Source organism: Solibacillus sp. FSL R7-0682 (assembly GCF_038005985.1).
Taxonomy (GTDB): Bacteria; Bacillota; Bacilli; order Bacillales_A; family Planococcaceae; genus Solibacillus.
In genome coordinates this window covers 2,679,217-2,736,887 of sequence record NZ_JBBOUI010000001.1, presented here as the reverse complement: position 1 = coordinate 2,736,887, position 57,671 = coordinate 2,679,217, and the positions used below count along the sequence as shown (strand labels likewise).

General features: G+C 36.4%; 61 protein-coding genes and 1 pseudogene (2 of these 62 only partly in view). 58 read left to right on the top strand and 4 right to left on the bottom strand.

Annotation, left to right across the window (positions count from 1 at the left end; all coding sequences use genetic code 11):
• From MKZ17_RS13905 to MKZ17_RS13895, 3 genes are all read right to left on the bottom strand, one after another.
• Positions 1–1,995: the 5' portion of a DUF2339 domain-containing protein gene (locus tag MKZ17_RS13905; RefSeq protein WP_340724327.1), read on the bottom strand. 105 nt of this gene lie to the left of the window's left edge; the window shows 1,995 of its 2,100 coding nt (coding positions 1–1,995); the start codon lies at positions 1,993–1,995; its stop codon lies off the left edge, out of view.
• A gap of 158 nt (positions 1,996–2,153) precedes the next feature.
• Positions 2,154–2,930, bottom strand: coding sequence for an enoyl-ACP reductase FabI (locus MKZ17_RS13900; RefSeq protein WP_340724326.1), 777 nt, complete (start codon positions 2,928–2,930; stop codon positions 2,154–2,156).
• A gap of 200 nt (positions 2,931–3,130) precedes the next feature.
• The gene (locus MKZ17_RS13895; protein WP_340724325.1) at positions 3,131–3,379 is read right to left on the bottom strand and encodes a ferredoxin; all 249 of its coding nucleotides are present in this window, start codon (positions 3,377–3,379) and stop codon (positions 3,131–3,133) included.
• A 102-nt stretch (positions 3,380–3,481) separates the two neighbouring features.
• Between MKZ17_RS13895 and MKZ17_RS13890 the strand changes: the two genes are divergently transcribed.
• The 41 genes from MKZ17_RS13890 (at position 3,482) to MKZ17_RS13690 (ending at position 40,302) form a co-directional block, all read left to right on the top strand.
• Complete coding sequence (locus tag MKZ17_RS13890) at positions 3,482–4,519, top strand: helix-turn-helix domain-containing protein (protein ID WP_340724324.1); 1,038 nt, start codon at positions 3,482–3,484, stop codon at positions 4,517–4,519.
• Positions 4,519–5,964: a RecQ family ATP-dependent DNA helicase gene (locus MKZ17_RS13885; protein WP_340724323.1), complete on the top strand. Its 1,446-nt coding sequence runs from the start codon at positions 4,519–4,521 to the stop codon at positions 5,962–5,964. Before MKZ17_RS13890 ends, MKZ17_RS13885 begins: the two co-directional genes overlap by 1 nt.
• A 79-nt stretch (positions 5,965–6,043) precedes the next feature.
• Entirely contained in the window at positions 6,044–6,724 is a 681-nt protein-coding gene (locus MKZ17_RS13880; protein WP_340724322.1) for a LysM peptidoglycan-binding domain-containing protein, read from the top strand.
• A gap of 80 nt (positions 6,725–6,804) precedes the next feature.
• The gene (locus MKZ17_RS13875; protein WP_340724321.1) at positions 6,805–7,554 is read left to right on the top strand and encodes a metallophosphoesterase; all 750 of its coding nucleotides are present in this window, start codon (positions 6,805–6,807) and stop codon (positions 7,552–7,554) included.
• Positions 7,555–7,686: 132 nt separating this feature from the next.
• Complete coding sequence (locus MKZ17_RS13870) at positions 7,687–8,652, top strand: YpdA family putative bacillithiol disulfide reductase (RefSeq protein ID WP_340724320.1); 966 nt, start codon at positions 7,687–7,689, stop codon at positions 8,650–8,652.
• 12 nt (positions 8,653–8,664) lie between these two features.
• Positions 8,665–9,630 (top strand): asparaginase, encoded by a 966-nt coding sequence (locus MKZ17_RS13865; RefSeq protein WP_340724319.1) that lies wholly within the window; start codon positions 8,665–8,667, stop codon positions 9,628–9,630.
• Positions 9,631–9,800: 170 nt separating this feature from the next.
• Entirely contained in the window at positions 9,801–10,472 is a 672-nt protein-coding gene (prsW, locus tag MKZ17_RS13860; protein ID WP_340724318.1) for a glutamic-type intramembrane protease PrsW, read from the top strand.
• A 77-nt stretch (positions 10,473–10,549) separates the two neighbouring features.
• Positions 10,550–11,371 carry a spore cortex-lytic enzyme gene (gene sleB / locus MKZ17_RS13855; RefSeq protein ID WP_340724317.1) on the top strand — a complete coding sequence of 274 codons (822 nt, stop codon included), beginning with the start codon at positions 10,550–10,552 and terminating at the stop codon, positions 11,369–11,371.
• 12 nt (positions 11,372–11,383) lie between these two features.
• Entirely contained in the window at positions 11,384–12,667 is a 1,284-nt protein-coding gene (locus MKZ17_RS13850) for a PepSY1/2 domain-containing protein (protein WP_340724316.1), read from the top strand.
• 93 nt (positions 12,668–12,760) lie between these two features.
• Complete coding sequence (locus MKZ17_RS13845) at positions 12,761–13,414, top strand: flagellar brake protein (protein WP_340724315.1); 654 nt, start codon at positions 12,761–12,763, stop codon at positions 13,412–13,414.
• Positions 13,415–13,562: 148 nt separating this feature from the next.
• The gene (gene cmk, locus MKZ17_RS13840; RefSeq protein ID WP_340724314.1) at positions 13,563–14,237 is read left to right on the top strand and encodes a (d)CMP kinase; all 675 of its coding nucleotides are present in this window, start codon (positions 13,563–13,565) and stop codon (positions 14,235–14,237) included.
• Positions 14,238–14,351: 114 nt separating this feature from the next.
• Positions 14,352–15,497: a 30S ribosomal protein S1 gene (gene rpsA, locus MKZ17_RS13835; protein WP_340724313.1), complete on the top strand. Its 1,146-nt coding sequence runs from the start codon at positions 14,352–14,354 to the stop codon at positions 15,495–15,497.
• Positions 15,498–15,800: 303 nt separating this feature from the next.
• The gene (gene der, locus MKZ17_RS13830) at positions 15,801–17,111 is read left to right on the top strand and encodes a ribosome biogenesis GTPase Der (RefSeq protein ID WP_340724312.1); all 1,311 of its coding nucleotides are present in this window, start codon (positions 15,801–15,803) and stop codon (positions 17,109–17,111) included.
• A 113-nt stretch (positions 17,112–17,224) separates the two neighbouring features.
• Positions 17,225–18,241: an NAD(P)H-dependent glycerol-3-phosphate dehydrogenase gene (locus MKZ17_RS13825; protein ID WP_340724311.1), complete on the top strand. Its 1,017-nt coding sequence runs from the start codon at positions 17,225–17,227 to the stop codon at positions 18,239–18,241.
• Positions 18,242–18,404: 163 nt separating this feature from the next.
• Positions 18,405–18,674 (top strand): DUF2768 domain-containing protein, encoded by a 270-nt coding sequence (locus MKZ17_RS13820; protein WP_340724310.1) that lies wholly within the window; start codon positions 18,405–18,407, stop codon positions 18,672–18,674.
• 16 nt (positions 18,675–18,690) lie between these two features.
• Positions 18,691–19,410, top strand: coding sequence for a hypothetical protein (locus MKZ17_RS13815; protein ID WP_340724309.1), 720 nt, complete (start codon positions 18,691–18,693; stop codon positions 19,408–19,410).
• Between the two features lie 142 nt (positions 19,411–19,552).
• On the top strand, positions 19,553–21,031 hold the full coding sequence (gene spoIVA / locus MKZ17_RS13810; RefSeq protein ID WP_340725561.1) for a stage IV sporulation protein A: 1,479 nt from the start codon (positions 19,553–19,555) through the stop codon (positions 21,029–21,031).
• A gap of 203 nt (positions 21,032–21,234) precedes the next feature.
• Positions 21,235–21,507 (top strand): HU family DNA-binding protein, encoded by a 273-nt coding sequence (locus MKZ17_RS13805; RefSeq protein WP_004232618.1) that lies wholly within the window; start codon positions 21,235–21,237, stop codon positions 21,505–21,507.
• 382 nt (positions 21,508–21,889) lie between these two features.
• Positions 21,890–22,459: a GTP cyclohydrolase I FolE gene (gene folE / locus MKZ17_RS13800; protein ID WP_340724308.1), complete on the top strand. Its 570-nt coding sequence runs from the start codon at positions 21,890–21,892 to the stop codon at positions 22,457–22,459.
• A 57-nt stretch (positions 22,460–22,516) separates the two neighbouring features.
• A complete protein-coding gene (mtrB, locus tag MKZ17_RS13795) occupies positions 22,517–22,732 on the top strand; it encodes a trp RNA-binding attenuation protein MtrB (RefSeq protein ID WP_340724307.1) in 216 nt (71 codons plus the stop codon).
• 34 nt (positions 22,733–22,766) lie between these two features.
• A complete protein-coding gene (locus MKZ17_RS13790; RefSeq protein ID WP_340724306.1) occupies positions 22,767–23,507 on the top strand; it encodes a heptaprenyl diphosphate synthase component 1 in 741 nt (246 codons plus the stop codon).
• Between the two features lie 24 nt (positions 23,508–23,531).
• Positions 23,532–24,233 (top strand): demethylmenaquinone methyltransferase, encoded by a 702-nt coding sequence (locus MKZ17_RS13785; protein ID WP_340724305.1) that lies wholly within the window; start codon positions 23,532–23,534, stop codon positions 24,231–24,233.
• A 22-nt stretch (positions 24,234–24,255) separates the two neighbouring features.
• Positions 24,256–25,230 (top strand): heptaprenyl diphosphate synthase component II, encoded by a 975-nt coding sequence (gene hepT / locus MKZ17_RS13780; protein ID WP_340724304.1) that lies wholly within the window; start codon positions 24,256–24,258, stop codon positions 25,228–25,230.
• A 156-nt stretch (positions 25,231–25,386) separates the two neighbouring features.
• Entirely contained in the window at positions 25,387–25,806 is a 420-nt protein-coding gene (gene ndk / locus MKZ17_RS13775) for a nucleoside-diphosphate kinase (RefSeq protein ID WP_340724303.1), read from the top strand.
• Positions 25,807–26,170: 364 nt separating this feature from the next.
• Positions 26,171–26,407 (top strand): hypothetical protein, encoded by a 237-nt coding sequence (locus MKZ17_RS13770; RefSeq protein ID WP_340724302.1) that lies wholly within the window; start codon positions 26,171–26,173, stop codon positions 26,405–26,407.
• Between the two features lie 18 nt (positions 26,408–26,425).
• Complete coding sequence (locus tag MKZ17_RS13765) at positions 26,426–26,656, top strand: hypothetical protein (RefSeq protein WP_340724301.1); 231 nt, start codon at positions 26,426–26,428, stop codon at positions 26,654–26,656.
• 80 nt (positions 26,657–26,736) lie between these two features.
• Positions 26,737–27,507 (top strand): CheR family methyltransferase, encoded by a 771-nt coding sequence (locus MKZ17_RS13760; RefSeq protein ID WP_340724300.1) that lies wholly within the window; start codon positions 26,737–26,739, stop codon positions 27,505–27,507.
• Between the two features lie 347 nt (positions 27,508–27,854).
• Positions 27,855–29,036: a chorismate synthase gene (aroC, locus tag MKZ17_RS13755; RefSeq protein ID WP_340724299.1), complete on the top strand. Its 1,182-nt coding sequence runs from the start codon at positions 27,855–27,857 to the stop codon at positions 29,034–29,036.
• Between the two features lies 1 nt (position 29,037).
• On the top strand, positions 29,038–30,129 hold the full coding sequence (aroB, locus tag MKZ17_RS13750) for a 3-dehydroquinate synthase (protein WP_340724298.1): 1,092 nt from the start codon (positions 29,038–29,040) through the stop codon (positions 30,127–30,129).
• On the top strand, positions 30,126–30,488 hold the full coding sequence (gene aroH, locus MKZ17_RS13745; RefSeq protein WP_340724297.1) for a chorismate mutase: 363 nt from the start codon (positions 30,126–30,128) through the stop codon (positions 30,486–30,488). The genes aroB and aroH overlap by 4 nt, the downstream gene beginning before the upstream one ends.
• A 25-nt stretch (positions 30,489–30,513) precedes the next feature.
• The gene (gene hisC / locus MKZ17_RS13740) at positions 30,514–31,614 is read left to right on the top strand and encodes a histidinol-phosphate transaminase (RefSeq protein WP_340724296.1); all 1,101 of its coding nucleotides are present in this window, start codon (positions 30,514–30,516) and stop codon (positions 31,612–31,614) included.
• Entirely contained in the window at positions 31,611–32,708 is a 1,098-nt protein-coding gene (locus MKZ17_RS13735; protein ID WP_340724295.1) for a prephenate dehydrogenase, read from the top strand. Before hisC ends, MKZ17_RS13735 begins: the two co-directional genes overlap by 4 nt.
• A gap of 69 nt (positions 32,709–32,777) precedes the next feature.
• On the top strand, positions 32,778–34,067 hold the full coding sequence (gene aroA, locus MKZ17_RS13730) for a 3-phosphoshikimate 1-carboxyvinyltransferase (protein WP_340724294.1): 1,290 nt from the start codon (positions 32,778–32,780) through the stop codon (positions 34,065–34,067).
• Positions 34,068–34,235: 168 nt separating this feature from the next.
• On the top strand, positions 34,236–35,480 hold the full coding sequence (locus tag MKZ17_RS13725) for a tetratricopeptide repeat protein (protein WP_340724293.1): 1,245 nt from the start codon (positions 34,236–34,238) through the stop codon (positions 35,478–35,480).
• A 15-nt stretch (positions 35,481–35,495) separates the two neighbouring features.
• Positions 35,496–36,044, top strand: coding sequence for a ReoY family proteolytic degradation factor (locus tag MKZ17_RS13720; RefSeq protein ID WP_340724292.1), 549 nt, complete (start codon positions 35,496–35,498; stop codon positions 36,042–36,044).
• 81 nt (positions 36,045–36,125) lie between these two features.
• The gene (locus tag MKZ17_RS13715; protein ID WP_340724291.1) at positions 36,126–36,569 is read left to right on the top strand and encodes a YpiF family protein; all 444 of its coding nucleotides are present in this window, start codon (positions 36,126–36,128) and stop codon (positions 36,567–36,569) included.
• Between the two features lie 165 nt (positions 36,570–36,734).
• Positions 36,735–37,235 carry a ubiquinol-cytochrome c reductase iron-sulfur subunit gene (locus MKZ17_RS13710; RefSeq protein ID WP_340724290.1) on the top strand — a complete coding sequence of 167 codons (501 nt, stop codon included), beginning with the start codon at positions 36,735–36,737 and terminating at the stop codon, positions 37,233–37,235.
• Positions 37,236–37,256: 21 nt separating this feature from the next.
• The gene (gene qcrB / locus MKZ17_RS13705) at positions 37,257–37,931 is read left to right on the top strand and encodes a menaquinol-cytochrome c reductase cytochrome b subunit (RefSeq protein WP_340724289.1); all 675 of its coding nucleotides are present in this window, start codon (positions 37,257–37,259) and stop codon (positions 37,929–37,931) included.
• A gap of 39 nt (positions 37,932–37,970) precedes the next feature.
• Positions 37,971–38,765: a menaquinol-cytochrome c reductase cytochrome b/c subunit gene (locus MKZ17_RS13700; protein ID WP_340724288.1), complete on the top strand. Its 795-nt coding sequence runs from the start codon at positions 37,971–37,973 to the stop codon at positions 38,763–38,765.
• 200 nt (positions 38,766–38,965) lie between these two features.
• Complete coding sequence (locus MKZ17_RS13695) at positions 38,966–39,565, top strand: DUF1405 domain-containing protein (RefSeq protein WP_340724287.1); 600 nt, start codon at positions 38,966–38,968, stop codon at positions 39,563–39,565.
• A gap of 53 nt (positions 39,566–39,618) precedes the next feature.
• Positions 39,619–40,302, top strand: a complete 684-nt coding sequence (locus tag MKZ17_RS13690; RefSeq protein ID WP_340724286.1) for a zinc metallopeptidase — start codon at positions 39,619–39,621, stop codon at positions 40,300–40,302.
• A gap of 46 nt (positions 40,303–40,348) precedes the next feature.
• Here the strand turns inward: MKZ17_RS13690 and MKZ17_RS13685 are convergent, their stop codons facing one another.
• On the bottom strand, positions 40,349–41,215 hold the full coding sequence (locus MKZ17_RS13685) for a YitT family protein (RefSeq protein ID WP_340724285.1): 867 nt from the start codon (positions 41,213–41,215) through the stop codon (positions 40,349–40,351).
• Between the two features lie 220 nt (positions 41,216–41,435).
• On the opposite strand from MKZ17_RS13685, the gene dapB reads away from it, so the two are divergent.
• The 17 genes and pseudogenes from dapB to asnS all read left to right on the top strand — a co-directional run.
• A complete protein-coding gene (gene dapB / locus MKZ17_RS13680; RefSeq protein ID WP_340724284.1) occupies positions 41,436–42,233 on the top strand; it encodes a 4-hydroxy-tetrahydrodipicolinate reductase in 798 nt (265 codons plus the stop codon).
• A gap of 18 nt (positions 42,234–42,251) precedes the next feature.
• The gene (gene mgsA, locus MKZ17_RS13675; RefSeq protein WP_340725560.1) at positions 42,252–42,656 is read left to right on the top strand and encodes a methylglyoxal synthase; all 405 of its coding nucleotides are present in this window, start codon (positions 42,252–42,254) and stop codon (positions 42,654–42,656) included.
• Between the two features lie 62 nt (positions 42,657–42,718).
• Positions 42,719–43,891, top strand: a complete 1,173-nt coding sequence (bshA, locus tag MKZ17_RS13670; protein WP_340724283.1) for an N-acetyl-alpha-D-glucosaminyl L-malate synthase BshA — start codon at positions 42,719–42,721, stop codon at positions 43,889–43,891.
• Entirely contained in the window at positions 43,791–45,020 is a 1,230-nt protein-coding gene (locus tag MKZ17_RS13665; protein ID WP_340724282.1) for a CCA tRNA nucleotidyltransferase, read from the top strand. Before bshA ends, MKZ17_RS13665 begins: the two co-directional genes overlap by 101 nt.
• Positions 44,998–45,981, top strand: a complete 984-nt coding sequence (locus tag MKZ17_RS13660) for a biotin--[acetyl-CoA-carboxylase] ligase (protein WP_340724281.1) — start codon at positions 44,998–45,000, stop codon at positions 45,979–45,981. The genes MKZ17_RS13665 and MKZ17_RS13660 overlap by 23 nt, the downstream gene beginning before the upstream one ends.
• A gap of 276 nt (positions 45,982–46,257) precedes the next feature.
• A complete protein-coding gene (panB, locus tag MKZ17_RS13655) occupies positions 46,258–47,094 on the top strand; it encodes a 3-methyl-2-oxobutanoate hydroxymethyltransferase (protein ID WP_340724280.1) in 837 nt (278 codons plus the stop codon).
• Entirely contained in the window at positions 47,094–47,957 is an 864-nt protein-coding gene (gene panC / locus MKZ17_RS13650) for a pantoate--beta-alanine ligase (RefSeq protein ID WP_340724279.1), read from the top strand. Before panB ends, panC begins: the two co-directional genes overlap by 1 nt.
• Entirely contained in the window at positions 47,950–48,333 is a 384-nt protein-coding gene (panD, locus tag MKZ17_RS13645) for an aspartate 1-decarboxylase (protein WP_340724278.1), read from the top strand. Before panC ends, panD begins: the two co-directional genes overlap by 8 nt.
• 357 nt (positions 48,334–48,690) lie before the next feature.
• Positions 48,691–48,969 (top strand): annotated as a pseudogene (locus tag MKZ17_RS13640) (3D domain-containing protein); the annotation flags it as partial.
• 143 nt (positions 48,970–49,112) lie between these two features.
• Positions 49,113–49,478, top strand: a complete 366-nt coding sequence (locus MKZ17_RS13635; RefSeq protein WP_340724277.1) for a DUF423 domain-containing protein — start codon at positions 49,113–49,115, stop codon at positions 49,476–49,478.
• A gap of 72 nt (positions 49,479–49,550) precedes the next feature.
• Positions 49,551–50,885 (top strand): dihydrolipoyl dehydrogenase, encoded by a 1,335-nt coding sequence (lpdA, locus tag MKZ17_RS13630; protein WP_340724276.1) that lies wholly within the window; start codon positions 49,551–49,553, stop codon positions 50,883–50,885.
• A 123-nt stretch (positions 50,886–51,008) separates the two neighbouring features.
• A complete protein-coding gene (locus MKZ17_RS13625; RefSeq protein ID WP_340724275.1) occupies positions 51,009–51,347 on the top strand; it encodes a transketolase in 339 nt (112 codons plus the stop codon).
• Positions 51,348–51,537: 190 nt separating this feature from the next.
• A complete protein-coding gene (locus tag MKZ17_RS13620; protein ID WP_340724274.1) occupies positions 51,538–52,683 on the top strand; it encodes a cation:proton antiporter in 1,146 nt (381 codons plus the stop codon).
• A 335-nt stretch (positions 52,684–53,018) separates the two neighbouring features.
• Complete coding sequence (dinG, locus tag MKZ17_RS13615) at positions 53,019–55,799, top strand: ATP-dependent DNA helicase DinG (protein ID WP_340724273.1); 2,781 nt, start codon at positions 53,019–53,021, stop codon at positions 55,797–55,799.
• Positions 55,800–55,902: 103 nt separating this feature from the next.
• Positions 55,903–56,385, top strand: coding sequence for a cell wall elongation regulator TseB-like domain-containing protein (locus tag MKZ17_RS13610; RefSeq protein WP_340724272.1), 483 nt, complete (start codon positions 55,903–55,905; stop codon positions 56,383–56,385).
• Positions 56,386–56,398: 13 nt separating this feature from the next.
• Positions 56,399–57,592 (top strand): pyridoxal phosphate-dependent aminotransferase, encoded by a 1,194-nt coding sequence (locus MKZ17_RS13605; RefSeq protein ID WP_340724271.1) that lies wholly within the window; start codon positions 56,399–56,401, stop codon positions 57,590–57,592.
• 31 nt (positions 57,593–57,623) lie between these two features.
• A protein-coding gene (gene asnS, locus MKZ17_RS13600; protein ID WP_340724270.1) for an asparagine--tRNA ligase crosses the window boundary here: on the top strand, positions 57,624–57,671 show its 5' portion. The gene runs 1,248 nt beyond the window's last position; the window shows 48 of its 1,296 coding nt (coding positions 1–48); its start codon is at positions 57,624–57,626; its stop codon lies off the right edge, out of view.

Genomic DNA, 57,671 nt, shown 5'->3' with positions numbered 1-57,671 from the left:
GAAGAAAATCATTTTTATAATGCCGAAAAATAATAATCCAATGCCTGTTAGCTTTAAGTTGCGATAGCTACTACGTATAGCAGCCAAATAAAGCGATAAGCAAGCGGCAATAAAAATTGATACCGTATTAATAATAACCGCTGAGTTCCAGTTAATTAGATCATGCCAATCCATATAACTTGTTAAGTTAAACATCACAATGACTGAAACAATCATTCCTGCAATTGTTAACTGCTCCGTGTAACGCTCGAAAATGGTTGCGTAATTTTTATAAATAGCCCCCTGTTTCCAGGCATCAACAAGGATTGCCCATAGAAGACCGATATAAATGAGGCGCATAACAAGAGCTATGATGACAGTTTGATCATCTATCCAGATGCTCGAGAATAGCTTAAGTCCAGCTACACCGTATACAGTAGCGGCGATTAATGGTAGTAGTCGACCAACTATATGGTGTTTCATAATGAGTGTAGTCACAAAGAAAATCGCAATCGCTCCATACAACATATACGTCGTAAAGTAAGTGGGCATATATGCCAGGTCGATTTTCCAAATGTAAACGAGCACGGTAAAATAAATGATTATTGGAAACACATCTTCACTCGAAAGCATAAAATTCGTTTTCTCAACAGTCAATACAATAAAGTGACGAAGTGCTAGATAAAGTATTACGAGCAGCACGATTAAAACAAGTAATGTCACATGCTCGATTGATAAAAAGGGTTGTACGTTACAGAAAACTAAAACTATTAGCCCAAGGAGAGTAAAGATTAGGCTATAAACCCACTTCATAAATGTAATTGCATGCTTAATGGCAAGCATTAGACCTGCAAACGCCACAATGACAAGTAATAATAAAATAAAGTCTCGAGAAATATTTAGCTGTGCAATTACATTTAGTAACGTCAGCAAAGTTAACGTCCCGAATATATCAATGAGCAGTTTATACTTACGCTTAAATACGACATACGTTGCAAAGCTTAAAATGCCAAACATTATCAATAACACTATCGTAAGTGTTGTTTCTTTAGTAAATAGTAGACTGTTCATCGTTGTTAATATAAAGATCGTAAAGCTAAATAGCATAGCTGCATTGCGCTTGCTTTCTTTGCGATACAAATGCAAATAGCTTACTAAAAATACGCTATATAGTACAACGAGAGCTACAGCAAAAAAGACGCTTTGTTCCATATGAAATCCTGAAACGATAGTAAGTGCTAAAACTGAAAAAGCCATGCCGATATAAAGTGCTTTACGCTGTGCGTGTTTTACAATAACGACTTGCACTCCAGTAAATAGCAGGACAATAAAAATGCCAATAATCTTCGTGTCAAAATTCATGTATTCTAATAAATACGGTAGCAAGAGTGAAGTGAAGATGACGAGCACTGTTAATGCTTCATTGCTCTTCAAATAGCTTATTGCGACACCGTAAACGATATAAATGAGCGCAATGATGAGGGCGGTATAAAGACCGAGCACATCATATATGATCGCTCCAGCAGCGGTTGTTAATATTCCTACAATAAAAGCTCCACCATAAATTGAAAGCGCCACAATATGCGAACCTTTTTGCTTTTTTTCCATAACAAATGCACAAGTAATTAGCCCAAGTGATAATATAAAGCCTGAAATAATTTTAATGCTGTCAGATAAAAATCCGTAATCACTTACTAGCTTTAACCCCCAAAGTACCCCTAGTACTAAAATGACCGTAAAAATTCTTGGTAACGCACGCGTAAAAATTTCCTCAAGTGATCGTTTTTCCTTTTGAAGTACCGGTTCAACTGGTTGTGCAGGAATTTTATCGGATACCTCATCTTGTTCCAGTTTAAGTGGTGTTACATTTGAATTTTGTGGAGTGGGATTCACCTTTTTTGGTTCAAAGACGTCAATCTTTATGTGTTGCTTTAAGTGGTTCACCTCCGAACGTAAATGCAGAACTTCCTTTTCAAGCTCTATAACTCGTTCGAGTATTTTTGCTTCTTTTTCCATGTTGCTCTCCTCTCTAAATAGAAGTAATTTTACTCGTTTTGTGTAATTTTACACTTTTGATAATGTAATGTAAACAATATTTGGTTTTATTTGCAAAAATGCATTATATAAATTATAAAAAATAAGCGATTTCACAGAGGAAGTGAAATCGCCAACGATTAACCCATAATATGATAGCCACTATCAATATAGATCGTTTCACCTGTGACTCCACGAGAAAGATGACTAAGCATCACGATCGTCATATCTGCGACTTCTTCTTGATTTGTATTACGTTTTAGTGGTGCAGTTTCTTCAATTTTATGCAAAATTTGATTGAAACTTGGCACCCCTTTTGCAGCCAATGTGCGGATAGCTCCAGCAGAAATAGCATTCACACGAATATTATCCGCGCCGATATCTGCTGCTAAATAACGCATTGAAGCTTCTAATGCTGCTTTAGCTACGCCCATTACGTTGTATCCCTCAAGCACACGTTCTGCTCCTAAATAAGACATCGTTACGATTGAGCTACCTTCTGCCAGATATGGTTTTGCTGCTTTTGCGACTGCAATTAAAGAATAGGCACTTGTATCTTGAGCGAATGCATATCCATCACGGGTTGTTTCAAAAAATCGGTTGTGTAAATCTTCTGCATTTGCAAAAGCAACTGAATGCACGATTCCATGAATTACTTGAAACGTTTCCCCGATTTCTTGGAACGCTTTTTTGATGCTTTCATCGCTATTGACGTCACATTCAACAATTGCCGTTGTATGCTCTGAATAATTAGCTAATAATTTTTCAATTTTTCCTTTTGAACGCTCTTTACGATAAGTGAAGATAACATTTGCCCCAACATCAAATAATCGTTTTGCAATCCCCCATGCAATACTACGTTCATTGGCAACACCCATTACGACAATATTCTTTCCCTGTAATTGTAATAAATCCATCCCTACACCCCTAGAATAGTTAGTTGTTATTAGTACCTGCTACTAGAAATAACTATAACATTCGTGAAATTGATGTGCAATAAGTTTTTTGTAAAGGGATATGATTAAAATGGTTGAAGTGCATCATGAACTATAAAACTCCGCAAAAAAAAACGATTCCTTAATCAATAAATTAAAGAATCGTTTTGCTAACATACATATTATTCAAATTTTAAAGAATCGCCATCAAATTTTTCTTCTGCCACTTTAATAGAATCCGTTGGGCAGCCTTCGAATGCGTCTTGCATATCCTCTAATAGATCTTCTGGAACTTCAGCAGTACCCATGTTATCATCTAAAATAACGAAAGCAATTCCTTCATCATCATAATCATAAATGTCTGGTGCAGCAGCGCCGCAAGCGCCACAAGCAATACATGTGTCTTTATCTACAATTGTATATTTTGGCATTGTTACCTCTCCTTTGTCCGTTCGCTTCCATTAAGCTCTTATTTATTCTAAATGTGTTTTAAATACATTTCAACCTAATACTACGAAAATGAGGGATTTGATTTGCTAATTCAACAAATTCTTTTAAAAATATTACTGGCGTTCTCACAGGAAAGAACGATTTCTGCTGCCTATCATCTATTAAAAGGGAAACGTTCTGGTCAAACGATTCAAGATGTTGGTCTCTTTAAATTGTACCCTTATTTTGGGTTATTACCTAAATTATCTCGGAAAAAATTCGATGAGCAAATCGATTTATTGTTTGCAAAAAATATGATTATTATAGAAGAAACAGGTTATTATACGATGACTGAGATAGGTATAGAGCTTGCCAAAACACCACTTACTGTATCATTTGATGGCTGGCATTATCGCGGAAATGAGCATCTCTTTTTTAGTCGTTTGTCACTCATAGTACAAAGCTTGTCCTATCAAGTAAGTCACGTAAAGGTATTTATTCCAATTGAACGAAATGAAACTGTTCAGCATTGGGTACGTCAATTTTTAATTCAACATCATTATCAAACAAAACTATTACAAAAGCCATTTTATGAGGAAATCGAAAAAAGTCTTACTAGCTTACTAATCGATGATCAAGTAAAAGATATTTTAATCTATCGTTTATCAGGCTATGAGGAAGTTGGTTCAACGTGGCAGCAACTTGCGTTCAGTTTCCATCTACAGGAGATGGATGTACAGCTTTTATATATTAGTGGTTTACATATGTGGTTAAACGAAATTAATCAAAAGTCTTCACATTATCCGTTGTTACAACATGTGGCTACAAATATTCGCGTAGAGACTTTATTGACTTCTTCCGCAAATGAAACAGCAAAGCTTTATAAAAAAGGGTATTCAATGGATGAAATTGTACATATTCGTCGTCTAAAGGGAAGTACGATTGAGGATCATCTTGTAGAAATGGCAATGAATGATGACAGCTTTTCGATTGAACCTTTTGTATCGGTTGAAGATCAACAATTAATATTAGCTGCAGCTGAAGACTATGAAACGAAAAGACTTAAAACGTTGCGAGAAATACTACCACATGTTAGCTATTTTCAACTTCGATTAACATTAGCGAAAGGAGCAAAAGTTTAATGCAATTAGAGCAAATGCTACAACATTATTTTGGTTATGAAACCTTTCGACCAGGCCAAAAAGAGATTATCGAAAAATTAATCGCTGGACAAGACGTTGTGGCAATATTACCTACTGGAATGGGGAAATCACTTTGCTACCAATTGCCGGGTTATGTATTTAATAAGCCAGTTTTAATCGTTTCCCCGCTATTATCGTTAATGCAAGATCAAGTAGATCAATTAAAACAAATGGGTGAAAAGCGAGTAGTAGCACTTAATTCCTTTTTATCTACGCAACAAAAAAACTATGCGCTTCACTTTCTTCACGAATATCGTTTTATTTTTATTTCACCTGAAATGCTTATTCAACCACAAGTGAAGGAGAGGCTATCAACTATGGAACTCTCATTAATTGTGGCGGATGAAGCGCACTGTATTTCACAGTGGGGCTTTGATTTTCGTCCTGATTATTTACGTATTGGGGAGGCTATTTCTAAAAAAAATCGTCCACCAATTTTGGCGTTATCTGCCACAGCAACTGACGATGTACTAAAGGATATTACCGTGTATTTACAGATGAAAGAATATTTCACCTATATTCATTCGGTGAACCGACCAAATATTCATTTAGTCAAAAAGCATTTTACCCAAAAGGAAGAGAAATTAATGTGGATTGTAGAGCATGTTAAACACTCAGCAGGTCCTGGCATAATTTATACCCAATCACGTTCGAAAGCGGAAACAATCAGTTTACTTCTAATGCAACAAAATATTGCGGTAGCAGCTTATCACGCAGGTAAAGATATGCAAGATCGTCAATTTATTCAGCAACAATTTTTATCGGGAAAATTGGAATGGATCGTCGCGACGAATGCATTTGGCATGGGGGTACATAAAGATGATGTTCGACAGGTTATTCATGAAATGATGCCTTCTACCATTTCTAATTATATGCAAGAAATTGGGCGTGCAGGGCGTGATGGAAAATCTGCGGTAGCAATTTTATTGTATTGCGAAGGAGATGAACAGTACGCCAAGTTTATCGTGACGGAGGATTTACCAAAGGAGTCGCAAATAACTCGTTATATGGAATATGTTATCCGAGGTGAACAACCAAGTGCTATGCTAAGAAACGGAGAAATATCTGAAGTTGCATTTCGTGTATTGAATTATTGGTTGGAAAAAGAATCAGTAGAAAGTGTGAAGCAACGCATGCAAAACTTACAAATGAAAAAGTACGAAGAAGTGTTAGAAATGCAAAGATTAATAGAAACGTCAAATTGTATGCGTAAACAGTTAGTTGCATATTTTGGTCAAAAACTTTTAACTGAACAAGAAAATTGCTGTTCCGACTGTGGTGTGGAGCTTTCAAAGCTAATCCATGAACGCCAAGAGAATAGCCTGAAAAATGAAATGACAAATTGGCAACAAAGATTGCACCAAATCCTACTACGAAACTTGTAAACTGGTGTTATACCGTTTACTTTTTTGTAGAAATTCGTCATAATATATTTATATGTTATAGGAGTTGGAGGTAGCTACCATGACAAAAGAAAATTACCGCGAGAAGGTAGAAAAGCATCGTCAAGAGATTGAATTACATAATGAATCAGTTTCCAAAACGTCTCGAGTTAGCCGGCATCGTAAACAAAATGAAAAAAAACAAAAAAACCCAATCATGACCATATTGGTTGTTGTCTTTATTTTTATACCACTGGGCATTTTAGGCTATGTCACATTTATATTTGATCCAAGTGCATCGACTGCAGAAAAAGTAGAGAATGAAGAAAAGGATCAATTAGTTGAAATTCATAAGCAAGACCCAAAAGAAACGGCGACGGCTATTACAGAAAATGACGACGATAAAGAAGAAGAAAAAGATTCAGAAGCTGCTTTAAATGATGAGAAGGAAAAAGAACGTTTAGCAGCAGAAGAAGCGAAAAAAGCGGAAGAAAAAAAGTTAGTTGATGAAAAGAAAGCGAAAGAAATAGAAGAGTCCCAAAAAATAGCTGCTCAAAAGGCGAAAGAGCAAGAGGAAAAGAAAAAAGCTGAGGCACAAGCTAAGCAAAAAACACATACTGTACAATCAACAGACAATTTATATCGTATTGCTTTAAAATATTATGGTAACGGAAGTCCTGCTAATATTGAGAAAATTAAAGCTGCGAACAATTTATCATCAGATAGCATTTCGGCAGGTCAAGTATTAGTTATTCTTCCGTAGCTTGCCCTTTGTACACCGAATATGAAAAAGACGAACCGTTTTTGGATCTCGTCTTTTTCTTTTGAATTGGAGGAAAATATATGACGGTTATTATAATCGTCGTTGTTGCTGGTATTCTTTTACTGTTGTTCATGTGGAAGCAAGCAAATGAAAATAATATCCGTAAACACGTCATACACGCAGAAGGCATCGAAGAAAAGGTCCGTTTATTTTTTATTTCGGATACGCATGCACGAAAGATAAATGAAAAGATGATTGCCTCAATTACAGAACCAATCAATGCAGTCGTAATTGGTGGAGATTTTGTAGACCGCCGTACCTCTGAAAGAACGATAGATGAAAACATACAATTGCTAAAAAAATTAGGGCCTGTTTATTTTGTATGGGGGAATAATGATAAAGAAATTGGCGAAAAAAAATTACGTCAATTATTTCAGCAGCATCAAATTACAATTATTGAAAATGACTCAATTGAACTAGCAAGTGAAAATAAACTTGCGCTTAGCGGTGTTATATATAGTCCAAGTGAGCAGAATATTAAAGAGGCATTAAATCAATGTAAGGAAGCATCTACAGTTTTTGTTGCCCATAATCCTGAGCAGTTCCCAGTCGTGTATCGTCATTTTAAGCCGCTATTAAGCTTAGCTGGTCATTTACATGGTGGGCAAATTCGCCTCGGACAATATGGAATTCAGCCACATGGTTATTTTAACCAAGTAGATGGCTTATATAAATTAGTCAGTAATGGATATGGGACGACGCTACTCCCGATACGACTTGGAGCAAAGCCAGAATGCCATATAATTGAAATAAATTTCAAGCAAAATTAAACTACAAAAATAAAATAGCAGTATAATAAAGTGAAACTCAATCTGCGTTTTTCTGATTGTTAGTTGAACCGTGTAGTACGGGCAATTAAAGGTACTGCAATGAAAGTGTGGAAGTATTAAGGAGATGTTACTATGCAAAAAGTAGACGCAATCATTGTTGGAGGTGGCCCATGTGGGTTATCAGCAGCGATTGAACTACAAAATATTGGTTTATCACCAGTTGTAATAGAAAAAGGAAATGTTGTTAATGCAATTTATAATTATCCAACACACCAAACCTTTTTTAGTACGAGTGAAAAGTTAGCGATTGGGGATGTACCATTTATAATTGAAGAACGCAAACCAAAGCGAAACCAAGCGCTTGTTTATTATCGAGAAGTTGTAAAGGCGAAAAAAATTAAGGTGAATCGTTTCGAAATGGTAAAAAGTGTTGAAAAAAATCAACATACCTTCGTCGTACAAACTGATAAAGAAACGTATGAAACACCTTATGTAGTGATTGCAACAGGCTACTACGATCATCCGAATTATTTAAATATACCAGGTGAAGATTTACCAAAGGTTCACCACTACTTTAAAGAGGCACATCCATTTTTTGATATGGATGTATTAGTTATTGGTGGGAAAAATTCAGCAATTGATGCGGCGTTAGAGCTAAATAAAGCTGGCGCACATGTAACCGTTATTTACCGTGGTGCCGATTATTCACCGAGCATTAAGCCGTGGGTGTTACCAGAGTTTTTAGGGTTAGTTCGAGATGGTGAAATTACGATGCATTTTAATGCGAGTGTCAATGAAATCCGTGAGCAGGAGGTCGTTGTGACAATCGATGGAGTCAAACAAAAAATTGATAATGAAGTTGTATTTGCGATGACCGGCTATCACCCAGATCACAGTTTTATTCGTGCAATGGGGGTTGAAATGGATGATGAGACTGGGCGTCCGTTTTATCATGTTGAAACAATGGAAACAAATGTTGAAAACTTATTTATTGCCGGGGTACTGGCAGCAGGTAATAATGCAAACGAGATTTTTATAGAAAATGGCCGTTTCCACGGAGGCTTAATTGCAAATAAAATTGCTATTGACATTAAATAAGAGGTGAATGTTTTGAAGAAAAAAGTGGCTTTAATTACGACTGGGGGTACAATCGCTAGTAAGCGAAACGATAAAAACAAATTAGAATCGGGTAAGCTTGATGGGAATGCGATTTTGTCGATGTGCCAACTTGAAAATGAGATGAATATTGAATTAATTGATCTATATCAAATCCCTTCGATGCATATGACATTTGAAAATTTAAATCTCTTAAATCGAACAATTCATCGAGTATTCGAAGATCCTTCTGTAAGTGGTGTCGTTGTTACACATGGCACAGATAGTTTAGAAGAAACGGCTTACTTTTTAGAGCTAACTGTAAATGATGAACGACCAATTATTATAACGGGTTCACAAAAATCACCTGAAGATATAGGAACAGATGTGTATTCGAATTTACGTAATTCGTTATTGGTTGCTTCTAGTGATCAAGCCAAAAATATCGGAACATGTGTTGTATTCAATGAGAAAATTATTCACTCAAAATATGTAAAAAAGGTCCATTCTTCAAGCATTAATGGGTTTGGCGCAATTGGATATGGAATGTTGGGCTTTATAGATAATGATGAGGTTGTCATTTATCAAAAGCCAACCAATAAAGAAGTATATGAAATTCAAGAAACTTATCCTAACGTTGAAATTGTACTTGCTTATTTAGGTGCAAGTTCAATTATTTTGGATGCATTATATGATGCAAAAATTGAAGGTCTTATTCTAGTTGGTGCTGGACGTGGTCAAATAACACCAAGGATGACAAACACAATTGAAAAGCTATGCCAGAATGGGACGAAGGTCGTTTTAACTACTTCTACTGAAGAGGGACGGGTATTCCCAACTTATGATTATTATAGTAGTGCGAATAACTTAAAAGATCAGGGCGTTATTATGGGTGGCGACTTTGAACCGAAAAAGGCGCGATTAAAATTATTGTTAATGCTTGCAAATGCAAACACAGACTTTGATTCCTTTATGCATTAATAAATTTAAATCTTGAACGCTCGGCATATAATACGTCGAGCGTTTTTATTTTTTAATCTATGCCCTCATTTTTACATAATTGGAAATGTTAAATAGTAATATGCGCATCACTGTAATGCACTAAAAAGTGTTATACTTATAGTACGTTATAAACGAAAGGAGCCGGCACTATGTTCATACTATTATCAGCAGCCATTGCGCCGGGTTTAGCCCTTTTAAGCTATTTTTATTTACGCAATCAAATGGATACAGAGCCTAGAAGAACATTGTTACATTCCTTTCTTTATGGTGGCATTGTTACATTTCCGGTGTTATTCATCCAATTTATTTTAGAAGAAGAGCAAACCTTTACGAATCCATTTTTAATAAATGTTACCTTTACAAGCATACTAGAGGAATTTGTAAAGTGGCTAATTATATTGGCGATTATTTTAAATCATGTAGAATTTGATGATCCATATGATGGCGTTTTGTATGGAGCAGCAGTTTCGTTAGGCTTTGCGACAGTTGAAAATGTCATTTATTTATTGTCATTTGGAATTGATCAAGCATTTATGCGTGCTTTATTACCTGTTTCAAGTCATGCTTTATTTGGTGTTGTAATGGGCTTTTATTATGGAAAAGGTAAATTTTCTACAGAGAGTATTCAAAAAAAATATATTGCATTAGCCCTTTTTGCGCCAATGGGCTTACATTTTATGTATAATTCAATTTTAATGCTGGAAGAATATTTTTTGTATGTCATGTTACCGTTTATGTTTTTCTTATGGTGGTTTGCGCTAAGAAAAGTGAAGTTAGCACATGAACATTTAGTAGAACATTTATCTCGTCAACAAAATTAAATAATTGATAAAAAGCTATTTAGATATTTATTTCATCTAAATAGCTTTTCTTATGTATAAAAATCTCTATTTTTTACATGCTACTGAAAAAAAGGAGTGAAAAAACTTTGAAAAAAATAGTGCTTTCCGTTTTAATACTGTCATTAAGTTTTTCAATAAACGCATCAGCATTTTCGAATCAAGAAGTGCAACGTGGTGCATTTGGTGATGATGTTATTGAATTACAGGCACGATTACAATACTTAGGCTTTTATCATGGGACAATTGATGGAAAATTTGGCTATGGTACCTATTGGGCATTACGCAATTTTCAAGAGCAATACGGTCTACCAGTTGACGGAATTGCAGGAAAAACTACAAAGCAGAAACTCGTTAATAATTCCGATTTTGATAAAGCATATGTGCACAAGCAAATTGAGTCTGGCAACCGATTTACGTACTATGGTGGAATGCCGCTTGAGCAGCAAGTGAAAAAAGGAGGCGGTGGAGGTGGAGGTGGAACTGGTTCTAATTCAACGACTTCAATACAACTTCCACCAAACTATACGGAGCAGGATTTACAGTTAATGGCTAATGCAGTTTATGGGGAAGCGCGTGGTGAGCCATATGAAGGACAAGTCGCTGTAGCAGCGGTAATTTTGAATCGATTAGAATCCCCAGAATTTCCTGATAGTATTTCAGAAATCATATTCCAACCACTTGCATTCACTGCAGTAGCAGATGGTCAAATTTGGTTGAAACCAAATGAACGTGCAAAACAAGCTGTTTTAGATGCAATTAACGGATGGGATCCTTCTGAAAATGCACTCTATTACTTTAATCCAGTAACAGCAACAAGTAAATGGATTTGGTCAAGACCACAAATCAAACAAATTGGCGAGCATATTTTTTGCTTGTAAGAAGGTGGTTTAATGAAAAATTTATCGTATTTATTAGGTTTATTAGTTGTGATTTTAGCCTTTGTTGCCTATGATTTTTATGATAAAAATAAGCAATTAGAGCGCGCGGTATATGCGACTCAATCGAGAGATTTATCAACAGCTACTGAAAAACTATCTTTACTGCATCAAACAATTTCTCAATCATTATTATTCCAAGATGAACGGGCGTTAAAAACAGAATTAGACTCAATTTGGCGAATGAGTAGCGAATTAAGAAAATCAGTAGCAAATTTACCATTACATCAAGAAGTTCAAAATGAGTGGTTACGCTATTTAGGTAAAGTAGGAGATAGTGCAAAGCAAGCCGCTACTACCGGTGATATAGAAAACTGGAAAAGTAAAATGACAACTGTCTCAACCAACTTACAATCCTTTGCGGAAGAATGGAAAGTTGCCACAATTCAATTTTATGAGAACGATGGTGATTTTTCTAAATGGACAAATAATAGTACAACAGACTTAAAAGATTCACCATTTCTTCAAGCATCGAAACAATTGAAGTCATATAATGAAACGGATTTCCCGTTAACGGCTAGTGAATCAGATTATGAAAAGAAACGAGATTTACAGCATTTAAAAGATGAAAAAATAACGAAAAAGCAAGCGATTGAAAAATTAAAGACCTTCTTCCCTGAAATTAATGATGCGGTCGTAACGGTTACGAAAAGCAGTGACGATGCACCCTATCCGTTTTATCATATTCAATTTATTAGAGGCTCAAGGATAGGCTATGCAGATATTACTGAAAAAGGTGGCCATTTACTATCATTCTTATTAGAGCGACCAGTGTTAAAAAATCCGCAGTCTCATGAAAACATTGCAAATGCTGCCCAACAATTTATGAAAAAAGTAGGGTATACGGATGTAGTGCTTACTGAATCTCGTGAAAATCATGAAGCATGGCACTATGTGTTTACACGTGTTCATGGTGACGATCAAGCGCTTGTCTATCCGGATAGTATTCAAGTGAAAGTAGCGAAGGATAATGGGGAAGTACTTGGTGTAAACGCAATGGAGTATATACAAGAAGAGGTAATTCCACAGCAGGGTGAAATTCCAATTGATTGGGATACGTTTTTTGCGGAAAATGCGACAGTAGAAGAAGTGAAAAAAATATATACAGCGAACCAATCTCTACAGCTACGTAAATGCTATGAAACGATTGTACGATTAGACAATAAGTTGCAGGATACATTCCGTATCGTCATCGATGTAGAAACACATGAAGTAATAAAAACAGAAAAATTACATTAACAATTACCAATTTTTCCATAGTAACATATAGCTAATTTTTCTATCCCGTGAGATAATGGTATTATCAATCTTTTATAGCACAGGGAGAAGCAAATGGAACTTAAAATTGGTACGCTTTTAACTTTAGAACCAACTTATACGGATCGCATCGAAAAGTTTCGTTGTAGAATTGTGGAGCGACAAAATAATATAATTTTTATTGATTATCCAATCAATGTTATGACGAATAAAACGGCATTTTTAGTAGATGGAGCACAATTTCGAGTAACATTTACAACAGATAAACGAGAGAATTTTTGCTTTAATACGGAAGTTCTAGGCCGTAGAGGTGGCGATATTCAGATGATTTTGTTGTCATGTCCTCCAGAGGATGAATTTATAAAAATCCAACGAAGAGAATATGTTCGCGTAGAAACACCTGTTGATGTTGCAATCGAGCATAATAATCGTTACTATCAATTGGTTGCAGAAGATATTAGTGCTGGTGGTATAGCCATTCATTTAAAATCACCAGTTGGATTTACTGAAGGAGAAATTGTAAAGCTTGTTATTGTTCTTCCATTTGCTAATGGTGATATGCGTTATGTTGAAACAGAAGCAAATGTCGTGCGTATTTTTGAAAGGGATGATGTTAACATTGCATCCATTCAATTTACGAATACAGATGACATTGATCAACAACATATCGTTCGCTTTTGCTTCGAGCGACAATTAATGATTCGAAAAAAAGAGTTAAATGAAATTTAATGGAAATGAGGGAGATCTAAGGGTGAATACTTTTTAGATCTCTTTTTTCGTTTAAAATAATTCATCGTTTTTTACTTGAAAAAGTGCTGATTAAAGCGATATCTATTTTAGGATATGATACAATATCAACTGAAAGTAGGGATATTTTATGGCAAAAAAAATTCAAATTGCAATTGATGGCCCAGCAGGAGCTGGGAAAAGTACAATTGCTAAAATTGTAGCGGAGGCATTGCAATTTACTTATATTGATACAGGTGCTATGTACCGTGCAGTAACGTATAAATCTATGAAACAAAACATACAATTACATGACGCAGTGGCGATCGAAGCAATGCTACATGATACAACAATCGCTTTAGAGCCATCTGAGCAAGGCCAATTAGTATTTTTAGATGGTGAAGATGTATCTCAAGCTATCCGTTCCAATGAAGTGACAGCAAATGTTTCACAAGTGGCAGCTCATGCAAATATTCGTGAAATTTTAGTCGCGATGCAACAACAACTTGCTGCTAATGGTGGTGTTGTGATGGACGGACGTGATATTGCAACACATGTATTAAAAGATGCTGAGTTGAAAATTTTTATGTCAGCAACTGTCGAGGAGCGTGCACGTCGCCGTTTTATCGACAATGAGCGTCGTGGTATTCCGTCAACGATTGAATTACTGCAACAGGAAATTGCCTTACGCGATAAACTAGATAGTGAGCGAGAAGCATCACCACTAATCCAAGCAAAGGATGCATTATTTTTAGATACAACAAACCTATCAATTGATGAGGCAGCGGAAGAAATTTTAAAGCTTGCAAAAGAAAAAATGGCTTAAATCGATGGTTATTGTATGCGTAATATGAAATTTCTGAAATAAAAGGGATATTTTTTGTCTTTGTAGAACTTTTCGAATAAAATAAAAAGTGGAATATGCGAAGGAGGGTTACATATGTCTGAGGAAATGAATTTAGGGTCAAACCAACAATTTCAAGAAGGAGATATTGTGAAAGGTGTTGCTGAGCAAGTAGAAGAAAAGTCAGTAACAGTTTCAATCGAGGGAGCACCTTTTGATGGAATTATACCGATTAGCGAACTTTCAAGCTTACACATTGAAAAAGCTTCTGATGTTGTATCTGTAGGAGATCAACTAGAGCTAATGATTACAAAAGTAGAAGAAGAAAATTTTGTTTTATCTAAACGTAAAGTAGATGCACTACATGCTTGGGATAAATTAGAAGCAAAATTTGCATCAGGCGAAGTATTCGAAGCAGAGGTAAAAGATGTAGTGAAGGGCGGACTTGTAGTTGATCTAGGAGTACGTGGCTTCGTTCCAGCTTCACTAGTTGAAGATTATTTTGTAGAAAAATTCGATGACTATAAAGGAAAAGTATTAAGCTTTAAAATTACAGAATTAGATAAAGATAAAGGACGCCTTATTTTGTCTCACCGTGCAGTTTTAGAAGAAGAAAAAGCGTCTAAAAAGCAAAAAGTTATTCAAACAATCCAAGAAGGCGACGTTTTAGAAGGTAAAGTACAGCGTTTAGCAAACTTTGGTGCTTTCATCGACCTTGGTGGAATTGATGGTCTAGTCCATATTTCGCAAGTAGCACATGAGCATGTAGATGATGTTTCAACTGTTCTACAAGAAGGACAAACAGTAAAAGTAAAAGTTTTATCTGTAGATCCACAAAATGAGCGTGTATCTTTATCTATTAAAGATACCTTACCTGGACCTTGGTCAAATATTGAGGAAAAAGCTTCTAAAGGTACAGTATTACCAGGTGTTGTGAAGCGTCTTGTAACTTTTGGTGCTTTTGTTGAAGTATTTCCGGGTGTAGAGGGGCTTGTGCATATTTCTCAAATTGCACACAAACATATTAATACACCACATGAGGTATTAAAAGAAGGCCAAGAAGTAGAAGTGAAAATATTAGAAGTGAATGAAGCTGAAAAACGTCTCGCTTTAAGCATTAAAGCATTACAAGAAGCGCAAGAAGACGAAGAAAACTTCGAATATGAACTACCTGAAGAAAATACAGGGTTCTCATTTAGCGATGTAATTGGTGACAAATTAAAGGAATTTACGAAAGAATAATTGTTTTCGAATAGAAATTTAACCTTTTCATATGCCTTTTACTACGCTGAAATAGTCAGCTATTGCAAAGTGAATAGGACAAGCATGAGAAATGAGTTTTATATACCCGTTTTAAATTATGTTTGTCATAAAGTTGTTAGTTTGAGTACCCTCAAGCTAACAACTTTTTATTTTCCCGTTTAATGTTATGGATGAATACATTTACATAAGTGGACGATGCATTTTGAATGTTGTGAAAAAATGATATAATAGACAAATTCGTGTATAATACAATGAGATAGAGTTTGGAAGGATGAAGTACAGATGACAAAACCAGTAATCGCCATCGTAGGACGTCCGAACGTAGGTAAATCAACGATCTTTAATCGAATCGTTGGTGAGCGTGTTTCAATAGTGGAAGATATTCCAGGTGTAACACGTGACCGTATTTATAGTTCGGCTGATTGGCTAGCACATGAATTTAATATTATTGATACAGGCGGTATTGACATTGGTGACGAGCCATTTTTAGAGCAAATTCGCCAACAAGCAGAAATCGCGATTGATGAAGCGGACGTTATTATTTTTATGACAAATGGTCGTGAAGGTGTTACAGCTGCTGACGAACAAGTAGCGAAAATTTTATATAGAACGAAGAAACCGGTCGTATTAGGGGTTAACAAAATTGATAACCCAGATATGCGCCATATGATTTATGATTTCTATTCGTTAGGTTTTGGTGAGCCTTGGCCGATCTCTGGTTCCCACGGATTAGGACTAGGTGACTTGCTTGATGAGTGTGCAAAACACTTCCCACAACCTGATGAAGAGCAGTACGATGAAGATACAATTAAGTTTTCATTAATTGGACGCCCGAACGTAGGTAAATCTTCTTTAGTTAATGCATTTTTAGGACATGATCGAGTTATTGTAAGTGATATTCAAGGGACAACTCGTGATGCCATTGACTCACCTTACACATATGATGATCAAGATTATGTCATTATTGATACAGCAGGTATGCGTAAAAAAGGGAAAGTATACGAATCGACTGAAAAATATTCGGTTTTACGTGCATTACGTGCAATTGAACGTTCTGACGTTGTTTTAGTCGTTCTAAATGCGGATGAAGGCATTCAAGAACAAGATAAAAAAATTGCAGGCTATGCCCATGAAGCGGGGAAAGCAGTTATAATCGTCGTAAATAAATGGGATGCAATTGAAAAAGACGAAAAAACGATGAACTTCTATACCGAGCAAATTCGTGAACATTTCTTATTTTTAGATTATGCACCAATCATTTTCGTTTCGGCAAAAACGAAACAACGTGTGCATAACATTCTACCGATTATTAAACGCGTAAGTGAAAACCATGCAATGCGTATCCAATCTTCTATTTTAAATGAAGTAATTGAAGATTCAATAGCACGTAATCCAGCACCGACAGATAAAGGTCGTCGTCTACGTATTTATTACGCAACACAGGTGGCAATTAAACCGCCAACATTTGTCGTATTCGTAAATGAACCAGAGTTAATGCACTTCTCGTACGAGCGTTTCTTAGAAAACCGTATTCGTGAAACATTTGATTTCGAAGGGACACCAATTCGATTAATTACACGTGCTCGTGACTAATTATAAAAATGCGCTAGTTTATGAAAATGAACTAGCGTTTTTGTTCACTAGGGAGAAATTAGCTCAAGTCGAATAACGTAATTGGAATTTGAGTGAAGTTGGGGGTAATTTTTATGGAAAAAGTAGTTGTATTAGGAGCTGGCTCTTGGGGGACGGCATTAGCTGTCGTGTTAGCTGAAAATGGTCATGACACACTAATTTGGTCACATAGAGAAGACCAGGCAAACGAGATTAATCATCAACATACAAACAAAAAATATTTACCGAATACGGAGTTACCAAATAATTTAAAGGCAACACATCAGTTGGAAGAAGCCGCAAAGCATGCTACGACGATAGTAATGGCTGTACCTACAAAAGGAATTCGAGAAGTATGTGCAAACCTATCGCAGTTTCTAACTGAAAAAGTATTGTTTGTCCATGTTTCTAAAGGCATTGAACCAGATTCATTGTTACGTATTTCTGAGCTAATGAACGAAAGCTTGAGTGATGATGTAGTAAGTGACATTGTTGTATTATCTGGTCCATCCCATGCTGAAGAAGTAGTTCTACAGCATCCTACTACAGTAACGGCAGCATGTGAGAATCTAAAAGCAGCTGAAAAAGTACAGGATTTATTTATGAACCAATATTTCCGCATTTATACAAGTGATGATGTAATTGGTGTTGAAATTGGCGGAGCATTAAAAAATGTCATTGCCTTAGCAGCAGGAATTACAGATGGTTTAAATTACGGGGACAATGCAAAGGCTGCTTTAATTACACGTGGTTTAGCGGAAATTACACGGCTAGGTGTGAAAATGGGAGGGAATCCGTTTACTTTTGCAGGTCTCTCAGGAATGGGTGATTTAATTGTGACTTGTACAAGCGTCCATTCCCGTAACTGGCGCGCCGGTAATATGCTTGGCAAAGGTATGAAGCTTAATCAAGTTCTTGAGGAAATGGGCATGGTAGTAGAAGGTGTTCGTACAACAAAGGCTGCACACCAATTATCCCAAAAATATGATGTAGCAATGCCACTTACTTCGGCCTTATATGAGGTTTTATTTAATGAAAAAGACACAAAAGATGCAGTAGATCAATTAATGTTGCGTATGAAAAAACGCGAAATTGATGAACTAGGCGAGTAAATTTGCAAGTTCGACTGTTTAATTAATAAAAATTAAAGTAAAAAATTTAATAAATTGTCACAATTAAGGAGGTATGCATGCATGCCTCCTATTCTTTTTGTTTTGAAACAGCTATAATAATTAGCGGAATAGTTGTAAAATTTTATGAAAGGCGGTTTTAACTTTGCATCATCTACTGCAATCTATTAATCTCACATCTCATTATGTATTAGCGTCTGCTCGTGGTCCTTTAGCAAGTATGCACGCACTTGATGTAATGTGGGTTTCCTTTTATTCGATTGGCTTATTACTTATTTCAATTTTACTTATATCGGCTGTCCGTAAATGGATACATAACGCATTTTTATCATTCCTTCTTCGTTTAATTGCTTTTGGAATGTTTTTAGTAGGAACCGTATTAATGGTACTCGTAGTCTTTACGTGGCCAAACTAGTAATGGGGGAATTGATATGAAATGGTCTAAATTGTTTATATTCTTATCGATGAGTGTAATCATCCTTGCGGGTTGTGGATCAACAACAAATTTTGATCAATCCAGCTTACGGCCTGATTTGGACATGCTTGCGGGTGTCCAACGTGCTGTAGAAGAATACCAAAAAGATACAGGTGTATTACCAATTAAAAATAGAGATCAGGATACAGATATTTTTATTAAATATTTAATTGATTTTGATAGACTTGTCCCAAAATATATCGGTGCACCACCAGCAAACTCCTATGAAAAGGGCGGCATATTCCAATATATGATTTGGGATGCAGAGGAAAATCCAACTGTAAAACTAGTAGATTTGCGGGTGCCAGAACGTATGCGTGAGGTTAATATCCGATTCGCGTCTACAAAATATCCACAGTTTAAGGATAAAGTAGTAGAACATGTATATACAGTTAATTTTAAAAATATTGGTTATGATAAAGAAGTGACAATTCAAAGTCCCTATTCAAATAATCAGCTTCCAATTGTAGTCTCCTCTGAGGGGGATTTGTATGTAGACTATTCAATTGATTTATATACCTATATGAAAGAAAATGAGATTAAAGCAACACCGGGCGATGATATCCGAGAAATTTTAGTGGATGCCTTCCCTGTTGTCCCATCCTATTCATTACCTTACACAGTAGATGAAAATAATGAGCCAGTCATTGTCTACGATCCAATAAATAAAAAATAAAAATTTGTCATTCTCGCACAACTTGCTGTGCGAGTTTTTTCATATTTGGATAAGTCGATACATATAGTGGTTTTGACAGTGCAATGAAGTATTCCTAATGGGGAAATTCGCGTAGTTATATGCTTTTAAAGGAGGAACTGCGATTAGCGAACAAATTTTTCAACAACTAGCCGAACGTACAAATGGCGATATTTATATTGGCGTTGTAGGACCCGTTCGAGTAGGGAAGTCGACATTTGTCAAAAAGGTTATGGAAGGTGTTATTTTACCGAATATTTCAAATGCAGAAGACCGTATGCGCGCAATGGACGAGTTACCCCAAAGTTCACCTGGACCCGTTATTATGACCTCAGAGCCGAAATTCGTGCCCGCACAAGGAACGACAATCGAAATCGGTGAAAACTCAATTCCATTTCGAGTTAGGCTTGTAGACTGTGTAGGGTATGTTATTGATGGTGCAAAAGGGTATGAAGATGAGTCTGGTCCAAAATATGTGCATACACCATGGCATAATGAGCCAATAGCGTTTCAAGAGGCAGCAAAAATTGGAACCGACAAAGTTATTCGAGATCATGCTAATATAGGTGTTCTTGTAACGACGGATGGTACAGTCAACGGCATTAATCGATCAGCTGCGCAAAAGGCTGAGCAACAAATTATCGAACAGTTAACGGAAATTGGAAAGCCATTTGTTATCGTACTAAATAGCACGACACCAAATGCCCATGATACATTATTGCTTCGTCAATCTTTAGTGGAGCAATATGAAGTTCCTGTTATCGCAACGTCGATTGATAAATTGCAACCGATGGACGTTGCAGCAATTTTACAGGAAGCTTTATATGAATTTAATGTCAATCAAATCGTAGTTGAAAAACCAGATTGGTTAGACGTACTAGATGATCGACATGAGTTAAATGAAACGTTAGCATTTGCTGTTAACCAACTTGAAGATGGTCAGATGAAACTTCGTGATGTTGAAACGGCAAGTTTGATTTTACAAGATATCGATTTTGTAGAGAAGTGTCATGTAGAAAGTATTGACGCTGGTCAGGGAATTGCAACATTGCGTGTATCTGTCGATGGTGATACGTATAAAAATGTGTGTAGACAATGGTTGGAAAAGCCAGTTGATTCTAAAAAAGATTGGTTACTATTCATAAAGGAAGCTGCTGAAGCAAAGGCTGCACAAAGTAGATTCCGAGAAGCAATTCAACAGGCAAAAGAAGATGGTTATGGTGTAACATTGCCGGCAATGGATGAATTTTCACCAAGTGAGCCGGAATTAATTCAACAAAATAACTTTTATGGTGTAAGGATGAAGGCAACGGCTCCTTCGTACCACATTATTAGAATAGATATGGACGCAGAATTTTCACCATTAATCGGATCTGAGTTCCATAGTCAGCATTTATTGAAGGATTTACAAAATGCATATGATAATGACCGCCGAGCTTTATGGGAAACACAATTATTTGGGACGCCGTTACATGAAGTAATGACTGAAAGCATTCGTTACAAAATGCGTAACGTTCCTTCAAGTGCAAAAAATCGTATGCGACTCATGTTGGAAAGAATGATTAATGAGGGCGAAAGAGGATTAATCACATTTATTATTTAAAAAAACAAAGTTAAATAAATATGATGATGAGCGTACAGGATAGATCACTTTTATAGGTGATTTGTCCTGTAATTTATGTTTTTTTGAAGAAAAAAGAAAAATAAACATGAAAACATAGTTGAATTCAGTTGCGTAGCGGTTTTCAGTGTGTTACTCTTTTTACAGGATTTAGATTCATGACCCTTTGAGAGGAGGTGAATGGTGTGAATAAAACAGAATTAGTAAACTCTGTTGCTGAAGCTGCAGGTCTTTCTAAAAAGGACGCTTCTAAAGCAGTTGAAGCTGTATTTGATACAATTCAAGATGCTCTTGCAAAGGGTGACAAAGTACAATTAATCGGTTTTGGTAACTTTGAAGTGCGTGAACGTGCGGCTCGTAAAGGTCGTAACCCACAAACTGGTAAAGAAATCGAAATCGCTGCTAGCAAAGTACCGGCTTTCAAGCCAGGTAAAGCGCTTAAAGACGCTGTAAAATAATACAGTGATCTTAGTGTTACATAGAGCAGTCTTCAGTTATGCTGAGGACTGCTCTTTTTACTTTTATTTTTACTATAATGGTATATACAAAAAAGTTGACTAAATTAAACGGTTTAATTCGCTTGATATTTAGTGGAGTTTTCAGTGCTTGTCTTATATAAAAGGACAGTTTTGCGCTTTTCTATAGATTATGAACAACTATGCTTAAAATAGTAGAACAGTTTTGAACTTATGCTTCATATATGCTACGATTCAAGAGATGTAAAATTAACAAATATGAGTGAATCAATATTTTTATTGTTGTTAAAATATATTTAACAGTTAGTAATTGGATACATAAAATATAAAATGTCGTTTTGGTATTGTAGGAGGAAGTTTTTTCATGACAAATGTCGATTTAAAAAAAATTGAAGAAGCAGTAAAGATGATTTTAGAGGCCGTAGGGGAAGATGTTGAACGTGAAGGTTTACTCGATACACCAAAACGTGTTTCAAAAATGTATGCAGAGATGTTTAGCGGTTTAAATGAAGATCCACGAGATTATTTTAGTACTGTATTCCACGAAGACCATGAGGAGCTAGTACTTGTAAAAGATATTCCTTTTTACTCAATGTGTGAGCATCATTTAGTACCTTTTTACGGGAAAGCACATGTTGCCTATATTCCGAAAGATGGTAAGGTAGCAGGTTTAAGTAAATTAGGCCGCTGTGTAGAGTCTGTTGCACGACGTCCACAACTACAAGAACGTATTACTTCAACAGTTGCGGATACAATTATGGAAATGCTTGAGCCTAAAGGGGTATATGTGATTATTGAAGCAGAGCATATGTGTATGACAATGCGCGGTTTAAAAAAGCCTGGTTCAAAAACGGTTACATCTGTAGCACGAGGAATTTATGAACATGACGACATTAAAAGAAATGAAGTTATTACATTTGTACAAATGTCTTAAAGTATAAAAAATATGGTATGATGAACAAAGAAAAAAGATGGTAGGGAGACTGTTACGATGGCACAATCAGAATATATTATCATTGAAGCTGAAGAAGATGGCGTACATGTAATTGGATTAACAAGAGGTTCTGATACAAAATTTCACCATTCTGAAAAATTAGATGCTGGTGAAGTGATGATTGCACAATTTACCGAACATACGTCGGCTATGAAAATTCGTGGAAAAGCTAAAATTCATTCAGTACATGGTATGGTTCAAAGTAAAAAATAATCAATTTTTAAAACACTGAAATGGAGTAATTTCTATGAGTGCAACATCTATTATACAATCGATTCAAGCGTTACAATCAAATATTTTCATGCATGTTCGTCATAGAGCATTACTACAAAATGTAGGGGAACCATCTTTAAAACAGGAACAACTGTTTTTTATACAGTTACCTTTTTTAAATGGGGAACAAGTAAATGAAGATCGTATTATGAGCGCTACTACTGTTGGAATTGTACATGCGTCACTTCTTGAACATGAAAAAATTAAAGAATACAATGCAACAAGTAAATCTCAACAATTGACTGTTTTATCAGGGGATTATTATAGTGGTCGCTATTATCAATTATTAGCGCAGACTGAAAATATTTTGCTCATTCAAAAGTTATCAAAAGGAATTGTCACACGATGTGAGCATCAAATAAAATTATATGAGCCATTGGAGCAATCACTTCAAGAATGGATTGAAAGCCTTACGGTTATTGAGTGTGAGCTAATTGCACAGTTTTATGATGTTTATCAATTTACACGTTACAAAACAATCATGACAAAAACATTAACGTATTTGCGCTTATTAGAAGAGCATTCTAACATTTTAAGAGGTCAAGAAAGCTATTTAAGTAAAGCGCTACATAATGGCGAAAATGCAATTGTTTCCATTGATACGGAACTGCAAGAAGAACTAATGAAGCGAAAACGTGAATTGCTAGAAATTGTGGAGCAAGCTGAATTACAGGTTGACTTAAAACAATTTATTAAGCAATACATCACTTCATAGGTGAAGAAGAAAGGTTTTGAAAAAATGACAAAATCGAAAGAACAACATGTACATGAAGTTTTCGAAAGTATCTCGGAAAATTATGACAAAATGAACTCTGTTATTAGCTTCCAGCAACATATTCTTTGGCGAAAGAGTACGATGAAGCGTATGGCTGTCGAAAAAGGCTCAAAATGCTTAGATGTTTGCTGTGGTACAGCTGACTGGACAATTGCTTTAGCCAATGCGACAGGTAAAGAGGGTGTCGTAAAAGGCTTAGACTTTAGTGAAAACATGCTAAAGGTCGGGAAGCAAAAAACGGCTGCTATGCCGCAAGTGGAACTAATTCATGGGAATGCAATGGAATTACCATTTGAAGATAATACTTTTGACTATGTAACAATTGGGTTTGGCTTGCGAAATGTACCGGATTATATGCAGGTGTTACGAGAAATGCACCGTGTTGTTAAACCGGGTGGAATGGTAGTATGCTTAGAAACTTCACAATCTGAAATTCCAGGTTATCGTCAATTGTTCCGTTTTTACTTTAAATATATTATGCCGATATTTGGTAAAATTTTCGCGAAGAGCTATAAAGAATATTCGTGGCTTCAAGAGTCCGCAAATGATTTCCCAGGTATGAAAAAATTAGCGCAAATGTTTAAAGAAGCCGGATTAGTAAATGTATCATATAAACCATTTAGTGGTGGTGCAGCTGCAGTGCATATGGGGTATAAACAGAAATAAAAGTGGGAGTAGGTTTTGACGCGTGGATAAGATGAAGTTAAAAATACTATATACGGATATTAAATCAGATATAGAAATCATCGAAAAAGAATTAGAAAAAGCGTTAAATTCATCTTCACACTTAATGAATGAGGCATCATTACATTTGCTTCAAGCAGGTGGAAAACGCATTCGACCCGTATTTGCATTACTAAGTGCTAAATTTGGTGATTATAATATTGAGCGAATGAAAAATATCGCTGTTCCATTAGAGTTGATTCATATGGCTTCGTTAGTACATGATGATGTCATTGATAATTCAGATTTGCGACGTGGGAGACATACGGTAAAGTCACAATGGAATAACCGTGTCGCAATGTATACAGGGGATTTTATTTTTGCAAGAGCTTTAGAATATGTCACAATTATTGAAGACCCACGGGCCCATCAAATATTAGCACGTACAATGGTGGAGCTTTGTGATGGTGAGATCATTCAAATTGAAGATAAGTTTCGTTTAGATGTAACATTAAAGGATTATTTCCGTCGTATTAAGCGTAAAACAGCTTTACTAATTGAATCAAGCTGTGAATTAGGGGCGGTAGTAAGTGGTGCGGATGAAAAAACGATAGGCCACATTAAGCGCTATGGTTATTTTGTTGGCATGAGCTTTCAAATTGTCGATGATATTTTAGATTTTACAGCCACAGATAAACAATTAGGAAAACCTGCAGGAAGCGATTTAATGCAAGGGAATGTGACGTTGCCAATTTTATTGATGAAAGATGATCCACAACTGACACCGTATTTACGAAAAGTATCTACGAACGGATTAACGGAAGCTGAACGTCAAGAAATGCTAACATTAGTTAGAAAATCGAATGCAATAAAAGAAGCAACAAAAATTAGCAATTTGTATTTACAAAAAGCATTAAAGGAAGTAGAAGGTTTACCAAATCATCCGATGAAAAAGAAATTACGTGATTTAGCAATTTATATGGGTAAACGTAAATTTTAACTTGTCCCAAGAGCCTGTTAAGATAGCGAAATGTAATTAATTAAAATAGCAAAGATGCGTGTTATTCTAATATTTGTTGCAGATTATGCTCTACTTTGGTAATATTTATCGGTAGGTGAAAAAAACCTTAACTCAAATTTAAGGAGTGTTATAACAATGGCAATCGAAAAAACTTTTTTAATGGTTAAACCAGATGGCGTAGAACGTCAAGTAATCGGTGACATCGTAGACCGCTTTGAGCGTCGCGGTTTCGTTATGCGTGGAGCAAAATTAATGACAGCTTCTCGTGAATTAGCTGAAAAACACTATGCAGAGCATTCAGAGCGTCCATTCTTTGGTGAATTAGTAGACTTCATCACTTCTGGCCCAGTATTCGGTATGGTATGGGAAGGCGAAAATGTTATCCAATTATCTCGTATCATGATGGGTGCTACAAAGCCTGAAGAATCAAACCCAGGTACAATCCGCGGTGACTACGCTGTAACTTTATCACACAACGTAATCCACGGTTCTGACTCTTTAGCTTCTGCTGAGCGTGAAATCGGTTTATGGTTCCCAGAAGGTTTAGCTGAATAATTTGACTTAACAAAAGCTATCACTTTAAGTGGTAGCTTTTTTTATTTTTATAATTGTATTTTGCTTAGTGATGTTTGTTAGAATGACTAGCGTTTTCCACAGTGCGGCTAATATCACACCTTATTGGAAAAATTTATTAATTCTACTAATAAGTTACCTTTAACAATGTTATAATGTATCTGAATAATGAAACTATATAGAAACCTATTGCGTATATAAAGTAATCATTGAAAAAAACAGGGGGACTGAAAAATGCGATTAGAATTAAAACATAAAAACAAACATTAATACAATATTAAGAAAAATAATAAAATTAATTATTAACATATTTACATATCGAACAACTAAGTAAAGGAGTAGTAATATGTTTTTTTGGGGAGCAATTATGGTAATTGCGGTAGTAGGAATTTTAACAGATACGTATACAAAGAATAAAAAGATTGAATTGAAACGACTTGATAAGGAAATTGAACTGGAAAAATTGCGCCTAGATAATTATGAAAAAGAAACGGAAAAAATGAAACTTGAACTAGAACATTCAAAACAGCTGCTTTTGGAAAATAAACAATCAGTAAGCTTTTTGGAAAAGAAAAACGATTAAGGGAGCGTAAATTGGCGTATGGAAGATATTATAATTTTGTCGATCATCTTTGGTTCAGGAGCTTTAATTGCTTTAACAGCTATCCTGACAGCACATAAACGATCGGATTTAAAACTACAAATTAAAATGCTTGAAAAAGAGGCAGAGCTTGAGCAAATCCGGTTAGAGAGCTATAAATTTGAAACAGAAAAAATGAAGCTTGAGCTAGAACAATCTAAGCAACTTTTGCTCGAAACACGCAAGGACTAGTCGTTGTGTACAAAATCTATTTCAGTATATGGAATTTTCGGCTATAATAGGCTTACGATAGTTGAGGGGATAGATGATGGATGTCAGATTATGTACAATTTATTGATGGCATTAAGCGTAAAACAGGAATTGATTTGGCGTTATATAAAGAAGCTCAAATGAAACGCCGATTAACTTCTCTATATGAAAAAAAGGGTTATAAAAACTTTGTTGAGTTTTATGCAGCACTAGATAAAGATCGCGATTTACTGAATGAATTTTTAGACCGTATGACGATTAATGTATCTGAGTTTTATCGTAATGGTAAGCGTTGGGAAGTATTACAAAATAAAATTTTCCCTCTACTGTTACAAACGAATAAACGTCCAAAAATCTGGAGTGCGGCATGCTCCACTGGTGAGGAGCCATATAGTTTAGCTATGGTGTTATCCCATCATTTACCACTTCCGCAAATAAGTATACTGGCAACGGATTTAGACGAGAATGTTATTCAGAAAGCTAAATTAGGTCTGTATCCAGAACGCTCATTAGCCGAGGTCCCAAAGGATGTCCGAGCAAAATATTTTGCAGCTGAAGGACCATTTTTTAAAGTAAAAGAAGAAATAAAACGAACAGTTACTTTTAAAAAGCACAATCTTTTAAAAGATAATTATGAATCAAATTTTGATTTAATCGTATGTCGTAACGTAATGATATATTTTACGGAAGAAGCGAAGGATCAAATTTATGAAAACTTTAGTAAAGCACTGCGACCTGGTGGGATTTTATTTGTTGGTTCAACCGAGCAAATTTTTAACCCAGCTCGATATGGCTTTGAAATAGAAGATACATTCTTCTATCGAAAAAAATAATGGTACGATTATAAATGCTATGTATGTATGTGTGTAGTGAAAGGTTACCTAAAGTTACGGTGAGGACTATTTCATTAGATGATTACAGCCAAAATTGGCGAGATTAAATACGCTTTTCGTACAATAAGCGAAAAGTGTATTTTTTGTTTAATCAGGAGTCTTCAAGTTACGATTTATTGAAAATAATCTTTCAAAGTTTTCGCTCATCCATGCGTTGTTTTTTAAGTAAAACGTTCAGAATATTCTAAAATAGGTAATAAATAAGTTTAAAGCATACTGTTATTTAAAATAAAATATGTTATAGTGAAAAATACATACTTTAGCGAGTTGAAGGGAGAAAGTGTTTTATGCGTTATTTAACAGCAGGTGAGTCACATGGACCACAATTAACTACAATTATTGAGGGATTGCCGTCACTATTACCAGTGACAGCAGAAAAGATAAATTATGATTTAAAACGTCGTCAAGGTGGTCATGGACGCGGACGCCGCATGCAAATTGAAACAGATACAGTAGAAATCGTTTCAGGTGTACGTCATGGAAAAACTCTTGGATCTCCAGTAGCTCTTGTTGTAACAAATGATGACTGGAAGCACTGGACAAAAATTATGGGAGCAGAAGAGCTACCTGAAGATATCGATCCAACTGAAATAAAACGACAAATTTCCCGACCACGTCCAGGCCATGCAGATTTAGTAGGTGGCATGAAATATGGTCATCGGGATTTGCGTAATGTGTTAGAGCGCTCAAGTGCTCGTGAAACAACGGTCCGTGTAGCAGTTGGTTCGGTAGCAAAGGCTTTATTAAATGAACTAGGTATTTCAATTGTTGCTCATGTAACAGAAATCGTAGGGATTAAAGCCGACACAGCATTGTTAGAAGGAAAATCAGTTGATGAAATTCGTACTATTGTTGAAAATGACCCATGTTATTGTATAGACCCTGAAGCATCTGCAAAAATGGTGCAAGCCATTGATGATGCAAAACAAGCAGGGGACTCTATCGGTGGTGTAGTGGAAGTCGTGGTAGAAGGTATGCCTGCTGGAATTGGCTCTTATGTACATTACGATCGTAAGCTAGATGCAAAATTAGCAGCAGCGATGTTAAGTATTAATGCCTTTAAAGGTGTAGAATTTGGGATTGGCTTTGAAATGGCTCGTAAAAAAGGCTCTGAAGTACATGATGAAATTATTTGGGATAAGGAAAATGGCTACACACGAGCTACGAACCGCTTAGGTGGATTGGAAGGTGGTATGACAACTGGCATGCCAATTGTTGTTCGCGGTGTCATGAAGCCTATCCCAACATTATATAAACCGTTACAAAGTGTAGATATCGAAACGAAAGAACCGTTTAAAGCAAGTGTTGAGCGTTCTGACAGCTGTGCTGTACCAGCTGCATCGATTGTGGCAGAACATGTCATTGCCTGGGAAATTGCAAGTGCTATTGTAGACCAATTCCATAGTGATCAATTGCCACAATTAAAAGAACAATTAGATGAATTACGTCAATATACGAAGGGGTATTAATATGCAGATTCCAGTTCGTGCTGCATCCCACTCATATGTAGTGACGATTGGGAAAGGCATTTTAAAAGAAGCTGTTAAAGCAAATGATGTAATTTTTAATAAAGCAGATAAAATTATCGTCTTAACCGATCAACATGTGTGGGCTGCACAACAACATTACTTTGATGAGCAGTTTTCATATCCTTATGAAGTATTTGTTATGCCAGCAGGTGAGCAGTGCAAAAGCTTTGATAATTACTTAGCCACACAAACCTTTTTATTGGAGCAAAACTGTACACGAAAATCACTCATACTTGCCTTTGGTGGTGGGGCAGTTGGAGATTTAGCGGGTTTTGTCGCAGCAACCTATATGCGTGGCGTTCCGTTTATACAAATTCCGACAACGATTTTAGCTCACGACTCGGCAGTAGGTGGTAAGACTGCGATTAATCATGCATTAGGGAAAAATATGATTGGAGCATTTTATCAGCCAGAAGCAGTATTTTACGATACAGAGTTGCTACATAGCTTAAATGAGAAGGAAGTTCGCTCAGGCATGGCTGAGGTAATCAAGCATGCGTTAATTTCTGATGCACAGTGGGTTGAAGAATTACTTGAAGGTGAACTTGTTACAAAATTGCCAGAACAATTATTAGCGAATTATGTCGCGCATGGTGTTCAGGTCAAAGCATCGATTGTAGAACAAGACGAGACGGAGCAATCTGTACGTAAATTCTTAAATTTAGGGCATACGTATGGGCATGCAATTGAGGCTGCAGCGGGTTATGGTCGTGTTGCGCACGGGGAAGCAGTCATGATTGGCTTAGTTTACTGCTTACTTTTAAGCGAACGTTACGGAAAAATCAATCACGTATTTACAAAACGATTTTTACAATTTGCTCTTGAAAATGGCTATCCATTTGGCGCTGTACATGAATTTACATTTGAGCAATTAACAGAGTATTTAATGAAAGACAAAAAAGCAGATTATGGACAGTTACAATTTGTGTTATTAGATACAATCGGAAAACCATTCATTCAAATAATTGAACTACAAGAATGTGCCCAAATCGATCAACAACTAAGAACTTTATTGGGGGAGGTGCAAGCATGATTCGAGGCATTCGTGGCGCGATAACAATCAAAGAAGATAAAGCACAGTATGTTTGGGAAGAGACTGCCAAACTTGTACAAGAAGTAGTGAAAGCCAACAATATCAAGCCTGAAGATATTGCTTCTGTAACAATTTCAACAACTCCAGATATTCGTTCAGCATTTCCTGCAAAGTCCGTACGTTCATTAAAAGGTTGGCAATATGTGCCCATCATGTGCATGCATGAAATGGACGTACCGGGAGCTTTACCGTTATGTATACGTGTGTTACTTCATGTTAATACGAGTACACCACAGCACGAGATCCATCATATTTACTTAAACGAAGCTGTAAAATTACGACCAGACTTAGTGAAATAAGTGCAAGATAGAGGAGACATTTGAGATGAAGTGGAAACAACAGTTATTCGGAATGAAAGCTTACCAACCTGGAAAGCCAATTGATGAGGTAAAAAAACAGTTCGGACTAGATGAAGTAATCAAGCTTGCTTCAAATGAAAATCCATTTGGTAGTTCACCTAAAGTAAAAGAGTTTTTACAAACGGATGCATCAAATCATGCCATTTATCCAGATGGCTATGCACAAAATTTACGTACTTCATTAGCAAACTTTTATGAGATTGCTGAAAATGAAATTATTTTAGGGAATGGATCAGATGACTTAATCGCTATTATTACACGTGCCTTATTATATCCAGGTGTAAATACAGTAATGGCGGATCTATCCTTCTCACAATATTGGCATAATGCAGAGATTGAAGGAGCGGAAGTACGTAAAGTACCAATGAAGGATGGCGTACATGACCTAGAAGCGATGTTACAAGCTATAGATGAAAATACATCTGTTGTATGGGTATGTAATCCAAACAATCCAACAGGTACAATCGTTTCAGATGAAGCATTAGCCGCATTTTTAGATAAGGTGCCAGAGGATGTCTTTGTTGTGTTAGATGAAGCGTACATTGAATACGTCAATGATTCTGCTTATAACGATACATTGCATTATTACCGTGACTACAAAAACTTAATTTTACTACGTACATTCTCAAAAGCATATGGGTTAGCATCATTCCGTGTTGGATATGGTATCGCACAAGCAGAAGTCATCGCAAAGCTTGACCCTGTTCGAGCACCATTTAATAATACGATTTTAAGTCAAAAGGTAGCGCAAATTGCATTAGCGGACCAAGACTATATTGTTAGCTGTCGTGAAGCCAATGAGGCAGGCAAAAAGCAATATGTAGCCTTTTGTGAGAAGCATGGCTTAAACTATTTCCCATCTCAAACGAACTTTGTCATGTTTGAAGTGAAGGCAAGCAGCAATGTTGTGTTTGAAGAAATGATGAAGCGTGGCTTTATTATTCGAAGTGGTGCTGCATTAGGTTTAGAAGGCTATATTCGTGTAACAATTGGTACAGAAGCTCAAAATGCGAAGTTTTTACAATTGCTTGAGGAAGTATTAATGGAGCAAGGAGTTTTGGCATGACACGTAATGTTTTCGTAATCGGACTTGGGCTAATAGGTGGATCTGTCGCATTAGCACTTCAAAAAGCTCCGCGTACGAAAGTGTTTGGCTATGACTATCATGAACAAACAAGACAATTAGCTAGCACATTAGGCGTTGTGCAAGAAGTGGTGGAAGATCCGGCTGAATTTGCTAAGGAGGCCGATATTATTATTTTTGGTACACCTGTAAACATTACGCTTAATTTTATGGAACAATTAAAATCTTGGAAATTAAAAAAGAGTGTTATTGTTACGGACACAGGGAGTACAAAAGCTCAAATAATGGAAAAAGCATTAGAATTAAGAGAGCTCGGTATCACTTTTATTGGAGGCCATCCAATGGCAGGCTCTCACAAAAGTGGCGTTACCGCTGCCAAGCCATATTTACTTGAAAATGCTTATTATATGCTGACTCCGAATGAGGGAGAGGAAATGGAAAAGCTTGCGGCTCTTGATGATTTGTTAAAATTTACATTAGGAAAAATGGTTGTCGTTGATGCGAGAGTACATGATCATATGACAGCCGTTGTTAGCCATTTCCCGCATATTATCGCTGCATCACTTGTGCATCAATTAAATGGAGAAAAAAAGACTTTTCCGATGACATCTTCTCTTGCGGCAGGCGGTTTTAGAGACATTACACGAATTGCTTCTTCAAATCCTGCGCTATGGCGGGATATTACGATGCAAAATCGTAAAGAACTTGTCGGTCAATTAGATACTTGGTTAGACGAAATGGCACGTGTTCGACAATTATTGGATGAAGGCAATGAGATAGCGATTGAAACGTATTTCTCAGAGGCAAGAGATGTTCGAGATAATTTACCAATCGCGAATGGCGCATTGTACATGCCGTACGATTTATATGTAGATATTCCCGACTATCCAGGGGTTATTTCTGAAATAACAGGATTTTTAGCAGAAGAAAATATTAGTATTACGAATATCCGTATCGTTGAAACACGTGTTGATGTGTATGGTATATTAGTAATTAGCTTCCAATCAAATGAAGATCGGGAACGTGCGGCAAAATGTATTGCTAATAAGGCAAATTATGATACGCATATTTCGTGAAATAAAAGAATGAACAAAATTAGCATCTCGCCTTAAAAGCGAGATGTATTTTTCTAAGGAGGGGTTAGTATGAGTACGAAAACATTGCGCTATAATCAACCGAGATTAGAAGGAGAAATTACTGTGCCTGGAGATAAATCAATCTCACACCGCTCAGTAATGTTTGGTTCGATTGCTAAAGGACAAACGACAGTTACTGGCTTTTTATTAGGGGAAGACTGTTTAAGTACAATAGATTGCTTTAAAAAACTAGGTGTGAAAATTGATGTTGATGGGACAAATGTTACAATTGATAGTCCTGGAATGGATGGATGGTCTGAGCCAAGTGAAGTATTATATACAGGCAATTCTGGTACTACAACTCGTTTAATGCTTGGAATTTTGTCAGGAACAAAATTACATACAGTAATGACGGGAGATGCATCGATTGGGAAACGCCCGATGCGTCGTGTAGCAGATCCTTTACGTTTAATGGGTGCTAAAATTGCTGGGCGAGAAAATGGCCAATTTACCCCTCTTGCTATCCAAGGCTCTGAGTTAAAAGCAATTGATTACACAATGCCTGTTGCAAGTGCCCAAGTCAAGTCAGCTATTTTACTTGCAGGATTACGTGCGCAAGGGACAACAATCGTCCGTGAAAATGAAGTGTCGCGGGATCATACCGAGCGTATGTTGCGTCAATTTGGTGCTCAAATTTCAGTACAGGATGGTGTTATTACATTCGAAGGGGGCCAACAGCTTACAGGAACCCATGTCAATGTGCCAGGTGATGTTTCTTCCGCGGCGTTCTTTTTAGTAGCGGGTGCCATTTCAAAGGGCAGCCGAATTATTTTAAACAATGTCGGTGTGAACGAAACGCGAGATGGAATCATCGAAGTATTACGTAAAATGGGAGCGAAAATGACTGTACAAATCGATGAGGAAAATGCAGCAGAGCCAACAGCAACGATATCAATCGAATCGTCTCCGTTAAAAGCAACGACAATTTCAGGTGCAATTATCCCAAGGTTAATTGATGAAATACCCATTATTGCTTTATTAGCGACGCAAGCTCAAGGGAAAACGATTATTAAAGATGCAGAAGAATTAAAAGTAAAAGAAACAAATCGTATAGATGCCGTTGTGAATGAATTAAAAAAATTAGGTGCAAACATCGAAGCGACAAATGACGGTATGATTATTGAAGGACCGACACCATTAAAAAGCGCCTCTTTAAATACATACGGTGATCACCGTATTGGCATGATGGGCGCGGTCGCAGCTTTAATTGCAAATGGTCAAGTCGAGCTTGATGACTCAGCATGTATTGCTGTATCGTACCCAACATTCTTCGAACATGTAGAACAATTGATACGATAAATAAAGAAGCGACGAATATTTTTTCGTCGCTTTTTGTAATTAATAAGAAAATAATAAATAACGCAATCGTTACAAGTATAAATTTTTAACAATTATGCGCTTTTTCTTGAGATGCTTCATGTTGTCATGTAGCATAAGATGGATAAAGAAGAAAAAGGTGATAGACATATGGAACAATTACTACAAGCCATCCAAGAAGGCGATTTGCAATTAATTAACCAGCTATTAGAATCGTTTTTAATGGATGCAGAACCAGCAACACAATATGAAATGGCTGAGGCATTATTACACTACGGTTATTTGAATGAAGCGGACCGAGTTTTTGAACATTTACAATTTTTATTCCCAGAAGAAGCACAAATTGCAATTGATCGGGCAGGAGTTTTAATTGAACTTGGCGAAGAAGATGAGGCACTAAACTTATTAATGGGGATAAGTGATGAAGCACCAGAATATCCACAGGCATTACTCGTGTTGGCGGATTATTATCAGATGCAAGGATTGTTTGAAGTGGCTGAGTTACGTATTAATGAGGCGTTACAAATTTTACCGAACGAACCATTATTACAATTTGCGAAAGCCGAACTTTTATTTGAAACGGGTAGATTTTCAGAGGCTGCTCGAATTTATGAGGAATTATATGCGATTGATAAAAAATTTGCAGGTACTTTACTAGCTGAACGATTAGCTGAAGTTTATCGAGCGGGGGCTGGCTATGAAACAGCACTTGATTACTATATGGAAGCACTAGAAGAAGAAGTGACACCGGATTTATTATTCGGGTCAGGATATGCAGCATTCCAAATTGAAAAATATGAGCTAGCTACGAAGCAATTAGAAGATTTAAAAGAACTCGATCCAGACTATTTTTCGGCGTATTTATTATTAGCTGAAAGCTATGCAATGCAAGAGGAAAACGAATCTGCATTAAAAGTAATTAAAGAAGGTTTAGCACGTGATGAATATGATAAATCATTATTCTTATTTGCTGGAAAAATGGCTTTGAAAAATAATAAGCCTGATGAGGCAATCGGTTATTTACAAGAGGCAATTGCACTTGATCCTGAGTATATGGAAGCGATTTTAGTGTTAATGTCCGTATATAGTACACAAGAGCAGTATGAAGCCATCATTGAATTATATGAACAGCTCCAACAAAATGAATTTGAGTGGGTATCTTTATATCCATTTGTTGCCAATGCTTACAATGAAGAAGAACAGTTTGATAAAGCATATGAAATTTATAAGCAAGCATATAATGAATTCAATGAAGACGTCCAATTTTTAGAAAACTATTGCTTATTCTTAGTGGAAGATGGGAAACGGGAAGAGGCAAAGGAAATTGCACAAAGATTAGTACAATTACAGCCTACAGAGCAGCAATGGCTGGACTTATTAGAGCGCTTTGAGTAAAGGGAGGATTCCATGTTGACTTATTCCGTACCACTAAATGATAAAAAAATCTTCATTAGATGGTTCTTAAAGAATTTTCAATTGAAACGTCGCGAAGGGGTATGGATTTTAAATTATTTACTTAGTAATGATGAGTTATTGGAAAATGTTCACTTTGTTGACGAAGCCCATTATTGTCCAAGGGCAATCGTTATGTCAACAGTAGACACTACTAGTATCCCATTTCGATTTTATAAAAATAATATAATGACATCGGACGCAGAAAAATCGTTTCATGATTTAAGATTAAATACGAAAGATTCGATGTATATGCAATTGAATTTCCCTAATATCCCCCCATACCCAATTTATTTGGCAGTATTAGAGGAAAATCCATATGTTCCAGATGATGTCTTTATAAGTGAGAAAGATCGTCTGACTGCAGCGCGTTTACTTGAAAATAGTGTGTTAGAGTTTCAAGAGCAGCAATTATTAAAAGAAATTGACGCTGCCCTTGATGCAGGAGATAAAGAGCGTTTCTTTGAATTATCAAATTTATTACAAGCGTTAAAATTCCAAAAATAAGATATAATAAGTATAATTTATAAATTTTTAGGCTATTTAATATGAATATATTAAATAGCCTATTAAATAGGAGGCATATTCATGATTTTTAAAGTAAGTGATGTAGAACAATTTCAAGCGCAAAAGCAATTTATCGATACAGCAGTTGTCCCATTATTGCAGTTGGATTTATTAGATGAATCAATGAAGCAAAGTAGCTCAGCTTCAGAATATTTAATGACTTTAACAACATTTATAGAGCAACAATTTAGAGGGAGAATAATGTTGCTACCTCCATTTACTTATATAAATGAAACAAAAAATGAGGAATTACTTACTATACTAGAAAGTAAATTACATAATGCTGGTTTTAAGTCTGTCATATTCATAACATGCGATCACCACTGGGATAGGTATAAAGAATCACTAAATGTCTTGTGGTTACCTGCTATACCGCTAGAATCAATGGATAATACTGTTAAACAGCGTATTTTGGAAGAACAATTAAAACAAATACTTCCGATATTAACAAAAGTATGGTTGTAAAGTGAGTCATTAGTTTCATCAAATGTTCACAAAGTATACAAATGGAAATGAATGCAATATTGACCAACTTATTCACTTGAAGTATCATAGATATGTCCTAGTTATTTACTATTTGTAAAAGTATATGTCCGTTGGACTGACCTTTTAGTAAGAGGGGGGAAAAGGATGAGTAATCGAGTTACACGACGTCAATTTTTAACTTACACTATTACTGGTGTGGGCGGATTTATGGCAGCTGGTATGTTAATGCCGATGGTTCGTTTTGCGATTGATCCAGTTCTTCAAACGAAGGAGGAAGGGGATTTCGTACAAACAAGTACTAAAATTTCTGATATTACAGAAGCGCCTGTAAAAGTTGACTTTTCGTACGAACAAACAGATGGTTGGTACAAATCAAATGTATCAGATGCAGCTTGGGTATACAAAGATGGCGATCAAATTATAGCGCTTTCACCTGTATGTAAACACTTAGGTTGTACAGTAAACTGGGCTGGTGATCCAGCGCATGCGAATCAGTTCTTCTGTGCATGTCACGCGGGACGTTATGAAAAGAACGGTGTAAACGTTAAAGGTACACCTCCGTTAGGTCCACTTGATCAATATGAAGTGGCAGACAACGACGGCTTCTTAATGCTTGGGAAAAAAATCGCAAATACTTTTAGTTAATAAGTTAGGGGGTACGACACAGTGCTAAATAAAATTTATGATTGGGTCGATGAACGTTTAGATATTACTCCTATTTGGCGTGATATTGCCGACCATGAAGTGCCAGAGCACGTTAACCCTGCACATCATTTTTCAGCATTCGTATACTGTTTTGGTGGACTAACATTCTTCATTACAGTAATTCAAATCTTATCTGGTATGTTCTTAACAATGTACTATGTTCCAGACGTTGAGAATGCATGGAAATCAGTTTATTACTTACAAAACGAAGTAGCGTTCGGTGAAATCGTACGTGGTATGCACCACTGGGGAGCTTCATTGGTAATCGTAATGATGTTCTTACATACTCTTCGTGTATTTTTCACAGGTTCATTTAAAAAGCCTCGTGAATTAAACTGGTTAGTTGGTGTAGGTATTTTTGCAGTTATGCTAGGTTTAGGTTTCACAGGTTATTTGTTACCTTGGGACATGAAGGCATTATTTGCAACAAAAGTAGGTTTAGAAATTGCCGCTTCAATGCCATTTATTGGTGAAATGATTAAAGTGTTATTAGCTGGGGATTCAACAATAATTGGAGCACAAACATTAACTCGTTTCTTTGCAATTCACGTATTCTTCTTACCAGCAGCTTTATTTGCATTATTGGCAGTTCACTTTATTATGATCCGCCGTCAAGGTATTTCAGGTCCTCTATGATCTGAATGAATTGTATGATTTACTAAAGGAGGGGACATTATGCAACGCGGAAAAGGTATGAAGTTCGTAGGCGATTCTCGTGTAAAAGCTACTAATCGTATGGCGAACGTGCCGAAAGACTATACCGAATATCCAGGGAAAACAGAAGCTTTCTGGCCTGACTTCTTATTAAAAGAATGGATGGTTGGTGCTGTATTCTTAATTGGGTATTTACTATTAACTGTCGCACATCCTTCACCACTTGAAGGTCCGGCAGATCCAACAAACTCATCTTATATTCCTTTACCGGACTGGTACTTCTTATCAATGTACCAATTATTAAAATATACTTATGCATCAGGTCCATATAACCTTATCGGAGCAGCGATTATTCCAGGGATCGCATTTGGTGCATTAGCATTAGCACCGTTCTTAGATACAACGCCAGAGCGTCGTCCATCTAAACGTCCATTACCAACAGCATTCATGTTATTAGCAATTGCTGCACTCATTTATACTACTTGGGAATCTGTTGCAGCTACAGACTGGGAAGCAGTAGATATACAAGGTGAAATTACTGACAAACATTTAGGTTTATTACCAAATGTTGAAGTTGATGAAACTTCCGAAGGTTATGAAATTTACCAAGCACAAGCTTCTTGTATTGGATGTCACGGTGGAGATTTAGCGGGTGTGTCTGGCCCGATGTTATTAGGCAATGAATTAACAGCTGAAGAAGTAGCAGAAGTAATTGCGAATGGTCGTGGTGGTATGCCAGCAGGTACATTCACGGGTACTGAAGAAGAGCTACAAGTGTTAGCTGATTTCATTTCTAGTTTAAAAGAAGAAAAATAATTTTTTAAAGAGAGCCGGTTTGTTGGCTCTCTTTTTTTCTAATAATTATGAACAATTAATTATTAAAATGGCATATGAAACTTGCTTATCGATACGTTCCGTATATAATTAAAGACGTAATAGTTCGTTAAAAGTTGCACAAAATACATAAGAAATTGTAGTGATGCGAAAGTGTTACTTATAGAGCAGGGGAGAAACAAATGAAAGCACTCTTAATACAATGGAGGTATTTGCTCAATCATCGCGCTTTTTTACTATTGTTACTTGTCATCAATATATTTGGAACAGCCTATGGGTATTATTGGTACAAAGGACAACTTGCGATAACTGAGCCAATATTTTATATTTTTGTTCCGGATTCACCGACAGCTAGTCTCTTTTTTTGCATTGCAATCGTTGGCTGGCTTTTAGGGAAAAACTTTAAATTAATGGAAGTTTTAGCGCTTATAACCCTTATCAAATATGGATTATGGGCAGTCGTAATGAATTTATTAACGTTTGTCGAGACAGGTGAATTAGGATGGATGGGTTGGATGCTCGTTGCATCACACTTTTTAATGGCTGTACAAGCTATATTGTATTTACCTAATTATCGTTTTGAAATGTGGCATGTTGCTGTGGCAGCAGTTTGGACGTTGCATAATGATGTGATCGATTATTTATTTGGACAAATGCCAATTTACCGTGTTATTACTCAGTATCCAAGTGAAATTGGTTATTTCACATTTTGGCTATCTATTGCTTGCATTTTGCTCGCTTTTTTAGAAAGTCGCAAGCGCGAATATTTGCAACAGATGTAAAAACTATATAAAATTAATTATGAATTGTAGATATAGAAGGGAAGTTTAATAAAATGGGAATGTATATTGTTTATTTCTTAATTATTATGTTGCTACCTTTATATGCGCAAATGAAAGTAAAAAGCACATATAAAAAGTTTGCAAAGGTACCAGCAGAAAAAGGGATGACAGGTGCACAAGTAGCACGTTATATTTTAGATCAACATGGTTTATCAGATGTCCGAGTTGTACCGACACAAGGATATTTAGCGGATCACTACAATCCAGCTACAAAAACGGTAGCTTTATCGGAAGACAACTATTATAATTCCTCTATTGCAGGTACAGCAGTTGCTGCACACGAAGTAGGACATGCGATTCAACATGCGGAAGCATATTCATTCTTAACATTCCGTTCGAAATTAGCCCCAATTGCAAGTATTTCTTCTAATTTCTCTTGGATTTTCGTTATTATTGGTATGCTTGCTTCAATGTCTGGATTATTATTACTAGGTATCGTGTTATTAGCTGCTGGAGTAGTATTCCAATTAATTACATTACCTGTTGAGTTTGATGCTTCGAATCGAGCGATGAATGAAGTTGTTTCGTTAGGTATTATTAATAATGGCGAAGAGCGTGCGGCACGTAAAGTATTAAATGCAGCGGCAATGACGTATGTTGCTGCAGCATCAGTTGCAGTTCTAGAGTTAGTTCGTCTAATTTTAATCTATACAGGAATGAACTCATCTGAAGACTAATTGTTCACATAAAAATGGTGTTGGGTTTAAACCCAACACCATTTTTTTAATGAATTGGCTGTTTCTTTTCATCTAGTGTAAAGCCTTCACCAGCGACATCTCGAACTTCCATAATGGAAACAAAGGCATGAGGATCTACTGCGTGAATAATCGATTTTAAACGGACTAATTCATTACGAGCGACAACACAATAAAGCACATCACGATGCTCCTTCGTAAAATACCCATGACCATCAAATATTGTAACACCACGTTCCATATTTTTCGTAATTAATGCCGCAATATCATCTGATTTATTGGATATGATAAATGCACCTTTTGCTGAATAAGCCCCATCTTGAACAAGATCAATAACGCGCCCACCAACATAAACTGCAACGAGTGTATACATCATTGAACGAGCATCTAAAAATGTCATCCAAGAAATAATAATGACAATAAAATCAAAGCCAAACATTGTCTTGCCCATACTCCAACCGAGATATTTATGTGCTAATCGTGCTAAAATATCTACACCACCAGTAGTACCACCGAATCGAAAAACAATTCCTAATCCGACACCGACGAATACACCAGCAAATAATGAGACAAGAAATAAATCATCCTGTAGGCTCATTTCAAATTCGTATATTTGGAAAATTTTCAAGAAAAATGATACACCAATTGTTCCGATAATTGTATAAATAAATGACTTTTTACCTAGCAAACGCCAACCGAGAATAAACATAGGGATATTTAGTAGTAAATTCATTAATGCTGGGTCCCAATTTAGTGTAAAATATAAGATAAGTGTAATACCACTAAATCCACCTTCACCAAGTTGGTTTTGCATATTAAAATGGACAAAACCAAAACTAAACAGTGCAGTTCCTAGTAGTATTCCGATAATGTTTTGAATTTTTATTCCTTGCATTGTAAGCCCCCCTAGGATGTCAAAATTGCGGTTCGTTCATAGAATTACTGTTGTTCCATCGTTAATTATGTTGTATTTTTCTCGTTTTGACAATAATTATTAGGGGAAATGTAGAAATAACGCATTGAATTGTCATATGTTTAGTATCTTACTATTAGTGCTTTTATACATATTGTAGAGTTAAAAATTTTAAAATTTAATGCAAAAGGGAGTTTTAACAATGTCAATTAAAGTAGCAATTGCTGGTGCTCGAGGAAAAATGGGCCTAGAAGCTGTACATACTGTTATGAATAATGAGGGAATGGAGTTAGTTGCTGCCTTGGATTATAAAGTACTCGGCACTACTTTAGCTGAGCTTGAAACATTTCCAAATCATTATAAAGTTCCGATTTATACTGATTTCGAACAACTGGTTGCGGAGACAATGCCAGATGTACTTGTTGATTTAACAAATCCACATTTTGTTTATGAACATACAAAGCAAGCTTTGCAATTAAATGTACGCCCTGTAGTTGGGACAACTGGATTTACAGATGAGCAATTACAGGAGTTAAAAGGTCTTTCTCAGCAAAAGAATTTAGGTTGCATTATTGCACCAAACTTTGCAATTGGTGCAATTTTAATGATGAAATTTGCGAAAGAAGCAGCAAAATATTTTCCAGATGTAGAAATTATCGAAATGCACCATGATCAAAAGTTGGATGCACCGTCAGGAACGGGTATAAAGACTGCACAAATGATTAGTGAAATACGAAAAGAGAAAACTCAAGGTCATCCAAATGAAAAAGAAACGCATGAGGGAGCACGTGGAGCCGATTATGAGGGGATGCGTATTCATTCAGTTCGATTACCAGGTTTAGTTGCGCATCAGCAAGTATTGTTTGGTGGTACAGGGGAATTATTGACGATTCGCCATGACTCGTTAAATCGAGGCAGCTTTATGGGAGGCGTCGCATTTTGTATTGAAGAAGTCATGAAAATAGACAACCTAATTTATGGATTAGAGAACATCATTTAAGGAATGGAATGAATGAATATGAAAATAGCATTAATCGCACACGATCGTAAAAAAGATAATTTAATTCAATTTGCGATTGCATATCGTGATATTTTAGGGGAACATGATCTATTTGCAACAGGTACAACAGGAACGATGATTGAAGCTGAAACAGGTTTGTCTATTACCAAATTTCGTTCTGGCCCACTTGGAGGAGATCAACAAATTGGGGCGAAAATCGCCGATAATGATTTAGATATGGTATTTTTCTTCCGCGATCCATTAACAGCACAGCCGCATGAGCCAGATGTAATGGCACTTGTGCGTTTGTGTGATTTGTATCATATTCCATTAGCAACGAATATGGGAACTGCGGAAATTTTATTAAAAGGTTTACAAGAAGGCTTTGTCGATTGGCGAACGCTTTCGGAGCGTAGACAATAAATCTATGTGCCAAATGATTTGACGTTTCACTTTATTGAACTTTAGAAAGGATGGAGAGACGAATGAAAAAATTAAAAATTGGTATTACATGCTATCCGACAGTAGGAGGTTCTGGCGTCATTGCAACAGAGCTTGGAAAAATGTTAGCAGAACGAGGACATGAAATTCACTTCATTACATCGAGTGTACCTTTTCGACTTAATAAAATTTACCCAAACGTCTTTTTCCATGAAGTTGAAGTGAATAATTACTCTGTTTTTCAGTATCCTCCCTATGATATTGCTTTAGCGAGTAAGATGGCAGATGTTGTGAAAGATGAGCAGTTGGATGTTTTACATGTACATTATGCAATTCCTCATGCGGTTTGTGCTGTTTTAGCCAGAGATATGAGTGGAAGAGACTTTGGCATCGTAACGACACTTCATGGAACAGATATTTCAGTATTAGGTGAAGACTCCACGTTAGCACAAGCAATCAAGTATGGAATTGATCGGTCAGACGCCGTTACTGCGGTATCTAATTCTTTGAGACAGCAAACTTATGATTTAATTGATACGAATGTGCCAATTGATACGATTTATAATTTTGTAGATGAAAATGTATTCAAAGTAGTAGATCCAGGTAATCTAAAGCAACAATTTGGTATAGAAGAACATGAAAAAGTACTAATTCATATTTCAAACTTCCGTAAAATAAAAAATTTACCTGATGTTATTGCATCATTTATGCGCATTCGAGAAAGAATGCCAGCAAAATTACTTTTAGTCGGAGATGGGCCTGAAAAGCATCGTATTATGAATATGGTGAAAGTTTCTCCGTATAAAGATGATGTTTTATTTTTAGGGAAGCAAGAAAATATTACGGAACTGTTTGCTATTAGTGATTTAAAGTTACTACTTTCTGAGAAGGAATCATTCGGACTAGTTTTATTGGAAGCAATGGCATGTGGTGTACCTGGTATTGGAACATCCATTGGAGGTATTCCTGAAGTAATTGAGCACGGAGTAAATGGTTATTTAGTAGAATTAGGTGATACTGAGTCTGTTGCCAAATATGCAGTAGAGTTGTTACAAGATGAGGAAAAATTAGCATCATTCCGTCAAGCAGCTTTAAATGCGGTAAGAGAACAATTCCATGAAACCAAAATCATCGAACAATACGAAAGAATTTATGAAAGAGTGGCGGAAAAGAAAAATGATTCCAAAACAGTGGCAGGCAGCAACCGAGGTTATTAACATTATTGAACAAGCCGGTTTTGAAGCATTTATAGTTGGTGGAGCTGTCCGCGATTATTATTTGAAAAAAGAAAATAATGACGTAGATATTGCTACGAGCGCTTTGCCAAATGAAATTCAAGAGATTTTTAATCATACAATTGATGTTGGGATTGAACATGGAACAGTAATTGTTTTAGATTGCGGTGAACCAATTGAAGTTACCACGTTTCGAACGGAATCCACCTATAGTGATCATCGAAGACCAGATGCGGTTCATTTTGTCCGGAGTTTAACAGAGGATTTAAAACGTCGGGATTTTACGATGAATGCGATGGCTTTAAATAAAGATGGGGATTTTATCGATTATTATAGCGGTCGTAAAGATATTGATAACAGGATTATTCGCGCAGTAGGTAATCCAGACGAACGTTTCCGAGAGGACGCACTTCGGATGATTCGCGCAATTCGTTTTGCAGCGCAACTTGGCTTTTCCATTGAACCTGTGACATTCCAAGCAGTGCTCCAACAATCTTCATCAATTTCGTTTATTGCGATGGAGCGAATTCAAGTGGAATTTTCGAAAATTTGGATATCTAATAATGCACGAATTGCAATCGATTATATTCAGCAAACAGGGTTAGAACGATTTTTACCAGGCAAGTTTGCAATTTCCGATTGGCAATATTTTAATGGAGGCAATCGACAAGTTGGATGGGCATATTTTTGCTTCGTCAATGATCGGGAGATATCACTACTCACACAATATAAGTGTTCGAATAAAGATAAGCTATTTGCAAAATTAGTTTTTGATGCCTATGACCGTCTACTAGATGGATGGCAATCGATGGACTATTTTACTTTTGATTTAGACATTTTAAAGACTGCGCTACATTTTGCACAGTGGCAAAGCAAACAATTGACAATCACATTCGATGATATTGCGATAAAAAAGAATGAACTTCCTATTCAAACACGTCAGCAATTAGCTATTACCGGCAATGATGTTATTGTCTGGTTAGACAAAAAGGGAGGTCCATGGATTAAACCAGTATTAGATGCAGCATTAGACGCTGTTGTAACTGGACAAGTGGCAAATGATAAACAACAATTAAAGGAATGGTTTCATGCATTTAACGATGAAGGATGAAATTTTACAACAATTTTTGAACGCAAAAGGTGAACCACTTTCTGGTCAACAATTAGCTGACAATTTTAACGTTTCAAGAACGGCTATTTGGAAACATATCCAAGTGTTGCAAGAGGAAGGCTATCAATTTGAAACGATAAAAAAACGTGGCTATGTTTTAGTAGCTACACCAGATAAGGTAGATATTGCACAGTTAAAGCAAGTACTTCATACAAAGCGCTATGGTCAGCAAGTACATTATTACGATACCGTAGAATCGACACAAATAATCGCCCATGAGCTTGTTCGTTCGGGCGTTCCCGATGGTACAATTGTCATTGCAGAGCATCAAACTGCGGGTCGAGGTCGTATGATGCGTGAATGGGATTCCTCTAAAGGAAAAGGGATTTGGCTAACAATTATTATTCGACCTAACATTGCACCACATCAGGCACCACAATTTACATTAGTGACAGCAGTTGCAGTTGTTAAAGCAATGAAGGCAATGTTCAAAAACTTCACACCCGTAATTAAATGGCCAAACGATATTTTAATTAATGGTAAAAAAACGACGGGTATTTTGACAGAAATGATTTCTGAATCAGACCGTGTTCAAGCTTTGTTAGTTGGTATAGGGATTAATGTAAATCAATCAATAGAAGATTTTCCGGAAGAACTACAAGGAATCGCGACGTCAGTTAGTATTGAAGAACAGCAATTTGTAGATCGTGTACAACTTGTAGCAAGATTACTAGAATCCTTGGAACATTATAGTGACCATTACGTGCAGCATGGCTTCCCGCTTATTAAAGAGCTTTGGGAAGAGTCTTCTGGAACGATAGGCAAGCAAGTTCGAGCAACTACCTTAAGGGAAGTTATTGAAGGTGAAGCAATAAGCATTACTGAAAATGGTGTTCTTGAAATTCGTCAAGCGAATGGAGATATTAAAGGGGTCTATTCAGCAGATATTGAAGTATTTTGAAAATAAAAAACCTAAATGATTCAACTTGAGCCTTCATGTAAAAAAATGAAATACTGTACGTTTTCTTTCAAACTTGTTATAGTGTTTTTAGGACAGTATCGAATCGAACTGTACCTAAAAATTTTCAAAAAAACATTACACAATCTGCCTTGATCTATACAGACAGGGACGGAAGAAAACACGCGTTTAAACTTTTTTTACGTATGACGCTACCCTTCTGTCTATTTTTAGATGGAAGGGTATTTTTGTTTTCTTCCTTTAATAAGGAGGACGAACATGAAAACTACAACTCAGTTTGTAAAAATGAAGGAAAATGGCGAGAAAATTGTCATGATTACAGCCTATGACTATCCAGCGGCTAAATTTTCAGAAGCTGCAGGGGTCGATATGATTTTAGTTGGCGATTCATTAGGTATGGTTGTATTAGGGTATGAATCAACAATGCCAGTAACGGTTGAAGATATGATTCACCATAGCAAAGCTGTTCGACGAGGGGCACAAGATACATTTATTGTAGTTGATATGCCATTCGGGTCGTATCATGGTGATTTAAATGAAACATTAAAAACCGCTGTAAAAATGATGCAAGAAACAAATGCGAACGCATTAAAGGTTGAAGGTGCAGGCGAGGTAATTCAAGTAATTGAAAAGTTAACGAATGCAGGTATTCCTGTAGTTGCACATTTAGGCTTACTTCCACAATCAGCTGGAGTAATTGGCGGATATAAAGTACAAGGGAAAACGGCTGAGCAGGCTGAAAAGCTAATTCAAGATGCATTATTAGTTGAGCAAGCGGGAGCATGTGCAGTTGTATTAGAATGCATCCCTCATCAATTAACAGAGGCAGTATCAAAACGATTAACGATACCTACGATTGGAATTGGTGCGGGACAAGAAGCCGATGGCCAGGTTCTAGTATTCCACGATTTACTAAAATGTGGTAATCATCACATACCAAAGTTTGTGGAAAACTTTGCACAAGTTGGTGAAGAAATTGAACGTGGAATTCAGGGCTATACAAAAGCAGTAAAGGGAAACACATTCCCAACACTTGCACATAGCTTTACGATGAATGAAGAGGAATTAACGCAGCTTTATGGAGGCGTCAAATAATGAAAGTCATTGAGACAATTGTACAATTACGGGAAATTATTAGCCAATTAAAACAGTCTGCAAAAACAATTGGCTTAGTGCCAACTATGGGATTTTTGCATGAAGGGCATTTAACGTTGGCGACTAATGCTCGAAAAGAAAATGACATTGTTGTCATGAGTATTTTTGTAAACCCAACTCAATTTGGACCGAATGAAGATTTTGAATCTTATCCACGAGATTTAGTACGGGATACAAAAATGGCTGAATCTGTTGGGGTAGATTTTATTTTTGCACCATCAGTTGAAGAAATGTACCCACATAACGGCGGAATAAAAATTCAAGCAGGTCGTCAAGCATCCTTATTATGTGGCTCAAGTCGCCCAGGTCACTTTGATGGTGTGTTACAGGTGGTGGCTAAGTTATTTAACTTAGTGCAACCTGACCGTGCTTATTTTGGTCAAAAGGATGCGCAGCAAGTAGCTATTATTGAAACAATGGTGCGGGATTATAACTTCCCTGTTACGATACGTACGGTTCCTGTCGTTCGCGAGCAGGACGGACTTGCAAAATCAAGTCGTAATGTCTATTTGTCACAAGATGAACGTGCACAGGCACCTGTCATTCAACAGGCGCTACAATTAGCTAAGCTTGAAATATTACAAACAGGGAAACCAGAAAAAGCCGTCGCATTAGCAACAAACGTGATTCATGCAAATTCAAATGGGAAAATCGATTACTTAACAATCCTTTCATACCCAGATTTAAATGAGGTAACTGAAGAAACGAAGCAAGTTGTGTTTGCTGCGGCAGTATATATAGGAAAAACTCGATTGATTGATAATTTAATTTTTTCATTAAAAGGGGAAGTAGCTCATGTTTAGAATGATGATGAACAGTAAAATCCACCGTGCACAAGTTACACAGGCAGACTTAAATTATGTCGGATCGATTACAATTGATGAAGATCTTTTAGATGCCGTTGGAATGTTGCCAAACGAAAAGGTACACATCGTTAACAATAATAACGGTGCTCGCTTTGAAACTTATATAATTGCAGGTGAGCGCGGATCAGGTGTTATATGTGTGAATGGTGCAGCTGCCCGTCTAGTTCAAAAAGGCGATATTGTTATTATTATTTCGTACGTTTACGTTGAGAATCATGAAGTTGCGAATCATAAACCTACAGTAGCTATCATGGGTGAAGGGAATTCGATTAAAGAAATGATTCATTACGAACCAGAAGCAACGGTTATGTAAATCACGATTATTTGCCCCAAAATTCTTGAAGATTTTTCAGGGCATTTTATTTAGAATGTATAAACACTTTAGTATGCAAAATTTAATTATTACAAATCATATTAATTTATATAAATTTTGTAATTGTTAAAAAATATTACTGTAATCTGTTTGAAATATTTCGTGTGTAAACTAGAAACAATGAAACACTACTAAATATTACAAATGATTCAGGAGGAAATAGCTAAAGTGTTGAAAAATAAATTACTATTAAGCCTATTTTTTGTATTAGTTAGTGCCATGTTTTTCGAAATTAATGCAAAAGCAACGAATAATGTTGATCAAGATTTAAATAATTATGAAGTATTAAAAACAGTTACTGTCGAGGCAAGTGCCTTTACTGCTGAATGTAAAGGTTGTACTGGTAAAACCGCATATGGTATAAATTTAAAACAGAATCCCGACATAAAGTTAATTGCAGTCGACCCTAAGATAATTCCACTTGGGACAAAAGTTTGGGTGGAAGGATATGGTATAGCGATTGCTGGTGATACAGGTGGATCGATTAAAGGACATAAAATTGATATTTTTGTTAAAACGAAAAAAATAGCCTATAATTGGGGAAGAAAAAAAGTAAAGATTAAGATTTTAAAATAATGTAATTATGAAACAGTAATTGATGCGAATCAATTGCTGTTTTTTTTTGTTTCCAAAATTAACCGAAAGAAATGTAATTTTTGTTAATACTTTTTTTGTATAATGAAACGGTATGAATTTAAATCGTATATGGAGGATGGAAAATGAACACAATTATTGCGATTGGCTCAATTTTAGGAATGTTATCTGTTATTATCGGCGCATTTGGTGCACATGCTTTAAAGGGGAAGTTTGCCGAAGAAAAATATGAGCTAACCTTTGAAACGGGAGTACGTTATCAAATGTATCATAGCTTAGCTATATTTTTGGTCGGTTTATTAATGGGGCAACTTGGGGAAATACAAACTTTAATAGTAGCAACTTATTTATTTATTGGCGGCATAATTTTGTTTTCAGGTAGCTTATACATGTTGTCAATATTGGGAATTCGTAAGTTTGGGGCTATTACACCCCTTGGTGGCTTATTGTTTATAGCAGGCTGGGTGTGTGTATTGATCGCCGTTTTATAATTTTTTTAAAAAATTATTTCTAAGTTGCATTACATATAGGGTGGTGATATGGTGAAAAACGAGGTGGGAAAAATGGAAAAATTTGATTTAGCGGTGATTGGTGCTGGCCCTGGTGGTTATGTTGCAGCGATACATGCTGCAAAAAGTGGATTAAAGGTGGCGTTAGTTGAAAGAGACAAAGTTGGGGGAGCTTGCTACAATGTTGGCTGTATACCTTCTAAAATCATGTTGGAACATAGCAAACTTGTTCAAGAGATTCGTCGTGGTACAGATTGGGGAGTAACCGTCCCTACAATTAACATAGATTTCCCAAAATTAATGAAGCGAAAAGATCAAGTGGTAGAAGAGCTATTAATGAATATTGAACAATTTATTTCAAGCGCCCAAATTACAATGTTTCGCGGAGAAGCTACAGTGACAGCCGAAAAAAAAGTAATCGTTGGCGACGTGGCATTTACAGCGCATCATGTTATTTTAGCAACAGGTAGTCGGCCATTCGTGCCACCATTTAAAGGTATTGAAACGGCGAATTACTATACGACAGATACTTTTTTCTCCATACAAGAGCTGCCGAAGCAGCTGACAATCATCGGTGGTGGTGTAATTGCGATTGAGATGGCGTTTGCGTTGGCACCAATGGGAACAAAAGTGACGGTATTAAATCATAGTAAAGATATATTGCAAACTGAAGAACCAGATGCTCGTCCAATTATAAAAGAAAAAATGAAGCATCTAGGAATTGAACTTGTGACGAATTTCACATTTGAAGAAATTCACCCGAACGAGATTCAAACGTCAATTGGCAATTTTCCATTTGAAAATTTATTATTTGCCACTGGGAGACGCCCAAATACAGAAATTGCGGAAGCCCTTGAAATGCAAATGGATGGGCGCTTAATTAAAGTAACAAATCATTATGAAACAAGCATACCAGGTATTTTTGCAATCGGTGATTTAGTAGGAGGATTCCAGCTTGCCCACTCAGCAAGTGCTGAAGGAGTTCATACGGTTGATTATATTTTAGGAAAGCATCCGAAGGTAATTAATCAACAAGAGATTCCACGCTGTGTTTACACACATCCTGAAATTGCAACGTTCGGTATGCTCGAGCATGAAGCACCAGCGGATTCGATTGTCACGAAAATGTATTTGCCGACAAATCCAAAAGCATTGCTAGAAGGCAACACACAAGGTTTTATGAAGTTTGTTGCAAGTCCAGAAGGCGATATTTATGGGGCGTGTGTTGTAGGAGATGGTGCAACAGAAATGATTAACTCGATGCTTGCCGCAAAAGTGCTAGGTGGCTCGGTAAAGGATTTAGCCCGCTTAATATTCCCACATCCTACAGTAAGTGAACATGTAGGTGACGCAGCTCGTTCTGTCTTTGGTAAAGCGATTCATGCTTAAAAAATATCACTATGAGGCAATGTTTGTTTCATAGTGTTTTTTTGTTCAAAAACCCAATTTCTTTCAGTTCATTAACACCTGCAGTATAATTATGAGGAAACTGTAATTGCATGAGGTGAAAGTATGGAACAGCGTACATTTGAGTTTGTTGAGAGAGAAGTTGAGCAAACATTATGGCAATGTATCGAGTTAAAAATAGAAGAAGATTATGTTGGAATGGGGCGATTGTTCGCAAAATTATTGGCATTGCTTCAACAACATCGCTTTATAAGCCCAACCTTAAAGATTATCGAAAATCCTCAACATTGTTTAAGTGAGACAGCAATATTGTTAGAGAGTTTAGAAGAAACACAAAAGCGATATTGTTCACGAGGAAAACTATTAACCCATCGTCAAATTTTAAATGTGTGGTTACGAAAAAATGAACGTTATAAGCGTGAAATATTACCTAGTTTTTTCTAATTAAAAATATCTATTGATAACGTCTTCACACTTTGAATAATACTATATTTCTCTAGTAAGTAACGAAAATAGTTGCGTTTTTAAAAGACTAGAGTTAGAATAATTATTATTCTAATACATAAGTAAGGCATGGTGGAGTCAGTCAATTCTGGCACTACTATGCCTTTTTGTATAAGGAAAGGGGAATTTTATGTTCATTTTTCAGATTGTCATTGTATTGCTCGCAACAAAGATAGCTGGACATTTTAGTGTTCGACTAGGGCAACCATCTGTACTTGGTAAGATTTTAATTGGTATTATAATTGGTCCTGCAATGCTTGGCTGGATTACTGACAATGAAATTATGCAAACATTCAGTCAAATCGGTGTAATTTTACTTATGTTTTTAGCAGGTCTAGAAACAGATTTAGAAGATCTGAATGCCAATATGAAAGGGGCTGTGCTTGTTGCCGTAGGCGGTGTCCTATTACCGATTGCAATGAGTTATCCACTAGCACTAACATTCGGGTTAACACAAGGACAGGCGATTTTCATCGGATTAACGTTAGCAGCTACTTCTGTAAGTATTTCTGTGCAAACATTAAATGAAATTGGCTGGTTAAAAAGTAAAGAAGGGTCTGTACTACTTGGAGCAGCCGTATTAGACGATATTATCGTTGTCGTGTTAATTGCAATTGCAATGAGTTTCTTAGTAGGCGAAAACGTGTCAATTCCAACGCTTATCGGAGGGAAAATATTCTTCTTTGTACTATTATTTGTCGTTATGAAATGGGTTATTCCACCATTCTTAAAAGCATTCAGTAAACTAAAGGTCACAGAAGCAGTATTAAGTGGAGCGCTTGTAGCCTGCTTTGCCCTTGCGTATATTGGGGAGCATTATTTTGGTATTGCAACAATTATTGGTGCATTCTTTATGGGGATTGCCATTGGTCGTACCGAATTTAAAGAAACAGTTGAGCATAAGGTAGAACCAATTGCGAGTGGTATTTTTGTACCGTTCTTCTTTGTGAGTATCGGTTTATCTGTAACGTTTGCTGGTATTTCAGAAAATATTTGGTTTTTAGTCATCTTCTCAATCGTTGCTATTTTATCAAAGCTAATCGGTTCAGGTCTTGGTGCCAAATTAGCAGGCTTCAACTGGAGATCTTCAATCGGCATTGGATCTGGGATGATTTCCCGAGGGGAAGTAGCGTTAATTTTAGCAGGTATGGGCTTAACGAGCGGATTATTACCAGCTGAAGATTATACCCCGATGGTCATCGTAATCATCATTACAACATTAGTGACGCCACCAATGTTAAAAGGGATTTTTGGAGACCGTCAAACACAAAAATAAGATTAAACATAATGATTTACACTTGAATTTTATGGTCAAATCAATTAATCTATTATTTAGGTGCCAAAACCTCGGTGAAGTATTAGACTTCACAACAAAAGCCTCCACCAACAGCACGGATTTGCTGGGAGACTTTTGCATTGTGCAGGGAGATGAGCCCCTGCACACCTTACATAAAATTTTAACCTAGAGTGGCTTAACTGCAGCTCTAGGTTTTTTGTTTGTTTTACTAGCAATAGGACACATACGCAAGAATCAATGTACATTTACATGACCTTTCATAATAGACTATGATAAAATGCCGTTATATTACTTGAACTGTGAGTTGAACATACATGAATGAAAGTCAGACATATGCCATCGTTGATATTGAAACAACTGGACACTCTCCAGCAAATGGGGATCGCATGATTCAAATTGCGATCGTTCTTATGCAAGATTGGCAAATAATTAAAACATACACAACATTCATCCATCCTGGAAAATCGATTCCGTTATTTATACAGGATTTAACGAATATTACGGATGATGATGTAAAGGATGCGATGCCCTTTGAAGCACATGCTGAGTATATTTTTGAACTGCTACAAGGTGCAGTCTTTGTTGCCCATAATACTGATTTTGATTTGTCCTTTTTACAGGCAGAATTTAAGCGTGCGGGATTACCAAAATGGTATGGGAAAAAAATTGATACAGTAGAGCTAGCAAAAATATTATTTCCGATGTCTTTAAGTTATAAATTAGGGGATTTAGCAAATGATTTAAATATCCCATTGGAAAGTGCGCATCGAGCGGATGATGATGCACTTGCGACAGCGTATTTACTTAAGCATTGTTGGCAACAACTCTTATCTCTTCCGTTACTCACAATAGAGCAGCTTCATAAACGTTCGTTCCGATTGAAAACGAATTTAGCACAATTATTTTTTGATGTACTCGTCGTGAAACGTGCAAAAGCACTTGATGAAAATGAACATGTCTATTTCAATAAAATCGCCATTCGTAAAATGGCACCTACACCAAAAATCAATTCAGAAATGCTTACATTTCCTTCTACTACAGAAGAAAAACTATCGCTTCTTCAAAAGGCCATTGTTGATTTTGAAGAAAGACCTAAACAGTTTCAAATGATGGATAGCATATGGCAAACTTTGAACACCAAATCAGAACATGTTATAGAAGCATCTACAGGTATTGGGAAAACACTAGGTTATTTAGTACCAGCTATTATTTATGCGAAGCAAACAGGTAAAAAGATTGGAGTTAGTTCATATACAGCACATCTTTTAGATCAGTTATTACAAAATGAAATTCCAACATTAGAGCAAGCGTTAGGGCAGCCGATAAAAATTGCTTTATTAAAAGGAATGAATCACTACATTGATTTAGAAAAATTTGAGCAATTACTAAAATCTCCAGATGATTCTTACGATGAAACATTTACAATATTGCAAACCCTTGTTTGGCTTGCGAAAACAGAAACAGGGGATTTGAACGAATTGAATGTATCTGGTGGTGGACAGTTACTCTTGGATAAAATTAGAAAAACCACATTGCCGAAAACGACGATGCCCTTATACGATTTTTACTCTCGGGCGATACAAAATAGCCGTCAAGCGGAAATCATTGTGACAAATCACGCAATGCTATTAAGTGATTTAGTACGTAATGAACAAATTTTTGATTCTATGGCTGGATGGATTATAGATGAGGCACATCAATTTATACAAGCGGCAATAAGCCATGATGAAAAATTATTTACGTATATGAATTGGAAGTATTTATTTGGGCAAATTGGAACATATGAGGATGAACAATTATTTTACCAATTACGCCGAGCTGCCCTGAAAAAGCATTTGATTAATATGCCAATGCTACAACAAATTGAGAAGCGTTTTATACAGATGGTGCAAGCTTTTGACCATGCTATTGCAACGCTCTATCAGCATGTTAAAGTAGCTGAAAAAAATGAACCGAAGCAAGGGCAAAAATTCGCGATATTTATTTCACAACTAAATTTACCAATGGATGTTTTTAGTAAAGTGTCAAATGTCGTACAGCAATGGATTGATGAAGCCCATCATATTACACAGCAATTTACATCAGGGGTAGAAGAACTAGCACCAGAACATCAATATTTAATCGATCAATGGCGTTATTGGGTACGAGAATATACGATGAAGTTAGCGGAATGGGATGAAGTTTTCCTTGAAAAAGATGAGCATTATTCATGCTGGCTAGAACTTGATCGGCGTAGTGTGCCAGGAAGTATTCAATTATTTAAAAAGCCTATTGATGTCACGCAAACAATTGCCAAGTTAATGAACCCAATCCGTGAAAAAAGTTCAATTATTTGGACATCTGGAACATTAACTGTACCCAACAATGAACGTTTTATTACGAACCAATTGGGCATTGATACATCGATTCCTATCGAAAAATTACACGCTCCAGCTAGTTACTATGACGGAGCAAAAGCAATTGTTGTCACGGATATGCCTGATATTCAAGGGGTTTCACAATCGGATTATATCGAAGAAGTTGCTCATGCAGTAACAAATACAGTCCGTATGACAAATGGGCGTTGCTTTGTCCTCTTTACTTCTCAAGAGATGCTTCGAAAAACAGTGGAGCTCATCCATGAAAGTGAGTTATTAAGCGATTATATGATTTTTGCGCAAGGTGTCACACCTGGGAGCCGAATGCGTTTATTGAAGTCATTCCAAAAATTTAATCATTCGGTATTGTTTGGAACAAATAGTTTTTGGGAGGGTGTTGATGTACCAGGAGATGGACTTGCAGCAGTTATTGTCGTTCGTTTGCCATTCTCATCACCAGAGGAACCTACGTTTAAGGCGCGTTCCCAGTTTATTCAGCAGCAAGGTCGAAATGCCTTCACTGAACTTTCTCTACCAGAAGCAATTTTACGCTTCAAACAAGGTTTTGGACGACTCATTCGTTCGAGTCATGATAAAGGAGTGTTCATCGTCCTCGATCGTCGAATTGAAACGAAATCCTATGGGCATGAATTTATCCAGTCTTTACCGCCAATTTCAGTACAAAAACTGCCACTTGATAGTATGGTACAACAGCTAGGAAATTGGTATAATGAATAACGATGAGGAAGGAAAGCAGGTTGACAAATATGAAACAAAATTTCGGCATTCGTACAGAGAATTTTGCTGTACAACAATATAATAAAATTAGCCAGGTGCAGTCATGAAAAACTGGATTATTTTTTCGGTTATTTTTATTGTCTCTTTGTCACTTGTTATTTCAGTGTTAGTTATTTGGAAAGCTGATGCGCCGTTTAACGAAATGGAACAAAAAGCAGAGGCTTTTGCACTCGAAACGAAGGCGCTTGCCGTCGTTTCGGATTCCTATGTATATAACGGAAATAAGCCGTATGTTACTGTATTCGGGGTAGACGAATACGGTAAAGAAAAAGCGATCTTCGTCCCGATGAGTTTAGAAGAGAATTCAATGCAAGAAGTATTTTTACAGGACGGAATAACAGAAGAGCAAGCATTAGATGTTTTCCGAAATGAAACGCCTGCAAAAGAAATTCTTCATACAAAGTTAGGCTTTGAGGAGCCAGGTGCGGTATGGGAAATTACTTACAAAACTGAATCTGGAAGTCTCAATTATGTCTATCTCATGTTTGAAGACGGGCAATGGTGGAAACGCATATTGAATTTGTAGAGGAGAAATGACCATGAAACAATTGTTAGCAAACCGTGTCAAAACATTAACACCATCTTCAACTTTAGCGATTACTGCAAAGGCAAAAGAGCTAAAGGAACAAGGTATTGACGTGATTGGATTAGGAGCTGGTGAACCAGACTTCAATACGCCAGAAAACATTTTAGAAGCAGCAAAAAAATCAATGGATGAAGGTTTGACAAAATACACGCCTGCTGGAGGCTTACCTGTATTAAAGAAAGCCATTATTGATAAATTGGCGCGCGACAATAACCTTACATACAAAGCAAATGAGATATTAGTTGGTGTTGGTGCTAAGCATGTTCTATACACATTGTTCCAAGTGATTTTAAATGAAGGTGATGAAGTAATCATCCCGATTCCATATTGGGTATCTTATCCAGAGCAAGTGAAGTTAGCGGGCGGAGTGCCAGTTTATGTTGAAGGTACGGCTGAGCAAGGCTATAAAATTACGGCACAACAATTAAGTGATGCGATTACAGAAAAAACTAAAGCTGTTATTATCAACTCCCCATCTAATCCTTCTGGTATGATTTATTCGAAAGAAGAATTAGCTGAACTTGCAAAAGTTGTAGAAGAGAAAGATATTTTAATCGTTTCAGATGAAATTTATGAAAAGCTTGTTTACAATGGAGTAGAGCATTATTCAATTGCACAACTTTCAGATGCAATTAAAGCGCGTACAATTGTTGTAAATGGTGTTGCTAAATCTCACTCTATGACAGGCTGGCGTATTGGTTATGCTGCTGGTGATTCGGAAATTATTAAAGCAATGACAGATTTAGCTTCTCATTCAACTTCAAATGCTACAACGACAGCACAATATGCGACTGTAGAGGCGTATAATGGTTCCCAAGAAGCGGTTGAAATGATGCGTCAAGCATTTGAATCTCGTCTAGAAGCAATATTTCCGAAAGTAGCAGCCATTCCAGGGGTGAAGGTGTTAAAGCCACAAGGTGCGTTTTATTTACTACCAGACGTGTCTGAAGCAGCAGCTAAAACTGGCTATCAGTCAGTGGATGAATTTGCAAGTGCATTATTAACGGAAGCGAATGTTGCAGTAATCCCAGGCTCAGGCTTTGGTGCTCCAGCAACAGTAAGATTATCGTATGCAACATCATTAGAATTATTAGAAGAGGCAGTAAGTCGAATTGATGCTTTTGTAAAATCAAAATGGCAAGATTAATGACTATTGCGTCTTAGTTTTGGAGGATATTATGAAGAAAATTATGATTAAAGAAATGCCTGGGCATATTGGCGAAACA

What these genes read in the sequence shown, in the direction of transcription:
- MKZ17_RS13900 (WP_340724326.1), bottom strand. Translation starts at nt 2,930, where the DNA reads ATGGATTTATTACAATTACAGGGAAAGAATATTGTCGTAATGGGTGTT.
- MKZ17_RS13895 (WP_340724325.1), bottom strand. Translation starts at nt 3,379, where the DNA reads ATGCCAAAATATACAATTGTAGATAAAGACACATGTATTGCTTGTGGC.
- MKZ17_RS13885 (WP_340724323.1), top strand. Translation starts at nt 4,519, where the DNA reads ATGCAATTAGAGCAAATGCTACAACATTATTTTGGTTATGAAACCTTT.
- MKZ17_RS13880 (WP_340724322.1), top strand. Translation starts at nt 6,044, where the DNA reads ATGACAAAAGAAAATTACCGCGAGAAGGTAGAAAAGCATCGTCAAGAG.
- MKZ17_RS13875 (WP_340724321.1), top strand. Translation starts at nt 6,805, where the DNA reads ATGACGGTTATTATAATCGTCGTTGTTGCTGGTATTCTTTTACTGTTG.
- MKZ17_RS13870 (WP_340724320.1), top strand. Translation starts at nt 7,687, where the DNA reads ATGCAAAAAGTAGACGCAATCATTGTTGGAGGTGGCCCATGTGGGTTA.
- prsW (WP_340724318.1), top strand. Translation starts at nt 9,801, where the DNA reads ATGTTCATACTATTATCAGCAGCCATTGCGCCGGGTTTAGCCCTTTTA.
- sleB (WP_340724317.1), top strand. Translation starts at nt 10,550, where the DNA reads ATGCTACTGAAAAAAAGGAGTGAAAAAACTTTGAAAAAAATAGTGCTT.
- MKZ17_RS13850 (WP_340724316.1), top strand. Translation starts at nt 11,384, where the DNA reads ATGAAAAATTTATCGTATTTATTAGGTTTATTAGTTGTGATTTTAGCC.
- MKZ17_RS13845 (WP_340724315.1), top strand. Translation starts at nt 12,761, where the DNA reads ATGGAACTTAAAATTGGTACGCTTTTAACTTTAGAACCAACTTATACG.
- cmk (WP_340724314.1), top strand. Translation starts at nt 13,563, where the DNA reads ATGGCAAAAAAAATTCAAATTGCAATTGATGGCCCAGCAGGAGCTGGG.
- rpsA (WP_340724313.1), top strand. Translation starts at nt 14,352, where the DNA reads ATGTCTGAGGAAATGAATTTAGGGTCAAACCAACAATTTCAAGAAGGA.
- der (WP_340724312.1), top strand. Translation starts at nt 15,801, where the DNA reads ATGACAAAACCAGTAATCGCCATCGTAGGACGTCCGAACGTAGGTAAA.
- MKZ17_RS13825 (WP_340724311.1), top strand. Translation starts at nt 17,225, where the DNA reads ATGGAAAAAGTAGTTGTATTAGGAGCTGGCTCTTGGGGGACGGCATTA.
- MKZ17_RS13815 (WP_340724309.1), top strand. Translation starts at nt 18,691, where the DNA reads ATGAAATGGTCTAAATTGTTTATATTCTTATCGATGAGTGTAATCATC.
- folE (WP_340724308.1), top strand. Translation starts at nt 21,890, where the DNA reads ATGACAAATGTCGATTTAAAAAAAATTGAAGAAGCAGTAAAGATGATT.
- mtrB (WP_340724307.1), top strand. Translation starts at nt 22,517, where the DNA reads ATGGCACAATCAGAATATATTATCATTGAAGCTGAAGAAGATGGCGTA.
- MKZ17_RS13790 (WP_340724306.1), top strand. Translation starts at nt 22,767, where the DNA reads ATGAGTGCAACATCTATTATACAATCGATTCAAGCGTTACAATCAAAT.
- MKZ17_RS13785 (WP_340724305.1), top strand. Translation starts at nt 23,532, where the DNA reads ATGACAAAATCGAAAGAACAACATGTACATGAAGTTTTCGAAAGTATC.
- ndk (WP_340724303.1), top strand. Translation starts at nt 25,387, where the DNA reads ATGGCAATCGAAAAAACTTTTTTAATGGTTAAACCAGATGGCGTAGAA.
- MKZ17_RS13770 (WP_340724302.1), top strand. Translation starts at nt 26,171, where the DNA reads ATGTTTTTTTGGGGAGCAATTATGGTAATTGCGGTAGTAGGAATTTTA.
- MKZ17_RS13765 (WP_340724301.1), top strand. Translation starts at nt 26,426, where the DNA reads ATGGAAGATATTATAATTTTGTCGATCATCTTTGGTTCAGGAGCTTTA.
- MKZ17_RS13760 (WP_340724300.1), top strand. Translation starts at nt 26,737, where the DNA reads ATGTCAGATTATGTACAATTTATTGATGGCATTAAGCGTAAAACAGGA.
- aroC (WP_340724299.1), top strand. Translation starts at nt 27,855, where the DNA reads ATGCGTTATTTAACAGCAGGTGAGTCACATGGACCACAATTAACTACA.
- aroB (WP_340724298.1), top strand. Translation starts at nt 29,038, where the DNA reads ATGCAGATTCCAGTTCGTGCTGCATCCCACTCATATGTAGTGACGATT.
- aroH (WP_340724297.1), top strand. Translation starts at nt 30,126, where the DNA reads ATGATTCGAGGCATTCGTGGCGCGATAACAATCAAAGAAGATAAAGCA.
- hisC (WP_340724296.1), top strand. Translation starts at nt 30,514, where the DNA reads ATGAAGTGGAAACAACAGTTATTCGGAATGAAAGCTTACCAACCTGGA.
- MKZ17_RS13735 (WP_340724295.1), top strand. Translation starts at nt 31,611, where the DNA reads ATGACACGTAATGTTTTCGTAATCGGACTTGGGCTAATAGGTGGATCT.
- aroA (WP_340724294.1), top strand. Translation starts at nt 32,778, where the DNA reads ATGAGTACGAAAACATTGCGCTATAATCAACCGAGATTAGAAGGAGAA.
- MKZ17_RS13725 (WP_340724293.1), top strand. Translation starts at nt 34,236, where the DNA reads ATGGAACAATTACTACAAGCCATCCAAGAAGGCGATTTGCAATTAATT.
- MKZ17_RS13715 (WP_340724291.1), top strand. Translation starts at nt 36,126, where the DNA reads ATGATTTTTAAAGTAAGTGATGTAGAACAATTTCAAGCGCAAAAGCAA.
- MKZ17_RS13710 (WP_340724290.1), top strand. Translation starts at nt 36,735, where the DNA reads ATGAGTAATCGAGTTACACGACGTCAATTTTTAACTTACACTATTACT.
- MKZ17_RS13700 (WP_340724288.1), top strand. Translation starts at nt 37,971, where the DNA reads ATGCAACGCGGAAAAGGTATGAAGTTCGTAGGCGATTCTCGTGTAAAA.
- MKZ17_RS13695 (WP_340724287.1), top strand. Translation starts at nt 38,966, where the DNA reads ATGAAAGCACTCTTAATACAATGGAGGTATTTGCTCAATCATCGCGCT.
- MKZ17_RS13690 (WP_340724286.1), top strand. Translation starts at nt 39,619, where the DNA reads ATGGGAATGTATATTGTTTATTTCTTAATTATTATGTTGCTACCTTTA.
- MKZ17_RS13685 (WP_340724285.1), bottom strand. Translation starts at nt 41,215, where the DNA reads ATGCAAGGAATAAAAATTCAAAACATTATCGGAATACTACTAGGAACT.
- dapB (WP_340724284.1), top strand. Translation starts at nt 41,436, where the DNA reads ATGTCAATTAAAGTAGCAATTGCTGGTGCTCGAGGAAAAATGGGCCTA.
- mgsA (WP_340725560.1), top strand. Translation starts at nt 42,252, where the DNA reads ATGAAAATAGCATTAATCGCACACGATCGTAAAAAAGATAATTTAATT.
- bshA (WP_340724283.1), top strand. Translation starts at nt 42,719, where the DNA reads ATGAAAAAATTAAAAATTGGTATTACATGCTATCCGACAGTAGGAGGT.
- MKZ17_RS13665 (WP_340724282.1), top strand. Translation starts at nt 43,791, where the DNA reads ATGAAACCAAAATCATCGAACAATACGAAAGAATTTATGAAAGAGTGG.
- MKZ17_RS13660 (WP_340724281.1), top strand. Translation starts at nt 44,998, where the DNA reads ATGCATTTAACGATGAAGGATGAAATTTTACAACAATTTTTGAACGCA.
- panB (WP_340724280.1), top strand. Translation starts at nt 46,258, where the DNA reads ATGAAAACTACAACTCAGTTTGTAAAAATGAAGGAAAATGGCGAGAAA.
- panC (WP_340724279.1), top strand. Translation starts at nt 47,094, where the DNA reads ATGAAAGTCATTGAGACAATTGTACAATTACGGGAAATTATTAGCCAA.
- panD (WP_340724278.1), top strand. Translation starts at nt 47,950, where the DNA reads ATGTTTAGAATGATGATGAACAGTAAAATCCACCGTGCACAAGTTACA.
- MKZ17_RS13635 (WP_340724277.1), top strand. Translation starts at nt 49,113, where the DNA reads ATGAACACAATTATTGCGATTGGCTCAATTTTAGGAATGTTATCTGTT.
- lpdA (WP_340724276.1), top strand. Translation starts at nt 49,551, where the DNA reads ATGGAAAAATTTGATTTAGCGGTGATTGGTGCTGGCCCTGGTGGTTAT.
- MKZ17_RS13625 (WP_340724275.1), top strand. Translation starts at nt 51,009, where the DNA reads ATGGAACAGCGTACATTTGAGTTTGTTGAGAGAGAAGTTGAGCAAACA.
- MKZ17_RS13620 (WP_340724274.1), top strand. Translation starts at nt 51,538, where the DNA reads ATGTTCATTTTTCAGATTGTCATTGTATTGCTCGCAACAAAGATAGCT.
- dinG (WP_340724273.1), top strand. Translation starts at nt 53,019, where the DNA reads ATGAATGAAAGTCAGACATATGCCATCGTTGATATTGAAACAACTGGA.
- MKZ17_RS13610 (WP_340724272.1), top strand. Translation starts at nt 55,903, where the DNA reads ATGAAAAACTGGATTATTTTTTCGGTTATTTTTATTGTCTCTTTGTCA.
- MKZ17_RS13605 (WP_340724271.1), top strand. Translation starts at nt 56,399, where the DNA reads ATGAAACAATTGTTAGCAAACCGTGTCAAAACATTAACACCATCTTCA.